Annotated in this window: 60 protein-coding genes, 1 rRNA gene and 1 pseudogene (1 of these 62 only partly in view); 26 read left to right on the top strand and 36 right to left on the bottom strand. The window is 68.0% G+C overall.

Annotation, left to right across the window (positions count from 1 at the left end):
• Positions 1-74, bottom strand: the 5' portion of a protein-coding gene (locus LDL21_RS07050) for a hypothetical protein (RefSeq protein WP_181698664.1). Its footprint begins 217 nt before the window's first position; the window shows 74 of its 291 coding nt (coding positions 1-74); it begins with the start codon at positions 72-74; the stop codon falls past the left edge of the window.
• A gap of 328 nt (positions 75-402) precedes the next feature.
• Here LDL21_RS07050 and LDL21_RS07045 point away from each other — a divergent pair, with 328 nt between their 5' ends.
• Complete coding sequence (locus LDL21_RS07045; protein WP_225279294.1) at positions 403-1,893, top strand: aminotransferase class V-fold PLP-dependent enzyme; 1,491 nt, start codon at positions 403-405, stop codon at positions 1,891-1,893.
• Positions 1,894-1,935: 42 nt separating this feature from the next.
• Here LDL21_RS07045 and LDL21_RS07040 read toward each other — a convergent pair whose 3' ends face one another.
• Positions 1,936-2,484 (bottom strand): hypothetical protein, encoded by a 549-nt coding sequence (locus tag LDL21_RS07040; RefSeq protein ID WP_225279293.1) that lies wholly within the window; start codon positions 2,482-2,484, stop codon positions 1,936-1,938.
• A gap of 164 nt (positions 2,485-2,648) precedes the next feature.
• Between LDL21_RS07040 and LDL21_RS07035 the strand changes: the two genes are divergently transcribed.
• On the top strand, positions 2,649-2,948 hold the full coding sequence (locus LDL21_RS07035) for a DUF1905 domain-containing protein (protein ID WP_225279292.1): 300 nt from the start codon (positions 2,649-2,651) through the stop codon (positions 2,946-2,948).
• 9 nt (positions 2,949-2,957) lie between these two features.
• Here the strand turns inward: LDL21_RS07035 and LDL21_RS07030 are convergent, their stop codons facing one another.
• Positions 2,958-3,527 carry a TetR/AcrR family transcriptional regulator gene (locus LDL21_RS07030; protein WP_225279291.1) on the bottom strand — a complete coding sequence of 190 codons (570 nt, stop codon included), beginning with the start codon at positions 3,525-3,527 and terminating at the stop codon, positions 2,958-2,960.
• Between the two features lie 94 nt (positions 3,528-3,621).
• Here LDL21_RS07030 and LDL21_RS07025 point away from each other — a divergent pair, with 94 nt between their 5' ends.
• Both LDL21_RS07025 and LDL21_RS07020 read left to right on the top strand, forming a co-directional pair.
• The gene (locus LDL21_RS07025) at positions 3,622-4,344 is read left to right on the top strand and encodes an alpha/beta fold hydrolase (RefSeq protein ID WP_225279290.1); all 723 of its coding nucleotides are present in this window, start codon (positions 3,622-3,624) and stop codon (positions 4,342-4,344) included.
• Between the two features lie 94 nt (positions 4,345-4,438).
• Positions 4,439-4,867, top strand: a complete 429-nt coding sequence (locus LDL21_RS07020; RefSeq protein WP_225279289.1) for a winged helix-turn-helix transcriptional regulator — start codon at positions 4,439-4,441, stop codon at positions 4,865-4,867.
• A gap of 39 nt (positions 4,868-4,906) precedes the next feature.
• Here LDL21_RS07020 and LDL21_RS07015 read toward each other — a convergent pair whose 3' ends face one another.
• From LDL21_RS07015 to LDL21_RS07005, 3 genes are all read right to left on the bottom strand, one after another.
• The gene (locus tag LDL21_RS07015) at positions 4,907-5,602 is read right to left on the bottom strand and encodes a type 1 glutamine amidotransferase domain-containing protein (RefSeq protein ID WP_225279288.1); all 696 of its coding nucleotides are present in this window, start codon (positions 5,600-5,602) and stop codon (positions 4,907-4,909) included.
• Between the two features lie 126 nt (positions 5,603-5,728).
• The gene (locus tag LDL21_RS07010) at positions 5,729-6,814 is read right to left on the bottom strand and encodes a PQQ-dependent sugar dehydrogenase (RefSeq protein WP_225279287.1); all 1,086 of its coding nucleotides are present in this window, start codon (positions 6,812-6,814) and stop codon (positions 5,729-5,731) included.
• 135 nt (positions 6,815-6,949) lie between these two features.
• The gene (locus tag LDL21_RS07005) at positions 6,950-8,011 is read right to left on the bottom strand and encodes a hypothetical protein (RefSeq protein WP_225279286.1); all 1,062 of its coding nucleotides are present in this window, start codon (positions 8,009-8,011) and stop codon (positions 6,950-6,952) included.
• Positions 8,012-8,140: 129 nt separating this feature from the next.
• Between LDL21_RS07005 and LDL21_RS07000 the strand changes: the two genes are divergently transcribed.
• Both LDL21_RS07000 and LDL21_RS06995 read left to right on the top strand, forming a co-directional pair.
• Complete coding sequence (locus LDL21_RS07000) at positions 8,141-9,427, top strand: ATP-grasp domain-containing protein (RefSeq protein ID WP_225279285.1); 1,287 nt, start codon at positions 8,141-8,143, stop codon at positions 9,425-9,427.
• The gene (locus LDL21_RS06995; protein WP_225279284.1) at positions 9,428-11,467 is read left to right on the top strand and encodes a CocE/NonD family hydrolase; all 2,040 of its coding nucleotides are present in this window, start codon (positions 9,428-9,430) and stop codon (positions 11,465-11,467) included.
• Between the two features lie 5 nt (positions 11,468-11,472).
• On the opposite strand, the gene LDL21_RS06990 is transcribed toward LDL21_RS06995, so the two are convergent.
• Together LDL21_RS06990 and LDL21_RS06985 are read right to left on the bottom strand one after the other, a co-directional pair.
• Positions 11,473-11,934 carry a VOC family protein gene (locus LDL21_RS06990; protein WP_225279283.1) on the bottom strand — a complete coding sequence of 154 codons (462 nt, stop codon included), beginning with the start codon at positions 11,932-11,934 and terminating at the stop codon, positions 11,473-11,475.
• Positions 11,931-13,040: a glutamate--cysteine ligase 2 gene (locus LDL21_RS06985; RefSeq protein WP_225279282.1), complete on the bottom strand. Its 1,110-nt coding sequence runs from the start codon at positions 13,038-13,040 to the stop codon at positions 11,931-11,933. Before LDL21_RS06985 ends, LDL21_RS06990 begins: the two co-directional genes overlap by 4 nt.
• A gap of 111 nt (positions 13,041-13,151) precedes the next feature.
• Between LDL21_RS06985 and LDL21_RS06980 the strand changes: the two genes are divergently transcribed.
• Entirely contained in the window at positions 13,152-13,613 is a 462-nt protein-coding gene (locus tag LDL21_RS06980; RefSeq protein ID WP_181698653.1) for a MarR family winged helix-turn-helix transcriptional regulator, read from the top strand.
• Positions 13,610-13,978: a DUF5313 family protein gene (locus tag LDL21_RS06975; protein ID WP_225279281.1), complete on the top strand. Its 369-nt coding sequence runs from the start codon at positions 13,610-13,612 to the stop codon at positions 13,976-13,978. Before LDL21_RS06980 ends, LDL21_RS06975 begins: the two co-directional genes overlap by 4 nt.
• A 35-nt stretch (positions 13,979-14,013) precedes the next feature.
• Here the strand turns inward: LDL21_RS06975 and LDL21_RS06970 are convergent, their stop codons facing one another.
• Positions 14,014-14,334 (bottom strand): hypothetical protein, encoded by a 321-nt coding sequence (locus tag LDL21_RS06970; protein WP_181698652.1) that lies wholly within the window; start codon positions 14,332-14,334, stop codon positions 14,014-14,016.
• 246 nt (positions 14,335-14,580) lie between these two features.
• Between LDL21_RS06970 and LDL21_RS06965 the strand changes: the two genes are divergently transcribed.
• The 6 genes from LDL21_RS06965 to LDL21_RS06940 all read left to right on the top strand — a co-directional run bounded on the left by LDL21_RS06965 (position 14,581) and on the right by LDL21_RS06940 (position 20,887).
• Positions 14,581-16,059, top strand: a complete 1,479-nt coding sequence (locus LDL21_RS06965; protein WP_181698651.1) for a sugar porter family MFS transporter — start codon at positions 14,581-14,583, stop codon at positions 16,057-16,059.
• Between the two features lie 33 nt (positions 16,060-16,092).
• Positions 16,093-18,420: a glycoside hydrolase family 65 protein gene (locus tag LDL21_RS06960; protein ID WP_225279280.1), complete on the top strand. Its 2,328-nt coding sequence runs from the start codon at positions 16,093-16,095 to the stop codon at positions 18,418-18,420.
• Positions 18,417-19,133 (top strand): HAD family hydrolase, encoded by a 717-nt coding sequence (locus LDL21_RS06955; RefSeq protein WP_225279279.1) that lies wholly within the window; start codon positions 18,417-18,419, stop codon positions 19,131-19,133. Before LDL21_RS06960 ends, LDL21_RS06955 begins: the two co-directional genes overlap by 4 nt.
• 99 nt (positions 19,134-19,232) lie before the next feature.
• Complete coding sequence (locus tag LDL21_RS06950) at positions 19,233-19,406, top strand: CsbD family protein (RefSeq protein ID WP_067494014.1); 174 nt, start codon at positions 19,233-19,235, stop codon at positions 19,404-19,406.
• Between the two features lie 99 nt (positions 19,407-19,505).
• A complete protein-coding gene (locus LDL21_RS06945) occupies positions 19,506-20,300 on the top strand; it encodes a metalloregulator ArsR/SmtB family transcription factor (RefSeq protein WP_225279278.1) in 795 nt (264 codons plus the stop codon).
• Positions 20,297-20,887, top strand: coding sequence for a dihydrofolate reductase family protein (locus tag LDL21_RS06940; protein WP_225279277.1), 591 nt, complete (start codon positions 20,297-20,299; stop codon positions 20,885-20,887). Before LDL21_RS06945 ends, LDL21_RS06940 begins: the two co-directional genes overlap by 4 nt.
• 13 nt (positions 20,888-20,900) lie before the next feature.
• Here the strand turns inward: LDL21_RS06940 and LDL21_RS06935 are convergent, their stop codons facing one another.
• Positions 20,901-21,872 (bottom strand): alpha/beta fold hydrolase, encoded by a 972-nt coding sequence (locus LDL21_RS06935; protein WP_225279276.1) that lies wholly within the window; start codon positions 21,870-21,872, stop codon positions 20,901-20,903.
• A gap of 55 nt (positions 21,873-21,927) precedes the next feature.
• Here LDL21_RS06935 and LDL21_RS06930 point away from each other — a divergent pair, with 55 nt between their 5' ends.
• On the top strand, positions 21,928-22,779 hold the full coding sequence (locus LDL21_RS06930; RefSeq protein WP_181698645.1) for an SDR family NAD(P)-dependent oxidoreductase: 852 nt from the start codon (positions 21,928-21,930) through the stop codon (positions 22,777-22,779).
• Here the strand turns inward: LDL21_RS06930 and sigJ are convergent.
• Positions 22,776-23,663, bottom strand: coding sequence for an RNA polymerase sigma factor SigJ (gene sigJ / locus LDL21_RS06925; RefSeq protein ID WP_181698644.1), 888 nt, complete (start codon positions 23,661-23,663; stop codon positions 22,776-22,778). The two genes, LDL21_RS06930 and sigJ, sit on opposite strands and share 4 nt — an antisense overlap.
• A 99-nt stretch (positions 23,664-23,762) precedes the next feature.
• Between sigJ and LDL21_RS06920 the strand changes: the two genes are divergently transcribed.
• A complete protein-coding gene (locus tag LDL21_RS06920; protein ID WP_225279275.1) occupies positions 23,763-24,746 on the top strand; it encodes an NAD(P)H-dependent oxidoreductase in 984 nt (327 codons plus the stop codon).
• A 3-nt stretch (positions 24,747-24,749) separates the two neighbouring features.
• Here the strand turns inward: LDL21_RS06920 and LDL21_RS06915 are convergent, their stop codons facing one another.
• Positions 24,750-25,217, bottom strand: a complete 468-nt coding sequence (locus LDL21_RS06915) for an SRPBCC family protein (protein ID WP_308017117.1) — start codon at positions 25,215-25,217, stop codon at positions 24,750-24,752.
• An 8-nt stretch (positions 25,218-25,225) separates the two neighbouring features.
• Positions 25,226-25,459: a metallothionein gene (locus LDL21_RS06910; protein WP_067493989.1), complete on the bottom strand. Its 234-nt coding sequence runs from the start codon at positions 25,457-25,459 to the stop codon at positions 25,226-25,228.
• Positions 25,460-25,602: 143 nt separating this feature from the next.
• Between LDL21_RS06910 and LDL21_RS06905 the strand changes: the two are divergent.
• A pseudogene (locus tag LDL21_RS06905) lies at positions 25,603-26,015 on the top strand (low affinity iron permease family protein).
• A gap of 1 nt (position 26,016) precedes the next feature.
• On the opposite strand, the gene LDL21_RS06900 reads toward LDL21_RS06905, so the two are convergent.
• On the bottom strand, positions 26,017-26,511 hold the full coding sequence (locus LDL21_RS06900; protein WP_181698642.1) for a DUF6328 family protein: 495 nt from the start codon (positions 26,509-26,511) through the stop codon (positions 26,017-26,019).
• Positions 26,512-26,691: 180 nt separating this feature from the next.
• On the opposite strand from LDL21_RS06900, the gene LDL21_RS06895 reads away from it, so the two are divergent.
• The 4 genes from LDL21_RS06895 to LDL21_RS06880 all read left to right on the top strand — a co-directional run bounded on the left by LDL21_RS06895 (position 26,692) and on the right by LDL21_RS06880 (position 28,681).
• Positions 26,692-26,892: a hypothetical protein gene (locus LDL21_RS06895; RefSeq protein WP_067988858.1), complete on the top strand. Its 201-nt coding sequence runs from the start codon at positions 26,692-26,694 to the stop codon at positions 26,890-26,892.
• A 71-nt stretch (positions 26,893-26,963) separates the two neighbouring features.
• Complete coding sequence (locus LDL21_RS06890) at positions 26,964-27,776, top strand: BON domain-containing protein (protein ID WP_225279274.1); 813 nt, start codon at positions 26,964-26,966, stop codon at positions 27,774-27,776.
• Positions 27,777-27,781: 5 nt separating this feature from the next.
• Positions 27,782-28,513, top strand: coding sequence for a metallophosphoesterase family protein (locus LDL21_RS06885; RefSeq protein ID WP_225279273.1), 732 nt, complete (start codon positions 27,782-27,784; stop codon positions 28,511-28,513).
• A 12-nt stretch (positions 28,514-28,525) separates the two neighbouring features.
• On the top strand, positions 28,526-28,681 hold the full coding sequence (locus LDL21_RS06880) for a hypothetical protein (protein ID WP_157104676.1): 156 nt from the start codon (positions 28,526-28,528) through the stop codon (positions 28,679-28,681).
• On the opposite strand, the gene LDL21_RS06875 is transcribed toward LDL21_RS06880, so the two are convergent.
• Complete coding sequence (locus LDL21_RS06875) at positions 28,657-28,950, bottom strand: hypothetical protein (RefSeq protein WP_181698639.1); 294 nt, start codon at positions 28,948-28,950, stop codon at positions 28,657-28,659. The genes LDL21_RS06880 and LDL21_RS06875 overlap by 25 nt on opposite strands.
• 565 nt (positions 28,951-29,515) lie before the next feature.
• Between LDL21_RS06875 and LDL21_RS06870 the strand changes: the two genes are divergently transcribed.
• Positions 29,516-30,235: a GNAT family N-acetyltransferase gene (locus tag LDL21_RS06870; RefSeq protein ID WP_181698638.1), complete on the top strand. Its 720-nt coding sequence runs from the start codon at positions 29,516-29,518 to the stop codon at positions 30,233-30,235.
• 6 nt (positions 30,236-30,241) lie between these two features.
• On the opposite strand, the gene LDL21_RS06865 is transcribed toward LDL21_RS06870, so the two are convergent.
• Positions 30,242-31,498, bottom strand: coding sequence for an aspartate kinase (locus LDL21_RS06865; RefSeq protein WP_181698637.1), 1,257 nt, complete (start codon positions 31,496-31,498; stop codon positions 30,242-30,244).
• 202 nt (positions 31,499-31,700) lie between these two features.
• On the opposite strand from LDL21_RS06865, the gene LDL21_RS06860 reads away from it, so the two are divergent.
• Complete coding sequence (locus LDL21_RS06860) at positions 31,701-32,822, top strand: ACT domain-containing protein (protein ID WP_225279272.1); 1,122 nt, start codon at positions 31,701-31,703, stop codon at positions 32,820-32,822.
• Here LDL21_RS06860 and LDL21_RS06855 read toward each other — a convergent pair.
• Positions 32,812-33,087 (bottom strand): YggT family protein, encoded by a 276-nt coding sequence (locus tag LDL21_RS06855; protein ID WP_181698635.1) that lies wholly within the window; start codon positions 33,085-33,087, stop codon positions 32,812-32,814. The two genes, LDL21_RS06860 and LDL21_RS06855, sit on opposite strands and share 11 nt — an antisense overlap.
• Positions 33,088-33,200: 113 nt before the next feature.
• On the bottom strand, positions 33,201-34,088 hold the full coding sequence (locus tag LDL21_RS06850) for an alpha/beta fold hydrolase (protein WP_225279271.1): 888 nt from the start codon (positions 34,086-34,088) through the stop codon (positions 33,201-33,203).
• A gap of 94 nt (positions 34,089-34,182) precedes the next feature.
• Between LDL21_RS06850 and LDL21_RS06845 the strand changes: the two genes are divergently transcribed.
• The gene (locus LDL21_RS06845; protein WP_225279270.1) at positions 34,183-34,779 is read left to right on the top strand and encodes a TetR/AcrR family transcriptional regulator; all 597 of its coding nucleotides are present in this window, start codon (positions 34,183-34,185) and stop codon (positions 34,777-34,779) included.
• Positions 34,780-34,825: 46 nt separating this feature from the next.
• Here LDL21_RS06845 and der read toward each other — a convergent pair whose 3' ends face one another.
• The 11 genes from der to steA form a co-directional block, all read right to left on the bottom strand.
• The gene (gene der / locus LDL21_RS06840) at positions 34,826-36,241 is read right to left on the bottom strand and encodes a ribosome biogenesis GTPase Der (RefSeq protein ID WP_181698632.1); all 1,416 of its coding nucleotides are present in this window, start codon (positions 36,239-36,241) and stop codon (positions 34,826-34,828) included.
• On the bottom strand, positions 36,238-36,912 hold the full coding sequence (gene cmk, locus LDL21_RS06835) for a (d)CMP kinase (RefSeq protein ID WP_225280301.1): 675 nt from the start codon (positions 36,910-36,912) through the stop codon (positions 36,238-36,240). The genes der and cmk overlap by 4 nt, the downstream gene beginning before the upstream one ends.
• A gap of 68 nt (positions 36,913-36,980) precedes the next feature.
• Complete coding sequence (locus tag LDL21_RS06830; protein WP_225279269.1) at positions 36,981-38,336, bottom strand: pseudouridine synthase; 1,356 nt, start codon at positions 38,334-38,336, stop codon at positions 36,981-36,983.
• Between the two features lie 8 nt (positions 38,337-38,344).
• Positions 38,345-39,001 (bottom strand): SMC-Scp complex subunit ScpB, encoded by a 657-nt coding sequence (gene scpB, locus LDL21_RS06825; protein WP_225279268.1) that lies wholly within the window; start codon positions 38,999-39,001, stop codon positions 38,345-38,347.
• A 52-nt stretch (positions 39,002-39,053) separates the two neighbouring features.
• Positions 39,054-39,935, bottom strand: a complete 882-nt coding sequence (locus LDL21_RS06820; RefSeq protein ID WP_370465808.1) for a segregation and condensation protein A — start codon at positions 39,933-39,935, stop codon at positions 39,054-39,056.
• Positions 39,932-40,825 (bottom strand): ParA family protein, encoded by an 894-nt coding sequence (locus LDL21_RS06815; protein WP_067494410.1) that lies wholly within the window; start codon positions 40,823-40,825, stop codon positions 39,932-39,934. Before LDL21_RS06815 ends, LDL21_RS06820 begins: the two co-directional genes overlap by 4 nt.
• A 191-nt stretch (positions 40,826-41,016) precedes the next feature.
• Positions 41,017-41,955: a site-specific tyrosine recombinase XerD gene (gene xerD / locus LDL21_RS06810; RefSeq protein WP_225279267.1), complete on the bottom strand. Its 939-nt coding sequence runs from the start codon at positions 41,953-41,955 to the stop codon at positions 41,017-41,019.
• Between the two features lie 62 nt (positions 41,956-42,017).
• The gene (locus LDL21_RS06805; RefSeq protein ID WP_181698627.1) at positions 42,018-42,671 is read right to left on the bottom strand and encodes an NUDIX domain-containing protein; all 654 of its coding nucleotides are present in this window, start codon (positions 42,669-42,671) and stop codon (positions 42,018-42,020) included.
• A gap of 18 nt (positions 42,672-42,689) precedes the next feature.
• The gene (pyrG, locus tag LDL21_RS06800; protein ID WP_067493949.1) at positions 42,690-44,411 is read right to left on the bottom strand and encodes a CTP synthase; all 1,722 of its coding nucleotides are present in this window, start codon (positions 44,409-44,411) and stop codon (positions 42,690-42,692) included.
• A gap of 193 nt (positions 44,412-44,604) precedes the next feature.
• Entirely contained in the window at positions 44,605-45,546 is a 942-nt protein-coding gene (locus LDL21_RS06795; protein WP_181698626.1) for a copper transporter, read from the bottom strand.
• Positions 45,543-46,742: a putative cytokinetic ring protein SteA gene (gene steA / locus LDL21_RS06790; RefSeq protein WP_225279266.1), complete on the bottom strand. Its 1,200-nt coding sequence runs from the start codon at positions 46,740-46,742 to the stop codon at positions 45,543-45,545. Before steA ends, LDL21_RS06795 begins: the two co-directional genes overlap by 4 nt.
• A 114-nt stretch (positions 46,743-46,856) precedes the next feature.
• Between steA and LDL21_RS06785 the strand changes: the two genes are divergently transcribed.
• Entirely contained in the window at positions 46,857-47,276 is a 420-nt protein-coding gene (locus LDL21_RS06785) for an SRPBCC family protein (protein WP_067493939.1), read from the top strand.
• Here the strand turns inward: LDL21_RS06785 and recN are convergent, their stop codons facing one another.
• The 6 genes from recN to LDL21_RS30145 form a co-directional block, all read right to left on the bottom strand.
• Positions 47,277-49,049, bottom strand: a complete 1,773-nt coding sequence (gene recN / locus LDL21_RS06780) for a DNA repair protein RecN (RefSeq protein WP_181698623.1) — start codon at positions 49,047-49,049, stop codon at positions 47,277-47,279.
• Positions 49,027-49,983: an NAD kinase gene (locus LDL21_RS06775; protein ID WP_181698622.1), complete on the bottom strand. Its 957-nt coding sequence runs from the start codon at positions 49,981-49,983 to the stop codon at positions 49,027-49,029. Before LDL21_RS06775 ends, recN begins: the two co-directional genes overlap by 23 nt.
• Complete coding sequence (locus tag LDL21_RS06770; RefSeq protein ID WP_225279265.1) at positions 49,980-50,801, bottom strand: TlyA family RNA methyltransferase; 822 nt, start codon at positions 50,799-50,801, stop codon at positions 49,980-49,982. The genes LDL21_RS06775 and LDL21_RS06770 overlap by 4 nt, the downstream gene beginning before the upstream one ends.
• Position 50,802: 1 nt before the next feature.
• Positions 50,803-51,087 (bottom strand): hypothetical protein, encoded by a 285-nt coding sequence (locus LDL21_RS06765; protein WP_181698620.1) that lies wholly within the window; start codon positions 51,085-51,087, stop codon positions 50,803-50,805.
• 13 nt (positions 51,088-51,100) lie between these two features.
• Entirely contained in the window at positions 51,101-51,994 is an 894-nt protein-coding gene (locus tag LDL21_RS06760; RefSeq protein WP_225279264.1) for an HAD-IIA family hydrolase, read from the bottom strand.
• 427 nt (positions 51,995-52,421) lie between these two features.
• Positions 52,422-53,579, bottom strand: coding sequence for a hypothetical protein (locus LDL21_RS30145; RefSeq protein WP_372462167.1), 1,158 nt, complete (start codon positions 53,577-53,579; stop codon positions 52,422-52,424).
• 57 nt (positions 53,580-53,636) lie between these two features.
• Between LDL21_RS30145 and LDL21_RS06750 the strand changes: the two genes are divergently transcribed.
• Positions 53,637-55,454, top strand: a complete 1,818-nt coding sequence (locus LDL21_RS06750; protein ID WP_225280354.1) for a hypothetical protein — start codon at positions 53,637-53,639, stop codon at positions 55,452-55,454.
• A 34-nt stretch (positions 55,455-55,488) separates the two neighbouring features.
• Here the strand turns inward: LDL21_RS06750 and rrf are convergent.
• A 5S ribosomal RNA gene (gene rrf / locus LDL21_RS06745) occupies positions 55,489-55,605 on the bottom strand.
• Positions 55,606-55,608 lie beyond the last annotated feature (3 nt).

Below are 55,608 nucleotides of genomic sequence, written 5' to 3'. Positions count from 1 at the left end.
ATGTCGACGGTGACCAAGTCCGCGGCCGCACTCGCCGGTGACGGGGTGGCGCCATTTTGCTCGTCAGTTGCCATGGTGTGCGCTTGCCCAGACGGCAACCACCGAAACACCGGCATTCCATCGACCTGCGCACAGGGCGGGAGCGATACGGAAGGGCCCTGACCGGGGAGCACAATCGGAGGTGGAGAGAGCGTCGAGGTCTGCGGTCCCCGCCGCTCGCTCCACCAGGCAGGAGTGTAGCAATCCTGTTGCCCGACAACCACTTTCGTGTCTCAACTCACCCGTTGAACGAGACCGGATCCCCGGGTTTCCGGACGAGAACCCGTTTCAGCGCCGCGTCACCTGCGCCGACACGCCTCGCCGCGCGGCGGATCGGCGCGGCGGGCCTCTACCCTCTGATCGGTGGCGACCACCCCGCGCGTTGCTCCAGCACACCAGCATGTCCTCGCACCCGTTCCCCCGCATATGACGGCTGCCCAATTCCGGGCCCACGGCCGGGCCGTGGTGGACTGGGTGGCCGATTACTGGGAGCGGGTGGAGTCGCTGCCGGTGCGGTCGAACGTCGTACCCGGTGAGGTCCGCGCGCAACTGCCTGCCGAGCCGCCCGAGATCGGCGAACCGTTCGAGGCGCTGCTCGCCGACATGGATCGGATCGTCGTGCCCGGCTCGACACAGTGGCAGCATCCCGGCTTCCTCGCCTACTACCCGAGCGGCGCGTCGGGCCCGTCGGCGCTGGCCGAGCTGCTGATCTCCGGTCTCGGTATGCAAGGCATGCTCTGGCAGACCGCACCGGCGTGCACCGAGCTGGAACAGCTCGTTCTCGACTGGCTGGCCGGCCTGATCGGGCTACCCGAGCGTTTCACCTTCGCGGGCGGCGGTGGCGGTGTGGTGCAGGACGGTGCGAGCACCGCGATGCTGATCGCCCTGCTGGCCGCCCTGCAGCGGGCGTCGCGCGGAGCGGTCGCCCACGCGGGTGTCGAGCGTGGCCGCTACGTCGTCTACACCTCGACCGAAGCGAACTGCGGTTTCGAAAAGGCCACGCGGATAACGGGTCTCGGCTCCAGCGCCATCCGCGTCGTCGACACCCGCGCGGACCTGTCGATGGACCCGGTGGCGCTGCGTACGGCGATGGCACACGACGCCGCGGCCGGCCGGATACCCGTCCTGGTGATGGCGACGGTCGGCACCACTTCCACGGGCGCCGTCGACCCGGTTCCCCGCATCGGCCCGGTCTGTCGCGAATTCGGCGCCTGGTTGCATGTGGACGCGGCGTACGCGGGCGTGGCCGCGATGTGCCCGGAGCTGCGCTGGATCAACGACGGCGTGGCGGACTTCGCCGATTCCTACGCGACCAATCCGCACAAATGGTTGCTCACCGCCTTGGAATTCGACGCCTGCTACCTCGCCGACCACTCGGCGCTGACGGACGTGCTGTCGGTACTGCCGGAGTACCTGCGCAACAGCGCGACCGAATCCGGCGCGGTGGTGGACTACCGGGATTGGCAACTGCCGGTGGGCCGCCGGTTCCGGGCACTGAAGTTGTGGGCGGTGATCCGCTGGTACGGCGCGTCCGGTTTGCGCGAGCACATTCGCTACAGCGTGTCCGCGGCGCAGCGGTTCGCGGCGTGGGTCGAGGCCGACGCCCGGTTCGACGTGCTCGCGCCGCATCCGCTGTCGCTGATCTGTTTCCGCCTGCGCGCCGCCGACGACGTCAACCGGGCCCTGCTGGACGCTGTCAACGCGACGGGCCAGGTCCTGTTGTCGCACACCATGGTTCGCGGGCAGTTCGCTCTCCGCGTGGCGATCGGGGGCTGCGCGACCCGCCTCGAACACGTGGCAACAGCATGGCACCTGGTGAGCGAGTGGGCCGACATCGTCGCCGGACCCCACTGACCGACGAGCGCCGCCGGAGGATTCCCGGCGACGCTCGCGGTCTCAGCTCACGGTGAACGTGCCGGTCAGCACCGCCTCGGTGACCCCAGGACAGGTTTGTTCGGTGGTCACCGTGTTGTCGTCGGTCGCGGAGTGCCCGGCGAGCGTGCCGGAGTCGATGGTGATCGGGAAGGTGGCCGGGCCACCGCCCTTGGACTTGGCCTGGTTGCCCGCGGCTTTGCTGCTGGTGGTGCTCGTGCTGCCGTCGGACCAGGTGATGGTGCCCGTGCCCTCGTGGACGGTCACCTTCCCCTCGCAGGAGGCCACCTCGGTGCCCTGCTCCTCCATGCTCACCGGGTACGGCCCACCCTCGTCGACGGCGGACCCGGCGCAGTCGGTGAACTCGGTGGTAGCCGACCATTCGACGCGGGTCGGCTTTTCCCCGAGCCCGTCGCCCGCCCAGGTGACGGTGCCGTTCTGGGTGCAGGTGATGATCGGCTCCGCCTGGTTCGCACCGGGTGGCGCGGCGATGGCCGGTGCGGCGAACGGGACGAGCCCGATCGACGCGGTGGCGAGAACAACGGCTCCGGTCAGACGATATCGGGTGAACATTCGTCTCCTCTGTCGTTCCTGCTGGGCTGATGAACGCCCGAGACAGTACTTCGCCGCCGCCCGGCTCCCATACCACGACCCTCCCCGGGGTCCACACCGAGTCGAACCCGCAACAACACCGTTGCCGACCGGAACCTGTCGGCGCCCGGCGCTATCCTGCGCGCATGCAGCCGTGGGAGTACGAATTCTCCGCCGAGGTCTGGCAGGCACCGGGCGCCACCTGGCATTTCGTCGCGCTCCCCGAGCCGGTCGCGGACGATATCGCCGATCGGCATCCCCGCACCGGACCCGGTTTCGGCGCCGTCCCGGTCACGGTGTCGGTCGGCGCGACCACCTGGTCGACATCGGTGTTCCCGGACAAGAAGCGCGGCACGTACATCCTGCCCATGAAGAAGCCGGTCCTGCGGGCCGAAGAGCTGGCCGAGGGCGATACAGCACACGTGCGGCTGCGCACCGGCCGGTAAGCAGGCGAATCACGCTGTACGCGAGCGTGTTCCGTGCATGATGACACCCACCACCGTGCGCACATACGACTCGCTGAAGCCTTCACCGCGCAGCACGAGATGCGTCCACAACGAACCCGCGAGCAGGTCGACGACGAGCGCCGGATCCAGTCCGGCCGGGATTTCACCCCGTGCGACGGCGCGGTCGAAGATCACCTGCTCGCGTTCGAGGCGATCACCGAAGAAGCGATGACCGACCGAGGCGAGCTCGGGACGTGAGGCCGATGCGGACAGGACCGCTGTGACGATGGGCGAGGTGTCCTCGGCGGTCAGCAGCCGGCCGATCTCGAGCCCGAGCGCGGTGAGGTCGCCCTCGAAGCTGCCGGTGTCGGGAATCGAAATGCGCAGGGGCGCGGCCACAGTCAGCGCCGCGGCGAGCAGCGCGTCCTTCGACGGCCACCAGCGGTAGAGCGTTGTCTTGTTGACGCCGGACTGCCGGGCGACCGCCTCCATCGTCAGGTCGTCATAGCCGTCTCGGGCCAGCAACTCCAGAGCACAGTGGTAGATGGTTTCTGCTTTTCGGGGGCCCGAGGTCGTCACCCGCCCAACAATACAACGCAACGTTGCGTTGCCCCTACAGTCGAGGTACGTTTGCAACGCAACGTTGCGTTGCAATATTGGAGGAGGGATAGCTATGCCGGATCGTCTACCGGTGGTTTTCGTCCATGGAATCCGGATGAGCGGGGCGGCCTGGACGTCGGTCGCCGACCGAGTCGGCCGGGTGCGACCTGTCACCACCGTCGACCTGCCCGGCCACGGGCACAGGCGCGGCGAACGGTTCACCGTCGCCGGATCTGCCGACACCGTCTGCGAGGCAATAGATTCCGTCGGCGGACGTGCCCTGGTTGTCGGACATTCGCTGGGTGGATACGTCGGCATCGCCACTGCGGAAATGGCTCCGGCGAAGGTGGCGGGGCTCGTGGTCGCGGGTTCGACGTGCGTGCCCACGCGAACTCTGATGACACCGTTCACCGTGATGCATCGAGTGCTTTCGCGGCAGCCCGACGGTGGCCACCGGGCGAGCTCACGCGTGTTCGACCGCGTCCTTCCACCGGCCGTCGCCCGCGCCGTCGAAGCCGCGGGTATAGCGACCGAGGCCATCCCCGATGTCGTCGACGAACTCAGCGACTTCGACGTGCTCGCCGCCCTCGGCTCCTATACGGGGCCGATATCGCTGGTCAACGGCCGCCACGATCACTTCCGCGTGCAGGAACGCCGATTCCTGCGGCAGTGCCGCGACGGCCGCCTGACAGTAGTCGCCGGTGCCGGACACTATCTGCCCCTGATCCATCCGGACCGGTTCACCGAACTCGTACTCGAGGCTGCGACAGCAGCCGAGACCACCTCCTATCGGTAAGCCCGGCTTACCGCTGCGGCGAGAAGATCGTCGTTGTTCCGGACTGTTCGCGGCGTCAAGCTGGTGCGATACAGCCCGAGGTTAGGAACATTGGATGCTTCGACACGACGATTTCGATCGGACCGGCGGGGGCACGATGCTGGTCGCCGACCGGTGTGCACCGGATCTGCGCCACGCGGCATGCGAGGTGCGCGACGTGCTGAACCGGATCGGCGACAAGTGGTCGGTACTGGTGATCACCGAGCTGATCGGCGGGGCACGGCGCTTTCTGCAACTGCACCGCAGCGTGCCCGGCATCTCCCAGCGCATGCTCACCGTGACCCTGCGCCGTCTCGAACGCGACGGCCTGGTGGCCCGCCGGATCTATCCGACGGTGCCGGTGCAGGTGGAGTACACCCTGACACCGGTCGGACGCAGCTTGCTCACGGTCCTCGATGTGGTCGCCGAATGGTCGGTGCGGCACCGCGCCGAGGTGATGTCGTCGCGAGCCCGCTGGGACGTCACCGTCGCCGCCGCGGACTGAAACGCGGCCGTGGACGAGTCGTCCACGGCCGCACCGGGTTCAGACGAGAGCTTTGAGGACCGCGGCGGCCAGCGGGGCCGAGGAGGCGGGGTTCTGACCGGTGAAGAGGTTGCGATCGGTGACGACGTGCGGCGCCCACGGTTCGCCCGAGGTGTAGTCGGCACCGAGCGCGACGAGGCGGTCCTCGAGCAACCATTTCGCCTTGTCGGCGAGGCCGGCCTGGGACTCCTCGGCATTGCTGAAGCCGGTGAGGCGGTACCCGGCGAACGGCGAGACGCCCGCGTCGCCGGTGGTGGCCAGCAGCGCGGCGGGTGCGTGGCAGACGACCGCCAGCGGCTTGCCCGAGGCAAGGGCGGCGTTGAGGAGTGCGCCCGAATCCTTGTTCACCGCAAGGTCTTCCATCGGCCCGTGGCCGCCCGGATAGTAGACGGCATCGAATTCGGCCAGGTCGACATCTTCCAGTCGCACCGGATCGCGCAGTTCCTTCGCGCCCTCGATCACCTCCCGGACGCGTTGCGCACCGGCGGCGCCGCCGTTGACCTCCGCTTCGAGGCTGCCCGTGTCGACGGGCGGCACGACACCACCCGGGGTGGCGACCACGATCTGGTGGCCGGCCTCCGTGAAGGCCTCGTAGGGCGCCACGAATTCCTCGGCCCAGTAGCCGGTGGGGTGCTCGGTGCCGTCGGCCAGGGTCCAGTGATCCGCGCCGGTCATCACGAACAGAAATTTAGCCATCGAAGCTCCTTCGGGCTGGGTGGGGAGACCGCCTGTCGAACGGTTCCGCCACCCGAAGGTAGGCCGGGCCGCATCCGTTGACCAATAGGCTTGCCGATATCGGACATCGAAATATCGATGGGTCGCTCAGCGGGCCGGGAAGCGCAGGATCCGATCGTCGCCGTCACGGAGGTCGCCGCGGCCGTCGGTGTTGGAGGTGGTGAGCCAAAGGGCGCCGTCGGGGGCGACAGCGACTGTGCGCAGGCGGCCGTAGGCGTCACGCAGGTAGTCCCGGGGTGCGGTCAGGGCCGCACCGGAAAGGGTTGCCGTCCAGAGCCTTTCGCCGCGCAGGGCGGCAACGTAGAGGGTGTCGCCCGCGATGGCGATGCCCGACGGTGAGGCCTCGTCGGTCGACCAGGTGAGCAGCGGATCGGTGAAGCCCCGGTCGGCGCCGCCTCCGCCTTCGACGTCTGGCCACCCGTAATTGCGGCCGGGCTCGATGCGGTTGATCTCGTCGAGGCGGTTCTGCCCGAACTCCGCCGCGTACAGCGTGCCGGTGCGGTCCCAGGCCAAACCCTGCACATTGCGGTGACCCATGCTCAGCACCGGTGAACCGGGCGTCGGGTTTCCCGGCGCGGGCGCACCCTCGGCTGTCAGCCGCAGAATCTTGCCGTTCGGACTGCCGGGATCCTGCGACAGCGACGACTGCCCGGCGTCTCCGGTGCCGACATACAGCATTCCGTCGGGCCCGAACGCGATGCGCCCGCCATTGTGGTTGCCCGCCTTGGCGATTCCGCGGAACACCACCTCCACCGGCCCACCCGGCCGGAATCGGACGATGCGATTGTCGTCGGCCGCGGTGAAGTAGGCGTACACGTAGTCGTCGCGCACAGCGAGACCGAGCAGGCCGCCTTCCCCGCGCGCCACCACCCCCGGCACCTCGGAGAACAGCTCAGGAGTGCGACCCGGTACCACCCGCAGAATCCGCCCGGAGTCCCGTTCGGCCACCAGCGCGGCCCCGTCGGAGAGGAAGGCCAGTCCCCACGGCACCTCGATCCCCTGCGCGACCACTTCGGGCACTCCGAGATCAGGCACGCCCTCGGACCGGCTCGGCGCGCTCGAGGAGGCGATCGGTGAAGTCGGCGCACTCGCCTGCTCGTTCGCACACGCCGCGACGACGACCACCGCCGCAACGGCAACGATCAGCCGTCGTGCCACTGCCCTGACGCCCATCGACCAGCGCTCCGTCCCGGTGGGCGCCCCTTCACCACCACCGGTATCGAGGATATCCGGTGCCCCCACCGATGAAGCCCGCTCAGCCGCCCAGGACGCCCCGTGATCCGAAACGGCCCCGATCATGCTGTGTCCCTATGGCTCCTGGGCTCGACGCTGGTCTTCGGCGACCCGGCGACGCTCTTGCTCGCGGTAGCCATAGGTGGCTTTGCGCACGGTCACATCGTCTTCGAGGCCGGAGCCGACCGCGCCTGCCACCGTGCCGAGCACCGTCGCCATCAGGGCGATCGTCAGGTAGTCGGAGGGGCCACACGGACGGCCGAGAGTGCTGGTCAGGTAGTCCGGCGGGATGACGACGGCCACCGCCACCAGGGTGATCGAGTACAGCGCGAGGAAGAACACGATCGTGCCGACGGCGACGGTGCTCACGGTTCCCGCGTTGCGCAACGCCAGATACCGATCGTCCCGGCCGTGCATCCGTCGCTCCCACAGCCCGTGCCCGGCAATGATCCACGCCGACAAGGCAACCAGCGCCGACACCGTAATTCCCGTCAAGCGCAGCGGCCCGATCGCCGTTGCCAGCAACCAGATCGAGGAGTACAGCACCCCGAACGCCGTTCCGGCCATCGCACCGGCCAGCGCCGAGGACAACCCGACGACCAGCTGCCACGGCCGGTTCGCGCGCACCATCCCCGCCAGCAGGAACAGCGAGCCGAACCGCACGGCCCGCACCAACCGCAATTCGCCGCCCCGCTCCACCACTCGCAGCCCACGCGCGTTCGGTCGGGTAAGCGCGCCTGAGCGTCGCGAGCGCAGAACTTCGACGATCCGCACCGCGAGCTCACGCAACCGCTGCCGCAGCCGCATCCCACCGAGTGCGGGCAGCGAGATGAGGGCGACCTGATGGGCCGGGTCGATATCGGCGACCACCACCGCCCGCCCGTCACGCAGCGGCAGGTCGGTAACACACAGGGCCAGGTCCCAGGTGGTTTCCCGGACGTATTCGCGGGCCTTGTCGATCAGGTGGACGCTGTCGGGATACATCGCCTCGAACGGATCGTCGTTGACGAGCACCCGCCACTCGACCTGTTCGCCGACGACCCGGGCGAGTTCCGCCGGGAGGTCGTCGCGCAGCGAGCGGGCGAGCCGTGTGGGCAGGTCGGGGTCGGCGAGTACACCGATCGTCACTTCCGTCATCCACCGACCACCTGTCCTCGCCGTGCACATCTCACTGCTCGCGCGTTCCCTGAACCGCCGCCGGGAAACGACCGGTGATCGCCGGGTCACACCCTGTTTCGGACCGCCCGTTCCGGTTAGACGCCACCAATGACGAAGAATGTTTTCGTACCTGGTCTGACCGAATTGCAGCGAGCCGACATCAGCACGGTCGAGATTCCCGGCGGTCTGCGACTGCACGGACTGCTCGACTACGACTCGCTGGTCAAGGCCGAGGAGTTCGATTTCGACGAGTTGCTCGACCGGGCCCGCACCGAACTGGATGCCTTCGACGGCTCGGTGGACGCCATCATCGCCCACTGGGATTTCCCCACGAGCGTGATCGTGCCCATCCTCGCCGCGGAACGTGGCCTGCCCGCGCCCAGCCTCGAGAGTGTGCTGCGCTCGGAGCACAAACTGTGGAGCCGGGTGTTGCAACGCGAGTCCGTGCCCGAATGCGTGCCGAATTTCTGCGCGTTCGACCCCTTCGACCCGAACGCCCTCGACAGCATCGATCTCGATTTCCCGTTCTGGGTCAAGCCCGTGAAGGCCCACTCCTCCCAACTGGGTTTCGAGGTGCACGACCCCGAGGAATTCGCGGCGGCGACCGAGACCATCCGCGCCGAGATCGGCCGCATCGCCGACCCGTTCGACCAGGCCCTCGCCCGGGTGACGGTGCCGGAGGACGTGCGCGTGGCCGGGGGCCGCACCTGCCTGGCCGAGCAGATCGTCACCGGCACCCAGGCAGCGCCCGAGGGGTCGATGGCAGGCGGTGAGTACCGGGTGCACGGCGTGTTCGACATGCGCAAGGACGCCACCGGGCACAGCTTCGCCCACCTGGACTACCCGGCACGAACAGTGCCGGAGTCGGTGCGCGACACCATGATCGAGGTCACCGAACGCTATCTGCGCCACGTCGGTTACAACAACGGCTGCTTCAACTCCGAGTTCATGTGGGACGCCGACACCGGGAAGTTGTGGTTGATCGAGGTCAACACCCGCATCTCGCAGTCGCACAGCGACCTGTTCGTCAAGGTCGACGGCACCTCCAACCACGCCGTCGCCATCGACGTCGCGCTCGGGCGCACCCCCGAAATGCCCCACCGCAAGGGGCGTTTCGCGGTCGCCGCACAGTGCATGGTGCCGCGCTACGAGGACGGTGTCGTCACCCGCGTGCCCGACGAATCACAGATCGAGGCCCTGCGCCGCAGGTTCCCCGACACGGTGGTGACCATCGACGTGGCTCCGGGCGAGCGGCTCTCGGAGCTGCCCAACCAGGACCCCTACCGCTACAAACTGGCCACCCTTTATCTCGGCGCCGCCGACCACGACGAGTTGGAGCAGCGCTACCAGGACTGTCTCGAGGCACTGCCGTTCGAATTCGAGGAGGTCGATTGAGTGCACACGGTCGAGTCGTTCCCGTACGAGGTACGGGTCACCGAGAACGTTTTCATCCCGATGCGCGACGGCGCCCGGCTGGCGGCGCGCATCTGGCGACCGGTCACCGAGGAACCGCTGCCCGCGGTGTTCGAGTACATCCCCTACCGCAAGCGGGACCTGACCCGCGGCCGTGACGCACTGAACCACCCCTACCTCGCCGGCCACGGGTATGTGTCGGTGCGGGTGGATCTGCGCGGCAGCGGCGACTCCGACGGTGTGCTCTACGACGAGTACCTGCCCGCCGAGCACGACGACGCCTGCGACGTCATCGCGTGGCTGGCCGAACAGCCCTGGTGTGACGGCAACGTCGGCATGATGGGCATCTCCTGGGGCGGTTTCAACAGCCTCCAGGTCGCCGCGCACCGGCCGCCCGCGCTCAAAGCCGTCGTCAGCGCGTCGGCGACAGAGGATCTCTACGTCGACAACATGCACTACATGGGCGGGTGCCTGCTGTCGGACAACCTGTCCGAGGCGACGGTGATGTTCGCTTTCAACAGCCTCCCGCCGGACCCGGCGATCGTCGGTGACCGGTGGCGCGAGATGTGGCACGAACGTCTCTCGGGCAGCGGGTTGTGGATCGAGCAGTGGCTGGAACACCAACGCCGCGACGACTATTGGAAGCGCGCCTCGGTGAACGAGGACTACAGCGCTGTGCAGTGCCCGGTGCTCGCCGTCGGCGGGTGGGCCGACGGGTACACCAATGCGATCTTCCGCCTGCTCGAGCACCTCGATGTACCGCGCCTGGGGTTGATCGGCCCGTGGGGGCACAAGTATCCGCATCTGGGCGTACCCGGTCCGGCCATCGGCTTCCTGCAGGAGATGGTGCGGTGGTGGGATCACTGGCTCAAGGGCCGCGACACCGCCATCATGGACGAACCGATGCTGCGAGTGTGGTTGCAGGACAGCGTGTCCCCGCACCCGTCTTATGCGGACCGCCCCGGCCGCTGGGTGGGCGAGCCGACCTGGCCCTCACCGAATATCGAACCGCGCCGGTTCGTTCTCGGCCGCTACGCCCTCGGCGAGGAGCCGGCACCCACGCGTCACCTGCGCCTGCAGTCGCCGCTGAGTGTCGGCATGTTCGCGGGCAAGTGGGCGTCCTACGCCGCGACTCCGGACCTGCCGTCGGACCAGCGCGACGAGGACGGCGGCTCCCTGGTATTCGAGACCGAAGCCCTCGACCAGCCGTGCGAGATCCTCGGTCTGCCGACCCTGGATCTCGAGGTCTCGGCGGACCGCCCGAACGCGATGCTGGCCGCCCGGCTTTCGGACGTGGCACCCAACGGCGAGGCGACCCGGGTGACCTACGGCCTGCTCAACCTCACCCACCGCGACGGCAGCGCCGAACCACGTCCGCTCGAACCGGGGCGCACCTATCGGGTTCACCTGCCGCTCAACGGGATCGCGCATTCCTTCCCGCCCGGGCACCGGATCCGGCTTTCGGTGTCGTCGTCGTACTGGCCGCTGGCCTGGCCGTCGCCGGAACCGGTGATGCTCACGATCAATACCGGAACGAGCACACTGACCCTGCCGCAACGCGCGCCGCGCGCCGAGGACGCGACCCTTCGCCCCTTCGAGGAACCGGAGGCCGCGCCGGCCGCGCCCGCGACGCATGTCGAACCGGGACAACACCATTGGAAGGTCGAGCGCGACCTGGCCAGTGGGGTGTCGACCCTGGAGATCGAGAACGACCAGGGCACGATCGTGCTCGACGACATCGGGACCTCGGTGCGCCGCGCGACCACGGAATGGTTCAGCTTCCAGGACAACGACGTCACCTCCGTGCGCGGACAGACCCGCACGGTGCGCCGCCTGGAACGCGACGAGTGGCGAACCGAGGTGGTCACCGACACCGTCTTGCGCTGCACCGCCGACGAATTCGTCATCGATGCCCAGCTCGACGCCTACGAACTGGAGGACTCCCCCGCCGATCCGCGCTCGCTGCGCAACCGGGTGTACTCACAGAACTGGCACCGCCGCATTCCCCGCGATCTGGTCTGAGCAGGTCAGTCCAGGCAGAACTCGTTGCCCTCGGGATCGGCCAGCACGATGAACCCGGCGCTCATGGGTGGTTCCGGCTCGAAACGCCGCAGGCGGGTGGCTCCGAGGGCGACGAGGCGCTCGCATTCGGCTTCCAGGGCGGTCATGCGCTGCTCGCCCTGGAGGCCGGGCGCGGCCCGCACGTCGAGGTGGACGCGGTTCTTGGCGACCTTGTCCTCGGGTACCCGCTGGAAGAACACGCGCGGGCCTGCCCCGTCGGGGTCCTCGATCGCCGAGCGCGAATTGTGTTCCTCGGCAGGCACTCCGATGCGGGTGAGGAACTCGTCCCACGCGGCGAGCGGGTCGGCGCCCGCCGGGAGCTCGACGCCGGGTGGGCCGGGGTGCACATACCCGAGCACTTCGCGCCAGAAGGTCGACAGCGCTCGTGGGTCGTGCGCGTCGAAGGTGATCTGCACGTGGCGGCTCATGGGCATCCTTCCAAAGTGGCTTTCGCCGATTCTGTGACCACATCGGCTATTTCGTGTCGCGAGCGTAGAGCACGCATCTGACGAAAAGCGCCGTTCCCGCGCTCGACCAGGGCCGCGACCGCTCCCGTGACGAAATCGAAGTCCCCCGCCTCGCGCAACGCGGGTCCGATGCGATCGATGAGTTCGGCGAGCAGTTCGCGATGCGGCAGCACCCGGCCCTCGATCGGGTCGAGCCCGTCACCGAAGAAGCCGGAGTGCGCGGCGTTCCAGTACGCGGCGCGCAGCACCTCGCTCGGCACGGCCGTGGCGGGATCGTCGCGCTCGATCGCATCGAGCCCGGTGCTGACGATCCCCCGGATCAACGCGGCGAGCAGCGCCGATTCCTCCGCGGTGGCGGGCACGTCACTCACCCGGACCTCCACGGTCGGAAAGGATTCCGAGGGGCGGATGTCCCAATACACCATCTTGTTGTCGAGGATGCTTCCGCTGGCGAGCATCATGGCCACGATCGCCTCGTACTCGTCCAGCGAGGAGAAATACGGTGGCGGGCCGGCGCTCGGCCAGCGCCGCCACAGAATGCTGCGCCAGCTCGCGTACCCGGTCTCGCGACCACGGTAGATCGCCGAATTCGCGGTGAGCGAGAGCAGCACCGGCAACCACGGACGCACATGGTTGCTCACCTGCACCGCCGTCGCCCGGTCGGGTACCCCGACGTGCACATGGCACCCGCACAGCCCCTGCTCCTGGGCGATCATGCCGAAGGTGCGGGCGATGCGCTGATAGCGCGGTGTATCGGTGACCGGGTACCCCTCGGGAACCGTCGGCGGCACGGCGACGGCGAGCAGGGAGGCGTCGTGCTGTGCGGCGCATTCGGCGACCCGCCGACGGGAGGTGCGCAGTTCGGTGAGCAGCTCACCGATGTCGGTGTGCACGCCGGTGCTGGTCTCCACCTGACAGCTGGTCAGCTCGAGCTGCAGATCGATGCCCGCCTTCTCGGCGGTGGCGGCGACCTCGGTGTTCTTCGGTGCGGGCGCACCGCTGACGGGGTCGGTGAGCAGGAACTCCTCTTCGACTCCGACGGTCGGTACCTGTGCGGGCCTACCCACGGCGATCCTCCTCCACCGGCGTGAACGAGCGTGCTGGGACGGTACCCGCAGGTGAGTGAGCCAAACAACAGACACTTTGTGCACTAACTGTTCATGGGCTAACCTGGCTGCGTGACCGAGATCGACGACCCGCTGCGGCTGGATCGGCAGGTGTGTTTCGCCCTCGCCGTGGCCAACCGCTCGGTCCTTGCCGTCTACCGACCGCTGCTCGAGCCGATGGGTCTGACCCATCCGCAGTACCTGGTGATGCTGGCACTGTGGGGCGAGACGCCGATGTCGGTCAAAGCCGTCGCCGATGCCGTCCAGCTCGATTCGGCCACGCTGTCACCGCTGCTCAAACGGCTCGAGTCCGCCGGGCTCATCACCCGACGCCGCGACCCGAACAACGAACGAACCCTCCTGATCGACCTCACCGCGGCCGGGCGCGCACTGCGCAGCGAGGCCGAACGCATCCCGCCCGCGGTGGTGGAACGACTCGGCGTGAGCCTGGCCGAACTGGAAGAACTGCGTGATGTGCTCGGCCGGGTGAACACGGCCGCACGCCGCGCCGAGGAATCGAGGCAGAACCGATGACCACCCCGAACCTCTGGCAGCGCCTGCGCTACATCGGCGGCGCCACCCTGCCGCCATCGATGTCGGACTGGGTGCTGGCCGACCTCACCGGCCCCGGCGCGACGCGGCGCTATCTGCTGCGCATCCTGGTTCCGGTGCTGCCGCTGCTGTGCCTGTTCCTGTTGACGCCGGGGCCGCTGTGGATCGGGTTGTCGATGATGGCGCTGCTGTATCTGCCGCTGATCTACTTCACCGTCGCGCTGGTGTACGTCTATCGCAGGCACCGGCTGGTCAGCCACGGGTTCGATCCCGAACTCGCCTTCGCCACGCAACGTCGTCGCGCCGATGCCGACCGGGCCGCCTACGAGCAGCGCCATCGTTCCTGAATCACACTGCGGCCCCGGCGTTGTGCCGCATCCGGCTACTTCGGGACCAGCGCACCCGTGAGATCGGCCTCCTTGATGGGCGTGTCCGGGTTGGCCTGGGCACTGCACATCAGGTCGATCGCGCCGATCGACAGGTCGATGGTGTTCTGATCGATCTGCGCGTCCTCGCCGCGTTCCTGCTCGAGGAACTTGGTGACGGTGGTGCGCTTCTTGTCCGTGTCCTGCGCGGTGAATTCACTGCACGGGGTGTCCCCACCCTTGTTGACCGCCTTCTCCGCCTCGGCACATCCTGCCGCGAGCGTGCCGAGCGCGGCCACGGCGAGCGCCGTGGCGCAGGCCTTCCTCCGTAGCGTCATCGTTCGCCTTTCCTTCGCAAGGGCCCGGCAATCCGGGCCTCGTTGCCCGCTTTACCCGAATTCGGCCGGTCGAATACGACGACGGCTCGCCCGGGCGCGGCGCGCGTGACGGCCGGTGCGCCTGCGGGAGTGCAACAATCGGCAGAGAGTTCCGCCTGTACACAGTTCCATTCGGATGGCCTGCCGTGACCTGCGTTCACGGTTGACCCGCGAGGCACACGTCTCGCCGCGGAGAGGATCGGACCGATGCATGAGGGTGGCGCGACAACCAACCGGCCGGACCTACCGGACGGCGACTCCGCCAGTAATGGGCAGGTCGTCCGCATCGCGTCGGTAGCGGCGCTCGGCGGTTTGCTGTTCGGCTACGACAGCGCCGTGATCAACGGCGCCGTCGCCGCGATTCAGGACGAATTCGATGTCGCCGACGCCGCGCTCGGCTTCGCCGTCGCCTCAGCCCTGCTCGGCGCCGCAGCCGGTGCCATGACAGCGGGGCGCATCGCCGACCGCATCGGCCGCATCAAGGTCATGAAGATCGCCGCCCTGCTGTTCCTGATCAGCGCGATCGGCACGGCCTTCGCCCCCGACCTGTGGGTGCTGGTGCTCGGCCGCGTCATCGGCGGGCTCGGTGTCGGCGTGGCCTCGGTGATCGCGCCCGCCTACATAGCCGAGACCTCCCCCGCCAACATCCGCGGCCGGCTCGGGTCGCTGCAACAGCTCGCCATCGTCCTCGGCATCTTCTTGTCGCTGCTGGTCGACTACGTCCTGGCCCATCTGGCCGGCGGCGCAGGCGAGCAGCTGTGGTTCGGGCTCGAAGCCTGGCGGTGGATGTTCCTGTCGATGGCGGTTCCGGCCGTGGTCTACGGCCTGCTCGCCTCGACGATCCCCGAATCCCCGCGCTTCCTCGTGGCGACCCATCGGATTCCCGAAGCACGCAGTGTGCTGTCGACGCTGTTCGGCCAGCGCAACCTCGAGGTCACCATCGGCCGCATCGAGCACAGCCTCGAGGGTGAAACCAAACCGTCGTGGCGCGATCTGAAGAATCCCGCGGGCAAGATCTACCCGATCGTCTGGATCGGCCTGATGCTCTCGGTGTTCCAGCAGGCGGTCGGCATCAACGTGATCTTCTACTACTCGAACGTGCTGTGGGAAGCAGTGGGTTTCGAGGAGTCCAGCTCGTTCCAGATCAGTGTGTTCACCTCGGTGGTCAATATCGCCACCACCATCGTGGCGATCATGCTGGTCGACAAGGTCGGGCGCCGACCGCTGCTGCTCACCGGTTCCATCGGCATGACCATCACCCTGGCCACCATGGCGGTGTGCTTCGGGACCGCGCCGCAGGTGCCCAATGCCGAGGGGGTGCTCGAACCGCACCTGACCGGTGTGCCCGGTGTCCTCGCGCTCGTCGCGGCCAATCTGTTCGTGGTGTTCTTCGGGATGAGCTGGGGGCCGGTGGTCTGGGTGCTGCTGGGTGAGATGTTCCCCAATCGCATTCGCGGGGCGGCGCTCTCGCTCGCCGCCGCCGGTCAGTGGGCGGCCAACTGGGCGATCACGGTGAGCTTCCCTAGCCTGAAGACGTTCTCGCTGGGTTTCGCTTACGGCATGTACGCGGTGTTCGCGCTGCTGTCGCTGCTGTTCGTCGCCAGGTTCGTGCCCGAGACCAAGGGCAAATCGCTCGAGGACATGGACGAGGCCACCGGCTACCAGCATCCGACCGCGACCGCCTGATCCGCACCTTCGATCACCTCCCGGAGGGCCGCCATGAACCCGTGGATCGTTGTCGAGAACGAATGGGACCCGCACCGCGCCAATTATTTCGAGACCATCTTCACCGTCGGGAACGGCCGCCTCGGTACCAGGGGCTCGCTCGAGGAGCGGCATACCGGCTCGCTGCCCGGCACCTTTCTGGCCGGGGTGTACGACGCCTTCGACGCGCCGGTCGTCGACCTGGTGAACGCGCCGGACTGGCTGGTCACCGAGGTGTTCGCCGACGGAACCCGGCTCGACACCGAATCGGCGGCGGTGCTCCGCCATCACCGCGAGCTCGACCTGCGCCGCGGGACCCTCACCCGCGAGACCGAATTCGCGCTGCCCGACGGTGCCCGATTCGTGCTGCGCACCGAACGTTTCGCGAGCATGGCCGATCGCGATCTGTGCTGCCTGCGGATTCGGGTGACCGCGCTGGATCGCGCGGCAACGGTGACGATCCGCACCGGCATCGACGGGCACCGGCGCAATCTCGAGCGGCTACCCACCTACCGTGAGGACACCGAGTTCGGGTACGACCGCAAGTGGGACAAGTGGGCTTTGTCCACCCATTTGCGTTCCACCGGAACCGGATTCACCGATGACGTGGGAATGCTCGAATGCCGCACGATCGACAGCGGTGTCGATCTGGCCTACGCCCTGCGCACCGACCTGCCGACGTCACCGCGACGCCGGGTCGAGGTGCGCAGTCACGAGTCGATCGCGGTCGAGGTGGACTTCGCCGTCGCGGCGGGCGAGACGGTCGGCGTCGACAAGTTCGTCGGCATCGCCACCAGCCGTGATCCCGAAGCCGCTGCGGCACCGGATGATCGGGCGCGAGCGACCGTCACAAGGGTCACCGATTTCGACCAGGCGAGCGCGGCGAACGCGGCTGCGTGGGACCGGTTGTGGGCCGAATCCGACTGCGAGGTGGTCGGCAACGACCGCGTCACCCAGGCATTGCGGTTCGCCGTCTATCACCTGCTCATCGCCGCCAACCCGGACGACCCGACGGTGAGTATCGGCGCCAAATCCCTGTCCGGCGAAGGGTATCGCGGCCACGTCTTCTGGGACACCGAGATCATGCTGCTGCCGTTCTACCTGTTCACCCAGCCGCGTGCGGCTCGCGCCCTGCTCGGTTACCGCCACCACACCCTGCCCGGTGCCCGCGAGGTCGCCGCCGACAACGGCGCCACCGGTGCCCGCTTTCCGTGGGAATCGGCGGACACGGGCCGCGAGGAATGCCCGCAGTACACCCACGACGGCTCGGGCCGCTTCTACACCAGGGAGGAGGAACTGCACGTCACCGCCGATGTCGCGTACGCCATCATGCGCTACACCGAGGTCACCGGCGACGAGACGTACCTGTTCACCGAGGGTGCGCCGATCCTGTTCGAGACCGCCCGCTACTGGGTACAGCGATGCGAACCCGAAGGCGATGCGCTGGTGCTGCGAACAGTGATGGGGCCGGACGAATTCCATTCCCACGTCGACAACAACGCCTTCACCAACCGGCTGGTGCGCTGGCACCTGGAACAGGCTTCGGCGGTCTATCGGCGGATGGCCGCCGAACAACCGGAACTGCTTGCCGCCCATGCCGAACCGTCGGCGCTGTCGGCGGCCGACGCCGAGCAATGGGTCGATGCGGCTCGGCGAATCCGCGTGCCGGTGGACCCCGACTGCGGGGTGATCGAGCAGTTCGACGGCTATTTCGAACGCACCGTCGTCCCCATCACCGAATGGGACGACAACGACATGCCGCGATACCCGGCGGGTTTCGACCACTTCAACTGTGAGGACACGTCGCTGCTCAAACAGCCCGACGTGGTGATGCTCATGCACCTGCTGCCCGAGGAGTACTCGCTCGAGACACGCAGGCAGAACTACTTGTTCTACGAGGCGCGAACACTGCACAAGTCGTCGCTGAGTCCCTCCATCCATGCCATCGTGGGCTTGCGGGTAGGCGAGGCGGGCACGGCCGAAAGGTACTTCGGCCGTGCGGCATTCGTCGATCTCGACGACAATCAGGGCAATACGGAAGAGGGCATGCACATCGCGTCGGCGGCGGGCACCTGGCAGGTCGCCACGCATGGGTTCGGCGGTTTCCAGGCCACCCGCGAGGGATTGCGGTTCGCCCCCGCGCTGCCGGCGTCGTGGCAGCGGTTGCGGTTCTCGGTGCACTGGCACGGGCGGGTGGTGCGCGCCGACCTCGGCCACCACGACGCCCGGTTCGAGTTGATCGGCGACGGCCCCGCCGAAACCATCAGCGTGTGGGGCGACCCCGTGCGGGTGTGGCCGGGCGAGGTCGTCGAGGTACGCGCGCCCGAAAGCGTCGCCTCGTGACCGAGCGGGTGGCCGTACAGCAGGCCGCCGCCGTGCTGTTCGACCTGGACGGGGTACTGACCGATACCGCTGCCGTGCACCGCCGCGCGTGGACCACGCTGTTCACCGAGTTCCTGCCACCACAGGTCGCACCGTTCACCGATGACGACTACTACGACCTCGTCGACGGCAAACCACGGATCGACGGTGTGCGAGCGGTGCTGTCCTCGCGCGGGCTGCGACTACCCGACGGCACCGTCGACGACGACCCTGAGGCAGCCACCGTGCACGGCCTCGGCAACCGGAAGAACGGGCGATTCACCGAGATCGTGCACCGCGACGGGGTCGACGTGTTCGACGGCTCGCTGCGTCTGGTCGATGCTCTTGCGGCGCTCCGGATTCCGATGGGAGTGGTATCCAGTTCGCGCAACGCGGTGCTGGTGCTCGAAACCGCCGGACTGCTCGGCAGGTTCGCGGTGATCGTCGACGGCGCCGTCGCCGAGCGTGACGGGCTTGCGGGCAAGCCCGATCCGGCGATGTTTCTCGCCGCCGCCCGAGCACTGGGTGTCGAACCCGCCGAGACGATCGTCATCGAGGACGCGGTATCGGGCGTCGAGGCAGGTCGTCGGGGTGGTTTCCGGGTGATCGGGGTCGATCGCGGCACGGGCCCGGCCGCCCTGCGCGCCGCGGGCGCCGATGTGGTGATCGGTGATCTGGCCGACCTTCTCACCTAGGCCCTGTTTGTGTTCGGTGGCCCCGGGTAGACGCCCCGTGGGTCCCAAGGATGGCCCATCGATCACCAGTGGTCGAGCGTTCTGTCCGGAAGGAATGCCATGAGCTTGGCAGACAAGGCGAAGAACAAGGCCGAAGAGCTGGCCGGCAAGGCCAAGGAAGCGACCGGCAAGGCCACCGACGACCGCGATCTGCAGAACGAGGGCCGCGGCGACCAGGCCAAGTCCAACCTGAAGGATGCCGGCGAGAAGGTCAAGGACGCCTTCCGCGACTGATCCGGCTCCTCTTTCGAATTGTGGCCCCCGGCTGACAAGGCCGGGGGCCACAGTTGTATTCCTTGACAGGAATATTCTTCATAGTGAATACTTCTGCTCATGGAAGAGATCGCAGCCGCACTCGGCGACAGCGCACGATGGCGCATCGTCGAACTCCTCGCGCAGCGGCCTCGGTCGGTCGGCGAACTCGCCACCCACACCGGGTTGCGTCAGCCGCAGACGACCAAGCACCTCCAAACCCTCGCCAAGGCGGGCCTCGTCTCGGTGTTCCCGCTCGGGCAACGCCGCGTCTACGCCGTGGAACCCGGACCGTTGCGGGAGCTCGACAAGCGGTTGCGCGCGATGCTCGCGACCATCGAGGAGCACGCCGACGAGCGAGATGTGGTGGAGCGCTATCTGGCCGCCATCGAAGCCGAAACCGCTGCCGCGCAGCATGATCGGTGGGCCGACGGGCGCAGCTTCGCTTTCGAGCGGACGTTCGGAGTCGCACCCGAGGCACTGTGGCGGCACTGGGTGGATCCGGATTTGCTCGCGGATTGGTGGGTGCCGCCGTCGATGACCATCACCGACTGCCGGATCGAGCCGTTTCCCGGCGGCCGGGTGGTGCTCGACTACCGCGACGACGACGGCGGGCGTTACCGGTCGACCGGACGGGTCATCGAGGCCGACGAACACCACCGCCTCGCCTTCGACCTGTCGGTACTCGATGCGGCAGGCGAGGTCTCCTTCACCGGCCACTACACCCTCACCTTCGAGCCCGACGGGCCCGGGACCCGATTCCGGCTCGACCTCGTCATCGCCGAAACCACGGTGGCGGCAGCCTCTTTCATCGCCGGTATCGAAACCGGCTGGTCCCAGGTCCTCGACAACCTCGACAGGAAAGCCCGATCATGAGCACTCGCCGCGTCACCACCAACATCAGCCTCACCCTCGACGGCCGCTACCACGGACCGGCCGGCCCGTCCGATCTCGGCGCCATCGTCACCTACGCGAGCACCGAAACCGCCCGCGACTACCTCAGCGGAATTCACGCCGACGCGACAACGGCGGTCCTCGGGCGCAGCAACGCTGAAGGGTTCCTCGGCTACTGGCCGACCGTCGCCGCCGACGAGAACGCCGATCCGCGCGACCGCGCCTACGCGAAGTGGCTCGTCGACGTGGACAAGGTGGTGCTGTCGAGCACGCTCACCGGATCACCCTGGGAGCGAACGCGCGTCGTGAACGCACCCGCCGCCGAGGTGATCACCGAATTGAAGAGCTCTGGTACCGGCGACATCCTGGTCAACACCAGCCCGACGATCGTGGCCGATCTGCTCGCCGCCGATTTGATCGACCGCCTGCATCTGATGATCGTTCCCGAGATCGCCGGGGGTGGCGCGCTGTTCTTCACCGACGGGCTGCCGGCTTCCCGGTGGACACTGACCAGCCACACCGCCGGTGCGTCCGGCGAGCTCGCCCTCGTCTACGACCGCGCACGCTGAACCGACCCGACCGCTACGGCCGTGGCGCCAGGTCAGCGAGCGCGTTGAGAACGAACTCGTTCACCGGGTCCGTGCGTTCCAGATGGACCAGATGCCCCGCACCCGGAACCTGCACTACCGCACGCAGATCCGTCACATTGGCGCGCAGTGTGGCCAGCGGGTCGCGGCCGCTGAACCCCTCCATGTCGGGGTCGTTCTCGCCGTAGAGGAAATAGGTCGGGACGGTCACGGGGCGATCGGCCAGCGACTCGGTGAGGTGCCAGTTGCGGTCGAGGTTGCGATACCAGTTGAGGCCGCCGGTGAACCCGGTGCGTTCGAATTCGGTGGCGAGGGTGTCGAATTCGGACTCACCGAGCCAGGACCACGGCAGATCGGGGGCTTTCGGCAGGACATCGAGATAGCCGAGCCCCGGCGGGTTCTTCCAGGTGTCGAGGTAGTGGTAGTCGCCGGAGAGCGAGTAGTAGACCCTGGCCAGGAATTCGCGGGGCCGCTCGGCGAGTTCGGCGTCGGCACGGCCGGGTTCCTGGAAATAGGACAGGTGCAGGAAGTGGCGCTGGGCGGCCTTGGTCCAGAAATCGGACGGCGGGCGGGGTGGGCGCGGTGCGAAGGGATTGTTCAGTACCACCGCGGCGGCCACTCGCTCGGGCGCACGCAACGACAGCTCCCACACCAGCTGGGCGCCGAAGTCGAGGCCGACGAAAACCGCCTGCCGCGCGCCGATGTCGTCGAGCAGGGCGAGCAGATCGCCGATCACGGCCGCATTCGTGTACGCCTCGACATCGGCGGGCGCCTGCGTGCGTCCGTAGCCGCGCAGATCGGGCGCGATCGCGTGGAAACCCGCCTCGGCGACGGCCGCGAGCTGGCGATGCCAGATGTAGCCGGTGTGGGGGAAGCCGTGGCAGAACACCACCGGATACCCCTGCCCCTGCTCGGTCACATGTAACCGGACGTCGCAGGCGTCCAGGAATCGATGCCGAAGTTCCACCAGCGCCTCCAAGAATCTAGAACGTGTTCCTATTTCAAGGTAGTGTCCCGAGGCCATGAGCGGAACACCCAAGATTCTCGGCGGACGGGTCGCGGTAGTGACCGGAGCCAGCCGCGGCATCGGCAAAGGCATTGCCCAGGAACTCGGCGCGGCGGGCGCGACGGTGTACGTCACCGGTCGCACGACCACCGCGGGCAGGCTCCCCGGCACCGTGCACGACACCGCCGCCGAGGTGACCGCCCTCGGCGGGCTCGGCGTGGCGGTGGTCTGCGATCATCGCGACGACGGGGCGGTCGAGGAACTGTTCACGCGGGTGCGCGCCGAACAGGGCCGCCTCGACGTGCTGGTGAACAATGTCTACAACTCCCCCGCCGCCGCCCGCTGGCTCGGCCGCAAATTCTGGGAGGTACCGCCTGCGGCCTGGGACGAGACGTTCGACATCGGCGTCCGATCGCATTACGCGGCAAGCGTTTTCGCCGCCCCGTTGCTGATCGAGTCGAAGGGTTTGATCGTCAATATCTCCTCCCCCGGTTCGCAGCGCTACCTGCACAACGCGGTGTACGGGGTCGCCAAGACAGCCCTGGACCGGCTCACCGCCGACCTCGCCCACGATCTCGACGGCACCGCGACCACCGCGGTATCCCTCTGGCCCGGCATCGTGAATACCGAACTGCTGCAGATGGTTCCCGCCGACGACCAGGGCCGTCGCCTGGTGACCTTGCCCGGTGAAGGAACCTTCGATCTGAACGCCGCCGAGACACCGAGGTTTCCCGGCCGGGCCGTTGTCGCCCTGGCCGCCGACCCCGACCGGCTCGCGCGCACCGGAAAGGCGTGGAAGGTCGCCGATCTGGCCGAGGATTACGGATTCACCGACGTGGACGGCCGCGTTCCCCGCAACGATCCCTAGCCTGTCCACGCACGCAGTTTCTCCGGATTCCGCATCACCCAGATCCGGCTGATCCGATCGTCGATGATGTCGAAGGAGTAGACCGAGATAACCTTCCCGTCGGCCTCGGCGACCAGACCGAGCTGCCCGTTCACCATGCGTTCCACCAGCACCACTGTCGACAACCGCGTGCCGATGTGGATCCACGCCGTCGCGATCTCACTGCTGCCGACCAGCGGCTCCCGGAAGGCGGGAACCAGCCCACCGCTGTCCGCCGTCGCGATCGCGGTCGGGTCGAGCAACCCGACGAGTCCCTCGATATCGCCCGCCTCCCAGGCCCGTTTGAAATTCCGCACCACCTCGGCGCGCGCGGTTTCGGGTGGGCGCGGTGAGGTATCGATGCGACGGCGGGCGCTCGAGGCGAGCTGACGGCACGCGGCCGGAGTGCGCCCCACCACCTCGGCTATTTCGGCGAAGGAGTAGCGGAACACGTCGTGCAACACGAAGGCCACCCGCTCGGCGGGGGTCATGGAGTCGAGCACGACGAGGAAGGCCATGCTGATCGACTCGTCGAGCGTCACTCGATCGGCGGGGTCGGGCGCTGCGGTACCGCCGAAAAAGTCGGAACGGCCGGGGACCGGTTCCGGAATCCATTCGCCCACATAGCGTTCCCGGCGGGCGCGGGCGGAGCCGAGCAGGTCGAGACAGATGCGCCCCGCCACCGTCGTCAGCCAGGCACCGGGCGTGGTCACCTCGGCGCGGCGCTGTTCGCTCATCGCGTACCAGCGCGCATAGGTCTCCTGCACCACGTCCTCGGCCTCGGCCAGCGATCCGAGCAGCCGGTAGGCGAGATTGAGCAACTGGCGGCGCTCACTCATCACCTCGGACAGGTGGGGGTCGGTCATGATCGGCTCCTCGCGGTCGGTTCCCTCACCATGACCGACGAAACAGCGCCCCGATCTGTGAGGGCCTGACATTTCCGGCGTCCGCGTCGTCGGAAGGTCATGATCAGAATCGGCATCATTCTCGGCAGCACCCGATCCAACCGTAACGGAGCCCAGGTCGCCCGATGGGTGCTGGATTCGGCGTCGCGACGCGGCGACGCCGAATTCGAGCTCGTCGACCTGCGCGACCACCCGCTCCCGCACTTCGACGAGACAACGCCGCCGATGTTCGGCCCGTCGGAGAATGAACACACCCGGTCCTGGGCCGCCCGGATCGCTCCGTTCGACGGGTTCGTGATCGTCACCCCCGAGTACAACGGCGGTGTTCCCGGCGTCCTGAAGAACGCCCTCGACCACGCGTTCGCGGAGTGGACCGACAAGACCGTCGCCTTCGTCGGGTACGGCGTCAACGGCGGCGCCCGCTCCGTGGTGCAATTGCGCACCGTGTGCGGGACGCTGGGGATGGCCGACATCGGCCATTCGGTATCGATCGGCGTGCTCACCGATTTCGAGAACGCCACCACCTTCGTCGCGCGCGAGCACCACGACCTCGCGTTGCGCAAGACGCTGGACCAGCTCGTCGCGTGGACCACAGCCCTGGCACCGCTGCGGCGGCCCGCCGACGAAACCGCCGAGATCCGCGCGCAGATCGACCGGCTGGTCGAGTGCCTGCGGAACAAGGACCTCGACGGCATCGGCGCCCTCTACACCGACGACGCCGTGTCGTTCGATATCGAGCCACCCCTGCAACACTGCGGGAGGGCGGCGAAGCTGGCGAACTGGGCACGGGTATTCCAGGTGTTCGACACCCTGACCTACGAGTTCCACGACCTGACCTTCACGACCGGCACCGACGTGGCATACGGGCACGGTTTCGGCAGGCTGCGCGGCACACTGCGCGACGGCGCTGTCACCGACGGCATGTGGGTGCGCGCGACGCTGTGCCTGCGCAAGGTCGGTGGCAGCTGGTTGATCGCCCACGACCAGGTCTCGGTGCCGCTCGATATCCCGAGCGGCAAGGCGCTCACCGACCTGGAGCCCTGACGGTCAGCCTCCGGCCGCGGCGCGGCTGCGGCCGACAGCCAGGTCCGACAGCCGGTCGAGGGTTTCGCGGTTGCGTGGGGTCAGCAACAACTCCTGCGCGGCGCGTGGGACGAGCTTGCCCGGCCCGCGCACGGCCAGTTCCCCCATCCGCACCTCGGTCGTGGCCGGGGCGACCTCGCGCAGCTCGAAGCGGATGACAGCCGCGCCCATCGGCCACAACCGCGCGTCGAGTTCCAGCGTGTGCGGTGCGTCCGATGCCCGCACCTCGGTGGTGTCCTCGATGACGAGGGGCCACGGCCCCACGCTGTGATGGATGCGGGTACCGACCGCGGGCCAGCCCTTGTCCACGCGGCGAATGTGCGAGGCGCCCACAACCCAGCCCGAATACGACCACCCGTCCGCGAGCACCGCGAAGACGTCGTCCACTCCGGCGGGCACGGTGAGTTGCACCCAGATCATGTCCTCGTGCACGGCTCCTCCTACACGCTGTCGACGAGGGCGTCGTGCCCGGCGCGGCGGGCACAGTTGGCGCAGCAGAAGACGGTCTGTCCGGCCTCGACCCCGTGGCCCAGAACCCGGCATCCGCAGTGCGCGCAGTCGGGTGCCAGCTTCGATGCGGCGCATTCGATGCTGTCGAATGTCCAGCTCTGCCCGTCGCGGCTCACGGTGAACGCGCGCGCGTAGTCGTTGCCACACGTCTCACAGACGGCCATGCTTCACCTCTTTCGGATCGGTGGACAGCGGGCGTTTACCCGGTGCGGCCGAACCGAACCGACCTTTTGGTTGAAATCCCGAGAAACGGATATTCGCCTGTCACAGAGTTCTTTGCCCGGCCCGGTGAAGGTGGGTGGTCGACATGTCCGGACACAAGTCGAACGATGCGACGATGCCGTCGGACATCTCGAATCACAAACCCTTTTTCGACCGTTTCGCCACGGGCGCAAGCAATTTCGCGTCCAAGGCATGGTTCTTCGCCGCCTGCCTCACCCTGGTCCTGATCTGGGCACCTTCGGTGTTCCTTTTCCCGAGCATCGACACCTGGCAACTGGTGATCAACACGGCGACCACGATCGTCACCTTCCTGCTCGTGGCGCTGTGCAGAACACCCAGGCCCGCAACGACGACGCCGCCCAGCACAAGCTCAACGCGCTCGCCGCCGGTCTCGCGGCGCTGATGGGCGAATTGAGCAACGAGTATCCGGCACTGGACAGGGAACGGCAGGAACTGTCCGACGCCGTTGGCCTGGAAGATCGCGAAAGCAGCGAATAGCTCAGTCCGTCTCCGGCCCCTTGCGGTAGACCAGCGGCTGGACCACCCACAGACCGAGGAACACGATCGAGGCGACGACTCCGGCGACGATGCCCGCCGTGGTCCCGGCCACCACATCGAAGATCAGCACGGCGATGCCGGTGAGCGCGACCCCGAGCAGGGCGATACCGGCCAGCGCGAGCCGGTGCGCGCCGGTGACCAGGGCATCGAGCCGGTGCCTGCGGAACAGCAGCCGATGCATTGCCACCGGGGCGACCAGCAGGGCGGTCGCGGCGATCGACGCGGTGACGACGACGAGGTATACCACCCGCAATTCCGTGCTGAGGGCGTCGAAATGGGACTGGAACGGCAAGGTCAGCAAGATACCGGTGAGTACTTGCACACCGGTCTGCAGCACCCGCAGTTCTTGCAGCAAGGAGGCCCAGTTGCGGTCGAGACGCTGGATGGTGTTCTCGCCACGCACCCGTCGATTCCAGTCGGCGTCATCGTCGTCCATCACCGCTCCTCGTCGCCCGGGGCCGATGCCCTCTTTGCGCGCATACCCGGCACACACCGCCCGAATCCCGCCACCGACCGGCGTACCCGTGATTGAGCGGCGCGCGGCCGGGTAGTGCGACGGTGTGGTCGAGAACAACGGCCACATGCCAGAAGACCAGACGACACGAGGAGGGCATTCATGCCTGATCCGAACAACCCTGGACAGTTCGGCAACCGAAACGACACCCAGGAGCAGGCGGCCCGTGGCGGCCAGGCCAGCAGCGGCAGCTTCGGCGATCGCAATTCCGCCGACCCGCGCGAGGCAGGCCGCAAGGGCGCCCAGGCGCAGCCCACCGAGGCCAAGCGCGAGGGCGGTCAGCACAGCCACGGCGGCCGCTGACTCCCTGCTACCGACCCCGGGCCTGGCACGATGCCGGGCCCGGGGTGTCCCCGGCGAAAGGTGGTGGCCTGATGACCGCCGAGATCTCGGACCTGCTGCAGACGCTGACCCGCGTGGTCAACACCCTGCACGACAACGGCATTCGCTTCGCGGTGGCCGGCGGCTGCGCGGTGTACGCGCACGGCGGTCCGGCCAGCGATCACGACGTGGACATCTTCCTCCGCGCCGAGGACGCCTATGCCGCGCGGGACGCGTTGGCGGCCAAGGGCTTACGGCCCGTCGATCCACCGGAGAACTGGCTGACCAAGGTCTATGACGGCGAGATCCTCGTCGACCTGATCTTCCGCACGAACCATCGCACCGTCGACGACGACCTGCTCGACCGTGCCGAGTCGATGCCGGTCGGCCCGGCGACCGCACCGGTGCTCCCCGCCACCGACGTGCTGGTCGACAAACTCATGGTGCTCGACGCGCACCGTCTCGATTTCACCCGCCTGCTCGAGGTCGCCCGCGCCCTGCGCGAGCAGATCGACTGGGCCCAGGTGCACCGCGACACGGCCGAATCGCCTTACGCGCGGGCATTTCTCGGGCTGCTCGACGACCTCGGCGTCCACCACGTACCACCCGCGCCCGCCGCCGAACCACCGCAGTACGTGGTCGCCAACCTGCGCCGCGCCTTCGCCGAGGATCCGCGGACCGCGACGATGAGTGTGCACGTGACGCTGCGCTCCGATGTCGTCGTACTCACCGGCGAGGTCGCCGACGAACAGAGCAGGCGGGCACTGGAGGCCGTGCTGCACGAGCGGATCGGTGACCTGCGGGTCCACAACGATGTGCGGGTACGCAGACCCGCCGAACCGGCCGAACCGGAAGTGCTGAGGTGAGTGGGATGCGCGTAGCGGCGGTAGGCGATGTGCACCTCGGCGCGGATTCGCGTGGTCGGTGCAGGCCGGTGTTCGAACGGCTGCCAGAGCACGCGGATGTGTTGCTGCTCGCCGGTGACCTCACCCGCCTGGGCACCCTCGAAGAGGCGGAGGTGGTGGCGAGCGAGTTCGGCGATCTCGACGTCCCGGTTGTGGCGGTGCTCGGCAATCACGACTATCACAGCGACCGCGAGCAGGAGATGAGCGCGCTGCTGTCCGCGCACGGCATCACCGTGCTCGAGGGCACCTCGACGGTGCTCACCATCGGTGAACGCACGCTCGGCATCGCGGGGACCAAGGGTTTCGGCGGCGGGTTCGCCGGCAAGTGCGCGAGCGCGTTCGGCGAACCGCAGATGCGCGAGTTCGCGACCCACACAGTCGAGCTCGCGCACCAGCTCCACACGGCGCTGAGCCGGCTCGACACCGACGTGACCATCGCACTCACCCACTACTCGCCCGTGTCGGACACCTTGCACGGCGAGCCGCCGGAGATCTACCCGTTTCTCGGCTCCTACCTGCTCGGGGAGGCGATCGATGCGTGCGGCGCCGACCTGGCGGTCCACGGTCACGCCCACGCGGGCACCGAACGCGGCACCACCCCGGGCGGAATCCGGGTGCGCAATGTCGCCCAGCCGGTGATCGGTACCGAATACGCCGTCTACGACCTGGCGCCCGCCACGTCGTCGGCATACATCTGAAGGAGGATTCTCATGGTTTCGCAGGACACCATCGCCCAGCTACGCCAGGACATCACCACGGCCGCCGACGCGGGCGACGAGGCAACGGCGCAGCGTCTGCGCCGGGAACTGTCGGAGGCACTCGCGGCGGCGGGCCGAGACGATCAGGACGACCCGGCCGGTCCGTGACCGCGCTGCGACCGGACGGTCGCCGCGCTCCAGACCACCAGCCAACCGGACGCCGCCATATAGAGGGCATAGGCGGAGATGACCAGTTCGGGCCCATAGTTGGCGAACCAGTCGCCGAGGCGCAGGAGCGCGATCAGGCCGAGGCCGACCAGGAACATGCCGAGCACCAGGCTCGGAATCGCCAGGGGGGCGATGGAGTCGTCGGTGACGTGGCGGTCACGCTTGGTAACTGACAGATTGCTGTTCGGTTCGAAGTAGATGCTGCTCATAGTCACGAGCTCCCTTCCGGACGGCCGTCCCGACACAGCCGGTAGGTCAAACCACGCAGGTGGCGCGCGCAGTGATCACAAACGGTTAACGTTCAGCAATATCGAGCGTGCCAGGTCTAACCGGAGGATAACAGACCATGTGATCTGGGTCACATCGAATAGGTGTTCGACACGAAGCGATAACGGTTGTTACATTTCCCAGGAATAGGCGTTCGAACTGGAATAGTCCGACAATTCTGGACAATTGCCCAGCAAGCCGACAATGCTGTGATTTATAGAACCGTTATAGCCTCTGAGGTGCGTAAACGGGCCTCGAGACAGACATCGGAGCGGTTTGTGACCGGACCGAGTCGGCGGCACCGGAATCGGCGCCCATTTCGTGTCGTGCACACGCGCGCGACATACGGGTGCGTTCGAGTGTTTGAACGGCGCACGTTCGGCTATCGTCCATCCAGTTCTTTTCGATGCTGCTGGATCGTTCGTGTCGCTTCGCCGAATCATGTGCCGCGTGAGGATCCACGCCTCGTGATTCGGTGACCCTCTCAAACGAAGGACGCCGGTCACCATGCCCGCACCCGTTATCCTCGACGGCCGCATCGTACGGCTGGAACCCCTTGCACCCCACCACGTTCCCGGTCTGGCAGCGGCCGCACAGGCGCTGCGCGGCCAACCGGGGTTCACCGTTGTCCCGCACGGCGAACAGGAAGCGCGCACGTATGTCTTCCAGGCCGAGGCCGCCCAACTGGCGGGTTCGGCGCTGGCCTTCGCCATCGTCATGATCGGTGACGAATGCGTGGTCGGCGCCACCCGCTTCACCCGCCTCGACTACTGGCAGGGTCCGCTCACCTGGCCGCTGTCGGCCGAACCGGTCACCGCCTCCCCCGGCGGCGCGATTCCCGACGCCGTGGAGATCGGCAACACCTGGCTCACCCCCGCCGTGCGCGGGGGCCAGGTGAATCTCGACTCCAAGCTGCTGTTGCTCACCCACGCCTTCGACACGTGGCGGGTGCGCCGGGTGACCCTGCGCGCCGACGCCCGCAACCTGCGCTCGCGGGCGGCCATCGAACGGCTCGGCGCGGTCAGCGACGGTGTACGCCGGGCGCATTCCCGTGGCCTCGACGGCGAGGTACGCGACACCGCGTTCTATTCGATCCTGCGCGATGAATGGCCGGGGGTGCGCGAGCGGATCATGGAACAACTGGCCGCCCGCGCCGCGCAACGACGGGCGCCGCTCATCCCGGCCACCGCCGAGGCGTTGCGCGCCCTCACCGCCTCGATCGGCTGAAGCAGGTCAGCGTCCCGTTCCGCCGTGCACCACGGCCACCTCGGCCCCGCCCAGGTCGAAGGCGCGGTGCAGGATGCGCACCGCCTCGTCGAGGTCGGTGTCGCGGACCAGCACGGAGATGCGGATCTCGGAGGTGGCGATGAGGTCGAGATTGATGCCCGCTGCCGCCAGTGCCTCACAGAAGGTCGCGGTGACGCCGGGATTGTTGCGCATGCCCGCACCGATGAGCGATACCTTGCCGACGCGGTCGTCGTAGCGCACATCGGCGAAGCCGATCTCGGCGCGACGCGAGCGCAACAGCGCGACCGCGCGGTCGCCGTCGGCGGCGGGCAGCGTGAAGGTGATGTCGGTGCGGCCGGTTCCGGTGTTCTGCACGACCATGTCGATGCCCACCTCGGCATCGGCCACGGCACGGAAAACCTGCGCGGCGTAACCGGGTTCGTCGGGCACGCCGACCACGGTCACCTTGGCCTCGTTGCGGTCGTGCGCGACTCCGGTGAGCACGGCCTGGTCGGCGGGGATGTCGGCCATCGAGCCGAACACGGTGGTGCCGACGGTGTCGGTGTAGGACGAGCGAACATGCACCGGGACCTGGTAGCGGCGGGCGTACTCGACGCAGCGCAGCATGAGCACCTTGGAACCGCACGCCGCCATCTCGAGCATCTCCTCGTAGGAGACCTGGTCGAGTTTCTGGGCATCGCCGACGATGCGCGGGTCGGCGGTGAACACGCCGTCGACATCGGTGTAGATCTCGCACACGTCGGCGTGTAGCGCGGCCGCCAAGGCGACGGCGGTGGTGTCGGAGCCGCCTCGACCGAGCGTGGTGACGTCACGGCTGTCCTGACTCACGCCCTGGAAGCCGGCGACCAGTACGATCTCGCCGTCGTCGAGGGCGCGCCGTACCCGGCCGGGGTCGACCTCGATGATCTTGGCGTTGCCGTGCGCGCCGGTGGTGATCACCCCGGCCTGTGAACCGGTGAGCGAACGCGCCTCCGCGCCGAGGGAATGAATGGCCATGGCCACCAACGCGTTCGAGATCCGCTCGCCCGAGGTGAGCAGCATGTCCATCTCCCTCGGCGGCGGTGCCGGCGCCACCTGACCCGCCAGATCCAGCAATTCGTCGGTGGTGTCGCCCATCGCCGAGCACACGACAACCACGTCGTTGCCCTGCTTCTTGGTCTCCACGATCCGCTCGGCGACCCGGCGGATGCGCTCCGCGGTCGCGACCGACGAGCCACCGAATTTCTGTACAACCAGGGCCATCCCGCTGTCCTCTCCCTGCTCGCCCGCGAGGTACTCGCGGGTAACTCCCGTCGAGTATCCCGGCAATCCGGGCGTGGCTGGGCGGTTTGTGACGCGAAAAGTGGTGCCGCCGTGCCGTTTCTGGCGGGATACTGGCCGCATGGGGGTGGCGCGCGTGCGCCGGCTCCGATGTTCGGCGGTTCTCGGCGTTAGGCGAATTCGTATGGCTACTCGGCACTTTCGTTCCCGTTCGTTGCGTGTCGCGGTGCTCGGCACCGGGGCGCAGGCCGGGGAGGTGGTGCGGATCATCGCCGAATCCACCGACGAACTGAGCGCACGAGCCGGGGCGCGATTGACCCTCGACACGGACGCGGCCGACCTCGTCGTCGACACCACCGCGACCTCCGAGAGCTTGGACGCCGTCCTCGACGCATTGCGGGCGGGGCGGTCGGTGGTGACCGCGAATACCGCGCTCATCGCCTCGCACGGTGCCGAATTGATGTCGGCTGCCGAGGAATTCGGGGCGGATCTGTGTTTCGAGGCCGCCGTTGCGGGCGGGGTGCCGGTGGTCCGGCCGCTCACGCAGTCGCTGTCGGGCGATCGCGTGCGCGAGGTGCTCGGCGTCTTCGCCGCGGCCGACGCGCACGCGGCGGCGATCCTCGCCACGTTGGCCTTTCATACCCGGGTGGAGGTCACCGATGTGCATTTCGAGGAGTTCGGGGTGGCGCCGGCACACGACCTGGCGGCTGCCGACGCGTTGTCGTTGCGGTTGCGTCAGCTGACCGTGTGCACCCGCATCAGTGAGCCCGAAGACGGTGGCAAGGAATGGATCTCGGTACGGGTGCATCCCGCACTGCTGCCTGCCGCGCACCCGCTGGCCCAGGTGGAGGCGCCGTTCAGCGCGGTGACGGTGGACGCCGAGGGCGCGGGGCGACTGATGTTCTCCGGTCGCGACGCGACGCGGGCCACCGCCTCGGCACTGCTCGGTGATCTGGTGAGCGCGGCGCGCAACCGCGTGAACGGTGGCCGGGCTCCCCGCGCCTCGTACTACGCCGAGCTACCGGTCGCGCCGTTCGGCGACATTCCCACCCGCTACTACCTGAACCTGCGGGTCACCGATCACGCGGGCGCGCTCGCGCAGGTGGCCTCGATCTTCGCCGACCACGGGGTGAGCATCGAACGTGTGCGTCAGGAACACCACGGCGACGACGCACATCTCATCGTCCTCACCCACCGCGCCCGCGAATCGGCGCTGGCCGACACTGTCGACGCCCTCACCGACGCCACCTGTGTGAGCGCGGTGCTCACCAGGTGGCGGGTGGAGGGTGCGCCGGTCACAGGCTGAACGCCACCGCCCGCAGGATCAGCACGGCGATGAACACGACCGTGAAGGCGAGGTCGATGGAGACCTCGCCCAGCCGGACCGGCTTGAGTACCTTGCGCACCGGCGCGATCACCGGTTCTGTCGCCGCATGGGTCACCGACCGGACCTTCCCCACCCACGGCGACCGATTGCCAAGCGTTTCGAGCCAGTCGACCACCATCCGCGCGATCAACAGCACCAAGAACACCGTCAGTACCCACCCGAGCAGGGTTCCGATGAGACTCATGACGCACTCCTTCCGGAGGCCACCGTCGACCTCTTACCGAAACAACGCCTCAGCCGCCCCCAAGGTGTCCACTATGCACCGTTCTCAGCGGATTATCAGTCCGGATAGGTCAGCTATTCGGCGTGGCGCGCGTCGATGTGTTCGTAGCGGCGGGCGAAGTCCAGGATGCGCGCGGTCACCTGCCGGGAAATCTGATAGAAGAGACCGTGCCCCACACCGGGGAAGATCTCGACCTCGCAGGTGGGCAGGTTGTCGCGCACGCGTTGTTCGGCCAGTTGCGGATCGACCACCAACGACTCCGACCCGAGCAGCAGCAGGGTCGGTGTCGTGATCGTCGCGAGTCGCTCGTCGGTGAACATCTTCGGATAGCCGATCGTCGGGGCATACCCGAGAGCCGCCTTCACACCGGCGAATTCGGCGTCGGTCAGGGTGACGCCCGGATTGAGCCGTGCGTTCATCGCGCGCAGGTTCTTGTCCGTCGGCCGGGCACCGACGCGAAGCATCGTCCACAACAGGCTCCATTTGATCTTGGTCAAGGTGCCGCTCGGCTCCACGACGCTCAGGCTCGCAAGCCGTGCCTGCTGAGTGGTCGCGACAGCCATCGCCTGCCACGCACCCTGTGAATACCCGACCAGATGAACCCGCTCGACGCCGAGCCCGTCGAGGACCTCCCCCAACCAGGCGCCGAACTTCGTCTCGTCGATCGGTGCGGTCTGCACACTGAGACCAGGCGCGCCGATCATCTCCGGCGCGTACACCACGTGATCGCGGGCGAAGTCCTCGATCACGTGACGCCACATCAGGCTGTTACCGCCGAGAGAGTGCATCAGCACGAACGGAATGCCTTGTCCCGCACCGGATTTACGGACCTTCGTCATGCCGAAGGAAGTAGGGATATCGAGCATCTCCGACGGAACGGGCCACTGCTTCTCCAGCTCCCGATAGGTCCGCAGGTACTCCTCGCGCGCGGCGTCGTTCTTGAATCGCCCGATCTTGGCCATAACCACCCCTGTTCCTCGTTGATGATATGACCGTACCACATAGATGATATGGGCGTACCATAAAGATTTCGCCGACAGCGACGAAGGAGGCAGGGTGCCGCGTTTGGCCGACCATGACGAGCGCCGCGGGGTCATCACCGATGCCGCGCGGCGAGTGATCGCGCGGGGCGGGCTCGACGCGGCCACGTTCCAGTCAGTCGCCGCCGAAGCCGGGGTATCGGTGCGGTCGGTGCAGTACTACTTCGGGACAAAACGGGAGTTCCTGGTCGCCACGCATCAGGCGGTGGTGATCGATTCCGGGGAGCGGTTCGGGCGGGAACTCGCGGCGTTGGGGCCGGGGTCCGGGCCACGCGACGTGGTGCGCGCGATGCTGCTCGCGCTACTCCCCCTCGACGAAGCCAGTAGGCAGAACGCGGTAATTCTCGGGATCTTCCACGCGGCCGCCCTCACCGGTTCCGACGTCGCGGCCGCCGATATGACCGGGGCACCGAAATACATCGTGAACGCAGTGGCAGACCAGCTCCGGCGTGCGCGCGGCGACGAGGCCGACGACGCGACGATCGTCGCGGACGCCGAGCTGATCCTGCTCACGCTCGGCGGACTCGCCCAGGGCATGCTCACCGACAACGATTACGCCGCGCGCTCACCACAATTGGTGGAGCACCTGCTCGATCGCGTCTTCGACGCATAACGAAACGAGGCCCCGGCGGTGTGCGCCGGGGCCTCGTCGGGTCGAACTACTTTCTGCGTTCCTTCTTCTCGCGCACGCGCACCGAGATGCGCACGGGCGAGCCGTCGAAACCGAACTCCTCGCGCAGGCGCCGTTCCAGGAAGCGGCGGTAACCCGCCTCGAGGAAACCGGTGGTGAACAGCACGAACGTCGGCGGACGAGTGCTGGCCTGGGTGGCGAACATGACGCGGGGCTGTCGGCCGCCGCGCATCGGCGGCGGGGTGGCCGCGATGACTTCCTTGAGCCAGGTGTTCAACCGGCCGGTGGAGATGCGCTTGTCCCAGGACTCGAGCGCGGTCTCCATCTGCGGCACCAGCTTCGCCACGGCGCGACCGGTGTGCGCGGAGATGTTCACCCGCTGCGCCCACGGCACCCGCACGAGGTCGCGATCGATCTCGCGCTCGAGCATGTAGCGGCGGTCCTCGTCGACCAGGTCCCACTTGTTGAACGCCAGCACCAGCGCGCGACCGGAGTCGGCGACCAGGCTGATCACCCGCAGGTCCTGTTCGGTGATCGGCACCGAGGCGTCGATCAGCATGATCGCCACCTCCGACGCCTCGAGCGCCGACTTGGTCCGCAGCGAGGCGTAGAACTCGGTGCCGGTGGCATTGGAGACCTTGCGGCGCAGACCGGCGGTGTCGACGAACTTCCACACCTTGCCGCCGAGCTCCACCAGGGAGTCGACCGGGTCGACGGTGGTGCCCGCGACATCGTGGACCACCGAACGTTCGTCGCCGGCCAGCTTGTTCAGCAGGCTCGACTTGCCGACATTGGGCTTGCCGACCAGCGCCACCCGACGCGGCCCGGCCACACCCGTGCCTTCGCGCGGGGTCTCGGGCAGTGCGGCGAGCACATCGTCGAGCAGGTCACCGGTACCGCGACCGTGCGCGGCCGAGACCATGCGCGGCTCGCCGAGGCCGAGCGACCACAGCGTCGCGGCCTCGATCTCGACCTTCTGATCGTCGACCTTGTTGGCGACCAGGATCACCGGGATCTTGGAGCGGCGCAGCTTGCGCACCGCAGCCTCGTCGGTCGCGGTCGCGCCGACGGTGGCGTCGACGACGAGCAGGATCGCGTCGGCGGTCTCCATCGCGACCTCGGCCTGACGGGCCACATGCTGCTGCAGGCCCTTGGCGTCGGGCTCCCAGCCGCCGGTGTCCTGCACGAGGAAGCGGCGTCCGGCCCAGCTGGCCTCGTACGAGATCCGGTCACGGGTAACACCGGGAACGTCCTCGACAACGGCTTCGCGCCTGCCGAGGATGCGGTTCACCAGGGTCGACTTGCCGACATTCGGACGGCCGACCACCGCGACCGTCGGCATGGCGAGGTGTTCCTCACCCTCGCCCTCACCTTCGAGATCGGTGATCTCCCAGTCGGTTTCATCGGTCCAGATACCGTCGCCCTCGAGTACGTCCTCGATCATCGCGACCCTCCTGTCGTGGCCGAAAGCTGCTGGGCCACCACGCGATACAGCTCGTCGATGGTCTGTTCCATCGTGAGATCGCTGGTATCGACGAGCACCGCGTCGGCGGCGGGGCGCAACGGCGAGACCTTGCGGGTGGAATCGAGGGTGTCGCGGCGCTGTACGTCGGCCAGCACGGCCGGGTAGTCGTCGCCGCGTCCCTCGCGGATGTTCTGGGCATTACGCCGCTGGGCGCGCGCCTCCGCGGAGGCGGTGAGGTAGATCTTGGCGTCGGCGTCGGTGAGCACGACGGTGCCGATATCGCGGCCCTCGACCACGATCCGGCCGGCCACGGCGGCAATCTCACGCTGCAGGGCGACGAGCTGGTCGCGCACCTGCGCCACCGCCGACACCGCCGAAACGGCCTTGGTCACCGCGTCACCGCGGATCTCGGCCGACACGTCGTCACCGTCGAGTTCGACGACCTCGTGACTCGGGTCCGTGCCGATCGAAAGAGGCAGCGCCGCAACGGCTTCGGCGATCGCCTCGGCATCGGTGAGATCCACGCCCGCACGCAGCACCCGCAGCGTCGCCACCCGGTACATGGCACCGGTGTCGAGGTAGCGGGCGTTCAGGCGGGTGGCCAACTTGCGCGACACACTGGACTTGCCGGTGCCGGACGGGCCGTCCATGGCGACGACGAGCGTGCCGTCGCCGGCCAGCCTGCCCTGGGCAGGTTCCACCGAGAAATCCACTCCGTTCACAGCTGCACCGCCTCGTAGAGTTTGCCGATTTCGTCGCGGCCTAGCACCCGAAGGGTGCCGGGACGCTGATCACCGAGGGCCACCGGACCGAGGTGCGTGCGGACCAGGCGGATCACCGGGTGACCCACCTCGTCGAGCAGGCGGCGCACGATGTGCTTGCGGCCTTCGTGCAGCACCAGCTTCACCAGCGACCGGCCCTCGTAGGACTCGAGCACCATGAACTTGTCGACCTTGGCCGGCCCGTCCTCGAGCTCGACGCCTTCGCGCAGCCGCTTGCCGACGAGCCGGTAGTTGACCTCGCCGTACACGGTGGCCAGGTAGGTCTTGGGCACCTCGAACGACGGGTGCATCAGGCGGTGCGCCATTTCACCGTCGTTGGTGAGCAGCAGCAGGCCCTCGGTGTCGGCGTCGAGCCGACCCACGTGGAACAGGCGCTGACCAGCGGCGATGCGTTCGGCGACGATGTCACCGACACAGGGGCGGCCCAGGTCGTCGGACATGGTGGACTGCCAGCCCTTGGGCTTGTTCAGCACCAGGTGCACGAGTTCGTCCCGCACGACCACGCGGGTGCCGTCCACGCGCACGACGGCGTTCTCGGCGTCGATGCGCAGACCCTGCTCGCGCACGATCTTGCCGTCGACCTCGACGCGGCCCTGGGCGATCATCTCCTCGGCGGCGCGGCGCGAGGCCACACCGGCCTTGGCCAGCACCTTCTGCAGACGTTCGCCTTCACCCCACGGGAGCTTCTTGGGGCCCTCGGCGGTGTCGGCGTGCTGATGACGGGCAGGCTTGGCGTTGTTCAGGATCGTCGGGGCGACGACCTTGCGCTGCGGTTTCGCGGACTTCTTGTTGCGCGCCGCGAAGGCCTGCGTGCCGGCCGAAGTGCCGCTGCGCTGTGCGGCTGTGTCGCCACGCTGTCCGCGGTCGGCGTCACCACGCGGGTAACCGCCACCGTTGGCAGCGCCTGCGCCGCGACGGTCGTCACGCTGGTAACCACCGGCGGACGGACCACGACGGTCGCCACCGGCCGGGGCGCTGCGTCGATCGTCACGCTGGTAACCACCGGGGGCGCTGCGACGGTCGTCGCGCTGGTAGCCGCCGGTCGCGCCGCGGCGACCACCGGACTCGGCGTCACGCTGGAAGGAGCCGGCCGATCGGGCCGCTGTCTGATTGCCGCGCTGGAAGCCACCCGCGCTGGTGCCGCGGCGGCCGGGGGCCTCGCCACGGGTACCGGCCTGACCGGTGCGCGCACTGCCGCCGCGGGGAGCCGCGGTTCGGTTCGCGCCACTTCGGGGCTGGTCGCTACGTTTTCTTCGATCCGGTGTGCCATCTCGGCGAGCGGAATTATTCATCTGTCCTGTCAATCGTCGGTGCCGAGATCCATGTCGGACTCGGCGGGTTTTTGCAGCCTGGTGTACCGGGGATCGGTGTCCAGGCTCTCGCTGATCTCGTCGATCAGATCGACGCCGGGAAGCAGCGGCGCCAGCGGTGGCAGGTCGCCCAGTGAGGCGAGCCCGATCCGTTCGAGGAACAACTCGGTGGTGCGGTAGAGCGTGCCGTTGGTTTCCGGGTCCTGACCCGCTTCCGCGATCAAGCCCCGCGCCAGCAGCGTGCGCATCACTCCGTCGACGTTCACCCCGCGAACCGCGCTGACCCGGGTGCGGGTCACCGGCTGGCGATAGGCGACCACCGCCAAGGTTTCCAAGGCGGCCCGGGTGAGCTTCGTCCGGGCCCCGTCGAGCAGTACCCGCTCGACATAGGGCGCGTACTCCTGTCGAGTATAGAAGCGCCAACCGTCACCGACGAAACGCAGGTCGATGCCGCTGCCGCGCGCGGTCAGTTCCGCCGACATCGCGCGCAGGGTTTCCTCGACCCGTTCGCTGGTGTCGTCCAGGGCCGCGGCCAGCTGTTCTACCGGCGCGGGAGCGTCCACGACGAGCAGCATGGCCTCGAGCGCGGACCGCAGTTCCGCGTCGTCGAGCCGCTCGGACGTGAATTCAGCCACTGTCTCGCTCATGCCGCCTCCTGCTGGCTGTTCGGGAGCCCTCGGGTCTGTTTCGGTGCGCCGATCACCCGTAATCCTCCTCGAAGGTCAGTGCCGCCGCCTCGGCGTCGGGGTCGAGTTCGCCGAGCCAGCTCACAGCCAGTGGGCCGAGGGGGTCGGGCTGGTCGAAGGCGATCGTCTTGCCGCGATACAACTCGAGCAACGCCAGGAACCGGGCCACGATTTCCACCGGAACCGTGCAATCGGACACCAGCTCGGCGAAGGTCGTCCACCCGCCGGGCCCGCGTTCCTTGAGCCGGGCCAGCACCAGCTCGGCCTGTTCGGCCACCGAGATGGTGTGCATGTGCAGATGTCCGAGCCCTACCTCGGCGATCGGACGCGGCCGAAACGCGGCGGCCGCGATCTCGGCGAACGCGGCGACATCCACCCCGAGGGTCACTTCGGGGAGCAGCCCGGCGAACTGATCTTCCAGCGCCACCGACCTCGGATACCGGCGCAGCGCGGCGGCTTCCAGCTCGGCGAGCAACTCGGCCACCTGTTTGAACGCGCGGTACTGCAGCAGCCGGGCGAACAGCAGGTCGCGTGCCTCGAGCAGTTCGAGGTCATCGGCGTCGGTCATCTCCCCCGACGGCAACAACCGGGCGGCTTTCAGGTCGAGCAGAGTCGCGGCGACGACGAGGAATTCGGTGGTCTGATCGAGGATCTTGTCCGCGCGCAGCTTGGTGTTCTCGGCCAGCTCGGCCGTCAATGCCTTGGTGTAGGCGATGAATTCGTCGGTGACCTTGTGCAGCGCCACCTCGGTGACATCGAGTTTGCGTGAACTGATCAGCGTCAGCAGCAGATCGAACGGCCCCTCGAAGTTGGTGAGCCGCAGATGGAATCCGCTGGTTTCCGCCGGTACTGCCTCTTCGGGTACTGCTTGCACCGCAGGTTGTGCCTCGATCACCGGCCCGACCGGTGGATGACCTCGCGTGCCATGGCGCGATACGCTTCCGCGCCCGCCGATTTCGGCGCCCACGTGGTGATCGGCTCACCGGCGACGCTGGCGTCCGGGAACCGCACGGTGCGCGAAATGGCGGTGTCGTAGACGAGGTCGCCGAACACCTCGACCACGCGCGACATCACCTGACGCGAATGCAGCAACCGGGCATCGAACATGGTGACCACGATCCCGTACAGGCTCAGCCGCGGATTGAGGCGGTCGCGCACCTTCTCCACGGTGTCATTGAGCAGGGCCAGCCCGCGCAGCGAGAAGTACTCGCATTCCATCGGGATGATGACCCCGTCGGAGCAGGCGAGCGCGTTGACGGTGAGCAGCCCGAGCGAGGGCTGACAGTCGATGAGGATGTAGTCGTAGCGATCACGCACTCCGGCCAGCGCGCGGCCGAGGGACTGTTCGCGACCCACCTCGTTCACCAGCTGGATCTCGGCGGCCGAGAGGTCGATGTTGCTGGGTAGGAGGTCCATGCCGTCGACCTTGGTGGTCTGCAGCACGTCGTCGACCGAGGCTTTGCCGCCGATCAGCAGGTTGTGCACGGTCAGGTCGAGATCGTGATGGGCGACGCCGAGACCGGCCGACAGCGCGCCCTGCGGGTCGAGGTCGACCAGCAGTACGCGGCGCCCGTATTCGGCCAGTGCCGCACCGAGATTGATGGTCGAGGTGGTCTTGCCGACCCCGCCCTTCTGATTGCACATGGCCACGACGAGCGCGTCGCCGTGCTGCTTGACCTGCGGTGGTTCGGGTACCAGGCGCAGCGGGCGGCCCGTCGGGCCGATCTCGACGGCCTCGGTGACCTGTTCCGGCCCACCGTCCCACGGTGTTTCCGCTGTCGTCACGATCCGCTGCTCCTTATACGTTTCCTTGCCGGTAACCCCTGTCGAGGGTAGCGAGGCCGGTTCGCCACCCGCCTCACTTTCGTACGGTCCAGCTCCGGGTAGACGCTACCGCTCGCACCGCTCGGGTACGGCATGGCAACGCCGGGCGTGTTCGCACGATACCCGCTTCACCCGAAGTGGGGAGGTCACCCTCAGCGGGCACGCGGGTGGGCCGTCGCCCACACTTCACGCAGGGTGCTCACCGTGACGAGGGTGTAGATCTGGGTGGTCGTCACCGAGGCGTGCCCGAGCAGCTCCTGTACCACGCGCACGTCGGCGCCACCGTCGAGCAGGTGGGTGGCGAAGGAGTGGCGCAGCGTGTGCGGCGACACCGTCGCACCGATGCCCGCACGTTCGGCCGCGGTCTGCAACACCTGCCAGGCGCTCTGCCGTGACAGCCTGCCGCCCCGGTTGTTGAGGAAAAGGGCGCCGCCGCTTCCCTTTCCGTTCGCGGCGAGTGCGGGTCTGCCGCGCACGAGGTAGGCGTCGACGGCGGCGAGCGCGGGCCTGCCGATGGGGACGAGGCGTTGTTTGCCACCTTTGCCGCGCAGCACGACGCACCGCTGTTCGGTGTCGATGTCGTCGACGTCGAGGCCGACCATCTCCGAGATGCGGGCGCCCGTGGAGTACAGCAATTCCAGCAGCGCCCGGTCCCGCAGACCGCGCGGTCCGCCGTCGTCCGCGCCGCCTTCACCGCCCGCAGCTTCCAGCACGCGCAGAACCTGGTCGTACGGCAAGGCTTTCGGCAACCGCCGACCCGGCGCGGGTGGTTTCACCGCGTGCGCCACATCGGTGTCGGTGATGCCCTCGGCGGCCGCGAACCGGTGCAACCCGCGCACCGCGATCAATGCCCTGGCGACAGACCCCGCGGCCAACGGCGGATGATCCTCGCCGCCCGCACGCAGGGCCATCGTGAATTCGGCGACGTCCCCTTGGGATACGTCGCGCAACGACCCGACACCGCGAGCGGTGAGAAAAGCCTGGTAGCGGGCCAGGTCACGCCGATAGGCGCCCAGCGTGTTGCGCGCGGCGCCGCGCTCGACCGCCAGATGGTCGAGGTAGGCGTCGATCTCCCGCGCCAGCACGCTCATCCGCGCCTACCCGCCGCCGCCGTACCGGAACGCGGCTGCCTGTACGTGCTCCGGAAGCCGCGTCACGACCGGGCGTCGGTTCGCGCCTCGGCTGCTTTGCGTCGCAGGAACGCCGTCGGCTGACCGGGCCACGGTGCGTCGGCCGGACGCAGGGTCAACCCGTTCGCCTGAGCCGAGGCGTACGCGAGCACGCCCGCCACGGCAGTGGCGTTCACGATCTCGCCCGCCAACGCCGCACGCACTGCCTCGTCGAGCGGCATCCGCACCAATTCCAGGTCGGCTTCCTCGTGCTCTGGGTCCGGGCGATGAGTCTCGGTGAGCCCGGTCGCGAAGAACACCCGCAGCGCCTCGTCGGTGAAACCCGGCGACAACGCCACGTCCACCAGCACCGACCATTCGGCGGCGGCCAGGCCCGTCTCCTCGGCTAGCTCGCGCTTGGCCGCGGTGAGCGGGTCCTCGCCGTCGATATCGAGCAGCCCGGCGGGCAGTTCGAGCAGCCGGGTGCGGATGGGATGGCGGTACTGACGGATCAGCACCACCCGTCCCTCATCGTCGAGCGCGAGGACCGCCACCGCACCGTGATGCTCGATGACCTCACGCTCGGCGACCCGCCCGTCGGGCATCGCGACCTGGTCTTGGCGCAATGCCACGATCGCGCCGCTGTAGAGCACCCGGCTCGATACCGTCTCGAAGTCGTGCTTACCGGGTTCGCTCATCGCCGCCTTGCCACCGATTCAGAGTTCCGCGGCCTGCTCCGCGAGCTCTTCCTCCGGGAAGTCTACGGGAAGGCGTTCGGCCAGTTTGTATTTCAATGCGGCGTGGATCAGCGCGGCGAACAGCGGATGCGGCCGGGTCGGACGGCTCTTGAGCTCCGGGTGCGCCTGGGTGGCGACGAAGAACGGATGCACCGATGCCGGGTACTCCACGAACTCCACCAGGTGCCCGTCTGGTGAGGTGCCCGAGAACACCAGACCACTCTTGGCGATCGCGTCGCGGTAGGCGTTGTTCACCTCGAAGCGATGGCGGTGCCGCTCGGACACGTGCTCGCTGCCGTAGGCCTGCGCCACGACCGAACCCTTCTGCAGGGTGGCCGGGTACGCGCCCAGACGCATGGTGCCGCCCAGATCGGCCTCACCGGCGACCACGTCTTCCTGGTCGGCCATGGTCGAGATGACCGGGTTCTTGGTATCCGGCTCGAACTCGGCGGAATTCGCGTCCGCGATGCCGACCGAACGGGCCGCCTCGATCACCACACACTGCAGGCCGAGACACAGGCCGAGCAGCGGGATACCGCGCCTGCGCGCGTAACTGATGGCGCCGAGCTTGCCCTCGATGCCACGGATACCGAAACCGCCGGGGATCAGCACCGCGTCCACATCACGCAACGCGGCCTGCGCGCCCGCCTCGGTCTCGCACTCGTCGGAGGGCACCCAGCGGATCTGCACCTTCGATCGATGCGCGAAGCCACCCGCACGCAGCGCCTCGGTCACCGACAGGTAGGCATCGGGCAGATCGACGTACTTGCCGACCAGCGCCACCTCCACGGTCTCGCGCGGCGAGTGCACCCGCTCGAGCAGGTCGCCCCACACCGTCCAGTCGACATCGCGGAACGGCAGCCCCAGCTTGCGCACGACGTAGGCGTCCAGGCCCTCGCTGTGCAGCACCTTCGGGATGTCGTAGATCGAGGGCGCATCCGGCGTGGAGATGCACGCCTCGACGTCCACGTCGCACATCAGCGCGATCTTGTTCTTCAGGCCCTGCGGCACCTCACGGTCACAGCGCAGGATCAGCGCGTCGGGCTGGATACCGATATTGCGCAGCGCCGCCACCGAATGCTGCGTCGGCTTGGTCTTGAGCTCACCCGAGGGCGCCAGGTACGGCACCAGCGACACATGCAGGAAGAACACATTGTCGCGACCCACATCGTGGCGGATCTGGCGCGCCGCCTCGAGGAACGGCTGCGACTCGATGTCCCCGACGGTGCCGCCGATCTCGGTGATCACCACATCCGGCACATGACCCTGCAGATCCGGACCGGTCATCGCCATGATGCGGTTCTTGATCTCGTCGGTGATGTGCGGGATCACCTGCACGGTGTCACCCAGATACTCGCCCCGCCGCTCCTTGGCGATCACGGTCGAATAGATCTGACCGGTCGTCACATTCGCCGCACCGGACAGATCGCGATCGAGGAAACGCTCGTAATGACCGACATCCAGATCGGTCTCGGCGCCGTCCTCGGTGACGAACACCTCACCGTGCTGGAACGGGTTCATGGTGCCCGGATCGACGTTCAGATACGGGTCGAGCTTCTGCATCGTCACCCGCATACCGCGCGCGGTCAGCAACTGACCGAGGCTGGAAGCGGTGAGACCCTTACCCAAAGAGGAGGCGACGCCACCGCTCACGAAGATGTGCTTGGTGGCATTTCGAGCCTGATTCCGTTGATGACCCACGGACCACCACAGTACCGCCTCCCCGGAACTTCAAGCGCAACCGAGGTGGGTTAACTGTCGCGTCGGCCGCTTACGGTTGGGTGGGGAGGACTTGGCCCGTACCCGGGGAGTTACCCATGTGCTTGCCAGATCAGGGGTTTTGTTGGGATCGCCGGCGCGGAAAGTCACCTCTTTGTGGTGGTGAGGTTCTCAATCAGCGGGGCATTGCTACCAGTGTCAGGGAGGTTGCTGACGGGCCTGTTCCGTAACGTCCGGCTACGCCGTTGAGTTGTTCGGGGAGGGCGAGGGCTGTTGTTACGCGGCCTGTTTCGCGGTCGATGTTGTCGACGGTGGTGACGGTTGTGGCGAGGGGGGCCTGGGCGCGGACGTGGGCGATGGGGGCGTTGCCTTCGGCGGCGCCGGGGCGGCCCGCCAGGACCGTGGCGGCGGTGCGGGCGCGGACGGCGCCGGTGAAGCGGGCGATGGTCGCGCCCTGGCCGGCGTCGTCGGCGATGCCGTCGCCGGTGACGACGACGGCCATCTGGGCGGGGTCGGTCGGCGTGTCGCCGTAGGCGAGGAAGCCGCCGCCGCGCAGGGTTTCCAGGAGCAGGGCCTGTTCCTGGGCGGTGGCGCGTGGACTGTTCGTCGCGGGGTCGGTGAACAGCGTCAGGCCGAGCAGGTCGCCCGCCATGCTGCCCTGGTCGACGGCACCGGTGCGCAGCTGCGCCCCCGCGGGGACGACATTGGTCAGCGCCGATCGCATGCGATCACCCTCACCGCTGTCGACGAAAGCATCGGTGAGCGCGATCCGGCCGGTCACCGAGGCGCCCGCCGTTTCGAGCGCCTTGCGCACACCGTCGACATCGGCGGGATCCGCATCGGGGGTGGTGAACACGAGCACGCGACGGTCGGCCAAAGTGCCTGCCAGAATGCGGCCCGACGCACCGGCGATGAAGCCGTCCGTCGCATCCAGACGGCTGGTGAGCTGGTCGTTCTCCGCGCTCAACGCCTCGACCTGACCGCTGAGATCATCCTTGTCCGAACGCAGACCCGACAGCAGATCGGCGGCCACCGTCTGGGAACCGAGAACCACCCCGATCGCGAGAGCCAGGAAGATCGCCGCGATCGAAATGGCGTGCTGCCGCAGTGAGATCACAGCTGGACCCGCACCCACTCGACGAGCCGGTCCCAATACCCGGCGGCCACATCGAACACCTCGGACCCGCTCTGCGAGGCCAGAATCACCACGACCACCGCCACCAGCGCCGCCAGCACCACGAACGCCAGCGCCGCACCGGTCGACCGATGCCGGTACAGCGTCGACACGGCATTCGCATCCACCAGTTTCGCGCCGACCTTCAGCCGGGTCAGGAACGTCGCCGGATTGCTGTCACGGCGGCCACGGTCGAAGAAGTCCTCCAGCGACGCGTGCGCACCGGCCAGCACGATCAGCGACGCACCGTGGTGATCGGCGAGCATCAACGCCAGATCGGTCGGCGACCCCGACGACGGGAACGTCGTCGCGCCGATACCGAGGTCCTGGATGCGTTCCAGCCCACGTGCGTGGCCGTCGGTGTCGGCGGGCAGGATCATCTCCGCACCGGAACGCAGGGTGGCCGTGCTGATCTCGTCCGGATCACCGACGATCAGATCCGGCTTGTACTTGAGCTTGCGCAACGTATCCGCACCGCGGCCCACCCCGATCAGGATCGGCGCGTACTCCTTGATGAACGGCTTGAGCCGCTGCAACTCCTCGAGATGCCCCGGCCCGTCGGCGATCACGACCACGTGCCGGTTGCGCAGATCCAGCTCGATATCGGGCACACCGATACCGTCGATCAACAGCGCGCTCTCGGTGCGCACGAACTCGGTGGTGTTGCCCGCGAAGGCGTCGAGGTGATCGGCCAGCCCGTTGCGGGCCTCGATCATCCGGTCCGCGATCGTCGACTCGTCGAACTCGATGCCCTCGACCAGGACCTCGGGTTCCTTCTTGGTCAGCTTGTCGGCATAGGCGACACCGGCGTCGATGCGGATCTTCGCGCCGTCCTTGATCTTGCCGAACGCGTCCGAGGAAACCGCGTCCATGAGCACGATCCCGTTGGCGACCAGCACCTCCGGACCGAGATTGGGATAGCGACCCGAAATCGACGGCGACGTGTTGATCACCGCCACGACGCCCGCCTCGACGAGCCGGTCGGCGGTATGGCGATCCAGATCGGTCTCGTCCAGGACCACGACATCGCCCGCGCCGACCCGACCGAGCAATCGCCGGGTATTGCGATCCACCCGCGCGATCCCGGCGACACCGGGCAGCGTTTCGGTGTTCCGTGACAACAACGCCGGCATCTTCATGAGCCCGATGATGAAGCCAAACCCTCAACCTTTGGTGGAGGCGCGCCGAGTCACCGCCCGCCCCGATACCCGTATGCTCCCTGTCACAGATACTTCGATCAGGAGCAGAAAACAATGCCGAGCAGCACTGTCGAGACGGTTCTCGACGCCCCACGCGACATCGTCTACCGCCTTTTCAGTGAGCGGGAGAGCGTGAGCCCCCACCTGCCCATCCAGGTCAAGCTCGTGAAGCAGGGCGACGCCGTCACCGGTGTCGGCGCCCAGCACCTGCTCGGCTTCGGCAAGCTCGGCGTCACCGAGGAGATCACCGCGCTGGTCCCCGGCGAGCGCATGGAGTACAAGATCGTCAAGGGCGCGCCGGTCAAGCGCCACGTCGGCATCATCACCTTCGCCGACACCGCCGAGGGCGGCACCCGCGTGGTCTACACCATGGAATCCGAGCCGTCGCTGCCCGTTCCGGCCAAGGCCATGGAGTTCGGCCTGCGCCAGCTGACCAACCAGCTCATCGGCGGCATCCGCAAGGCGCTGCGCTGATCAGAGCGAGACGCTTCGCTCTGATCGAGCGGTCTCCAGCAGTTCTTCCGCGTGTGCCCGGCCGGTCTCGGTGTCGTCGAGGCCGGCCAGCATGCGGGCCAGTTCCACCACGCGTTCCTCGTCGGTGAGGGTGCGAACTCCGCTGTCCACCTTGCCTTTTCCGTCGTCGGACTTGTTCACCACCAGGTGGGTGTCGGCGAAGGCCGCCACCTGCGGTAGGTGGGTCACGACGATCACCTGATGGGTGCGGGCCAGGCGGGCGAGGCGTTTGCCGATCTCCACCGCGGCCCGACCGCCGACGCCCGCGTCGACCTCGTCGAACACCATGGTCGCGCCGTGATCCGAGCCGGCGAGCACTACTTCCAGCGCGAGCATCACGCGCGAGAGCTCACCACCGGAGGCGCTCTTGCTCAGCGGTAGCGATTGCGCGCCCGAGTGCGCCGACAGCCGGAATTCCACCTCGTCGACGCCGTTGGAGCCCGCGTGCAGGGTGGTCCCGTCGACATCGAGCGGCGCGGAGTCCTGGGCACTCGCCCGCAACGGCCGCACCTGAACTTCCAAGCGCGCCTTGCCCATTGCCAGCCCGCCGAGTTCGGTGCTCACGGCGGCGGCCAGTTTGGTCGCGGCCTTGGTGCGGGCGGCGCTGAGTTTGCGGGCGGCCTCGCGCACTTTGCCCGCGGCGATCTCGACCTCGGCGGCCAGTTTGGCCAGTGCGTCCTCGGACACGTCGAGGGAGTCGAGGCGGGCGCGGGATTCGTCGGCCCAGGCGATCACACCGTCGATGTCGGGTGCGTATTTGCGGGTGAGTGATTTCAGTTCGGCCTGGCGGTTGAGCATCGTGTCCAGGGCGCTGGGGTCCGAGGGCAGTTCCGACAGGTAGCCGCTGAGTTCGGTCGTCACATCGACGACCACCGCGATCGCCTCACCGAGGCGCGGGGCGAGTGCGGTCAGGGCGGGGTCGTCGGCCGAGTCGAGGCGGGCACGCGCCCCACCGAGCAGGTCGAGCACCCCGCCGCCGTCGGCGCTGGAGTCGGCGGGCCCGGACAGCGCCTCGTGGGCTGCGGCAGCGGCCTCACGCAGCGAGTCGAGGTCGCTGAGCCTGCGGATCTCGGCGACCAGCCGGGTGTCCTCACCGGGTTCGGGTGCGATGCCGTCGATTTCGGCGAGCGAATGCTTGAGCCGGTCGGCTTCCAGAGCGAGTTCACGACTGCGGGCGGTGCGTTCGAGGAGTTCGGTGCGCGCGTCGAGCCAGGTGCGGCGGTGCACCTGGTACTTGCGCAGCAACGACGCCACACCGTCGCCCGCGAACTGGTCGAGTGCGGCGAGTTGCTGTTCGGGCCGCTGCAGGCGCAGCTGATCGTTCTGTCCGTGCACGGTCAGCAGGCGGGAGGTGAACTCGCCGAGCACCGCCGCGGGCACGCCGCGACCACCCAGGTGGGCTCGCGAACGCCCGTCGCTGTTGACGGTGCGCACGGCGATCACGCTGCCGTCCTCGTCGGCCTCGGCACCGGCCGATTCCAGTACCTCGCCGATCGCGGCGCGGGCGGCGTCGTTCACGTCGTCGACGACGAAACGGCCTTCGACCACGGCTTTCGACGCACCGACCCGTACCCGGCCCGCGTCCGCGCGGGCGCCGCTGAGCAGGTGCAGGCTGGTGACGACCATCGTCTTACCCGCACCCGTCTCGCCGGTGAGCACGGTCAGTCCCTCGTGGAATTGCGCGGTGGCCGTCGAGATGACGCCGAGTCCGTCAATCCTGATCTCGGTCAGCATCGGTGTCCTTCCCCGTTCGCTGTCTACCCCGCCAGCCCGTGACCGGCAGCTGGAACTTGCGCACCATCCGGTCGGCGAAGGGCGCGGAGTCCAGCCGCACCCACCGCACCGGTCGTTCGCCGCGCACCACCTCGGCACGGCCGCCGCGCGGCAAGGCGAGCGTGCGCCGCCCGTCGAGAAAGACGATCGCGTCGTGCCCGGTGGCCACCGCTTCCACGGCGATCAACGATTCCGGGCTCGTCACCAGCGGCCGGGCGAACAGCGCGTGCGCGTTGCTGGGAATCACCAGCATGGCCTCGAGCTCCGGCCACACCACCGGACCACCCGCCGAGAAGGCGTACGCGGTCGAACCGGTTGGCGTGGCGATGAGAATTCCGTCGCAGCCGAAGGCCGATACCGGGCGCCCATCCACCTCGAGCACCACTTCGAGCACACCCATGCGCTGCGCGTTCTCGATGCTGGCCTCGTTCAGGGCCCAGCCGCGTTCGGTGACGACATCGTCCACCCGGACGCTGACGTCGATGGTCAGCCGGTCCTCGACCCGGTAGTCGCGGTCGACCACCTGGGCGAGTGCTTCGTCGAGGTGTTCGGCCTCGGCCTCGGTGAGGAAACCGATGCGGCCGAGGTTGATTCCCAGCACCGGAGCACCGCTCGGCCTGCCGAGTTCGGCGGCGCGCAAGAACGTTCCGTCGCCGCCGAGCGCGAGCACCATCTCGCACCCTTTGGCCGCCGACGGGCTGTGCGGGACGACGCGGACCGGGTATCCGCCCGGCTCGTCCTCGAATCGGGTGCTGTCGGCCTCGTCGGCCAGCACGCGCAGGCAGATGCCCGCCGCGGCGAAGATCTTCGCCACCCGGTGCGCCGTTTCGATGATCTCCGCACGTCCCGGATGGGCGACGAGCAGAATTTCGCGGCCGCTCTCACGCGAACTCACTGCGGCCCCTCCTCCACAGCCTGGGCGACGAGCGCCGCCACCTGTTCCGCGTCGTAGTCGAACGGTCCGACCTTGCGCAACCACAGGAAATATTCGACATTGCCGGACGGTCCCGGCAGTGGGCTGGCGACGACACCGAGGGTGCGCAGACCGAGCGCGCCGGCAGCGGCCGCGACCTCGCAGACCACCTCGGTCCGCAGCGCCGGGTCACGCACCACACCACCGGAACCGACCCGTTCCTTACCGACCTCGAATTGCGGCTTCACCATCGGCAGCAGATCGGCGCCGTCGCTCACGCAGGCCGCCAACGCGGGCAGTACCAGCCCCAGCGAGATGAACGACAGATCTCCGACAACCAATTCGACTGTGCCGCCGATAGTTTCGGCGGTGATGCCGCGCACGTTGGTGCGGTCGAGCACGCGCACGCGTTCGTCGTTCTGCAGACGCCAGATCAGCTGTCCGTAGCCGACGTCGACCGCGACGACCTCCCGCGCACCCTTGCTCAGCAGCACGTCGGTGAACCCGCCCGTCGAGGCGCCCGCGTCCAGGCACCGCTTACCGGCGACCTCGAGTCCCTGCGGCTCGAACGCCTCGAGGGCACCCAGCAGCTTGTGGGCGCCACGCGACGCCCACGACACCTCGTCGGGTTCCTCACGCACGATCAGCGGCGTGCCCGCCTCCACGGCGGTAGCCGGCTTCACCGCGACAGTCCCGGCGATCAAGACCCGGCCCGCGCCGATCAGCTCGACCGCGTGTTCCCGCGATCGGGCCAATCCGCGGCGAACCAGTTCGGCATCCACCCGCGCTCGTCTGGCCACCTCAGATCTTGTCCACGGTCGCCAGGGCGTCCACCAGCACCTCGTGCGCCTGCTCGAGGATGCGCGCACGGCGGGTGATGTCGGCCCCGGTCTCGGTGTTCTCCGCAGGTCCCGCTGCGGGTCGCTCGCCGAGTTCGGCGAGCAACTCGTCGACCTGGGATCTGATCCGGTTCGGGTCGGCCGGTACGTGATGCGCCTGAGCGCCCGGCAGGTGACTGCCGGGCATCGGGATCCCTGGTCGGGGTTGCGGTGACGCGCCGGGCGGCGGCGAACTCGGAGTACTCATCGTGACGTCAACGCTATCGGATTTCCGAATCGGCCGCGCGCACCCGTACCGCCCTGCCCGGGTGCTGCCGCAACAGATCCGCGACATCGGCGGGTGCGACCACTCCCGGCACGATCTCGGCATTGAGGGCGTCGAGGGACTGCGCGATGTAGGTAGGCACCTGCTCGGGAGACGCGGCGGCCACCTCGTCCAGGGTGCTCACCCCGGTCAGCACGAGCAGCGAATCGAGGCCGAGACCGTTCGCACCCTCGATATCGGTGTCGAGCCGGTCTCCGACGACCAGCGCGTTTCGCGTCCCCGCCCGCTCGACGGCGTCTTCCATCAGCGGCGCATAGGGCTTGCCGGCCACCAGCGGTTCGCGATCGGACGCGGTGCGCAGCGCGGCGACCATCGACCCGTTGCCGGGCGCGAGCCCCCGTTCGTTCGGCAAGGTCCGGTCGGTATTGGCGGCCACCCACAGCACCCCCGCGCGCAGGGCGTAGGCAGCCTCGGCAAGGTCGGGCCAGGCGGTAGTCGGCGAATGCCCCTGCACCACAGCTGCCGGCGGCACGTCCGCGAACCGGCGAACCGGCTTCAGACCGACCGCCTCGACTTCGGCCGCGAGGTCATCGGTGCCGACAACCAGCACCTCCTCCCCCGCCGACAGCCGCTGACCGAGCATGCGCGCAGCCGCCTGTGCACTGGTCACCACGTCCTCGGCAGCCGCCGGATACCCCAATTCGGCCAGATGCCCCGCCACCTTCGCGGGCCCACGCGCCGCATTATTGGTCACATAAACCAACCGCTGCGCTGAATCACCCTGCGGCACAAGCGCTTCGGGTGCGCCATCGATCACCTCGGGCCCGCGGTACAGCGTCCCGTCCAGATCGAGCAGCAAGGCCTCATATTGATCCCGTAGCCGATTCACACACCCTCACTCCGTCGTCGTGCCGGGCCGAGTACATCTGCGACCCTAAGCGAGACCACCGACAAATTCGGCTCACCCCGAATCGCCCTCGCCACCTTCATGATCGAGCATCCCCACCACCCCCGACCCCCCAGAGTGCCCATGTTCACCCCGTCCCCCGGCGCGTCGCCCCACCACTGCCGTCGAACAAGCCCCTCCGGCATCACCCCTCCAACACTCGAACGCAGCCGGAAGACCGACCACCGCAGCCTGAAATAGCGCCGAGAGTTGTCGGAACTAGTGAGCAGGCACTCGCGATATCGACGCCACGCACCGAACATGGACCGAACCTGCGGTCCTGACTCGCATCTTCCGCAGCCCACACACAGCAACAGCCGCCGGCCGGAAGCCCTTACGGACCCCAGCCGACGGCTGCGCATTCAACGAACTACTGAGCGTCCCCACCGGTCAATTCGGTAGCGCGCTCTTCCGCATCAGTCTCACCATCTTCATCGGCAGCCGCAGCATTGAGGAACCACTGCAAACCCTCATCAGTACGCCCAGCAGCCACGAGAGCATCCGCATACGCATAGAACAGCCGCGCAGCAGCCGACCCCGTACGCGCCGGGTCCAGATCCGAGGACTGCAACGTCACCACAGCCTGATCGAACTGCCCCAGGTCCATCCGGGCGCCAGCGACAACGATCCGCAACTCGGTCGCCTCGTCACCGGTGAGCGCCTGAGCTTCCTCACTACGCCCCAACTCGATGGCCCGTTCCGGCCGCCCGAGTCCACGCTCACAGTCGGCCATCACAGCGAGCAGCCCGGACCCACCCGACATGCGCCGAGCGGTCCGCAGCTCCGACAGCGCCTCGGCCCATTCCTCGGCGTGGTAGGCCACCACACCGGCCGTCTCACGCACCACAGCGATCCGCCCCGCCCGCTGCCTGGCGGCCCTGGCATGGGCCAGCGCCAGCCGAGGATCGTCTTCGAGCAGCTCGACGGCCATGACCATGTGCCGAGCGACGGTCTCGGCATTGCTCTTGTCCAGGCTCAGCAGATCGCGGCGCACAGCCGGATCGAGATCGGAGGCCTGCACGTCCTCGGGGATATCGGGCTCTTCCGGACGGGCCGCCCGACGATCGGTCGGCCTACCGCCCGCGGCACGAGCACCCTCGCCGCCACGACGGCGATCATCGTTGTCGAACCGGCTGGCGCCCGAGTCACGGTAACCGCTTCCGCCGCGGTCGTCGCGGCGGTCCGAACGATCGTCGCCACGCGGTGCGCGGTCGCTTCCACGATCCGAGCGGAAGCCCCCACGACTGGAGCGATCATCGTCGCGTGCCCGGTCATCCGCACGGTTCGAGTCGTCTTCACCGCGGTCCGAGCCGACGTCTTCGCGGCTCGAACGATCGTCGGAACGGGCCGAATCCTCGCTCTCACGCGATGCGCGAGCGGAGTCACGAGCCGAATCGTCGTTGCCGCGGTCAGATCCGGAGCTCGCGCGATCCGACTCGTTCTCGCCGGCGTTCGAGCTGTCGACATCGGCGACGCCCGCTGATTCCGCAGCGTTGTCCGAGCCGCGCGACTTCGTGTTGCCATCGATGTCGTCGATCGGGCTGTTGCTCGCCGAGCGGCGATCATCGACGCCCGAGCCAGCTGCATGGTCATCGCGGTCCGAGAGCTCGGAGCGAGTGGCACCGGAGTCACCAGGCTGGTCGTCGCGGTCCGAGCTCTTCCGGTGCTCGGACTCGCTCGGGCCGCCTGCCTCTTCACGCCCGGAACCGGAATCCACGTGTTCGGTCGACGACTTACCCTGCTCAGTGGACGCGTCCTCGGCAACGCGGTCTGCCGGAACACCCTCGACGTCGCCCGCCGAGATCACACCGAGCACATCGCCTTCGCGTTCCTTCCGCTTTTCACGGTAGGTCCCGTCCAGGGGTGCGCCGTCCTCGCCGACGAACTTGCCGCGACCGCCGGTCCCGGCATTGCGCTTGAACCCGCCGCGTCCACGGTCGTCGTCGCGACGGGCACCGCGATCGTCATCGCGTCGCTGGTACCTACCCCGATCGGAGCTGCCACCCCGCGAACGGTCATCGCTCTCACCACGTCGGAACCCACCCTGGTCCGCACCGCGATCGACTCCACCGCGCGAACGGTCGCCGCCCTCGCTGCGACGGAAACCACCGCGATCGCCACCACGATCCGAGGAACCACGCGAACGGTCATCACCTTCATTACGGCGGAAGCCGCCGCGATCCCCACCGCGATCCGAACTACCGCGCGACCGATCATCGCCCTCGTTACGGCGGAAGCCGCCGCGATCGCCGCCACGATCCGACGAGCCACGCGAACGATCGTCGCCTTCGTTGCGTCGGAAGCCACCGCGATCCCCACCGCGATCCGAGCTGCCGCGCGAACGGTCGTCACCTTCATTACGTCGGAAGCCACCCCGGTCCGAACTACCGCTTCGGCGGTCGTCGCTGCCACGGAAACCACCACGGTCTCCGCCGCGATCGAATCCACCACGCGAACGATCGTCACCTTCGTTCCGGCGGAAGCCGCCGCGATCCCCACCGCGATCCGAACTACCGCGCGACCGATCATCACCTTCATTGCGCCGGAAACCGCCACGATCGCCACCGCGATCCGAGCTGCCGCGCGAACGGTCATCGCCCTCGCTGCGCCGGAAACCGCCACGATCGGAACCACCACGACGGTCGTCATTGCCGCGGAAACCACCGCGGTCAGAACTACCGCTTCGGCGGTCGTCGCTGCCACGGAAACCACCACGGTCTCCGCCGCGATCGAATCCACCGCGCGAACGGTCATCGCCTTCGTTCCGGCGGAAGCCGCCGCGATCGCCGCCGCGATCCGAACTACCGCGCGAACGGTCATCGCCCTCGTTGCGACGGAATCCACCACCGCCACGGGGGCGGTCGTCATCGTTGCGACGGGAGCCGCCGCGGTCACCACCGCGGTCGAAACCGCCTGCGGGACGGTCGGATTCGTCGCGACGGCGGAAGCCACCACGATCACCGGAACCACCGCGTGCGGCGTCGTCGCGCCGGGGGTACCCGCCCTTACCGCTGTCGTCGCGGCGCTGGTAGCCACCGCGGTCCGAACCCCCACGATCGCCGCTGTCGTCGCGGCGGAAACCGCCTCGGTCGCCGGAACCGCCGCGATCGTCACGGTTGTAGCCGCCGCGGCCGGAGCCGCCTGCCGAGCTACGATTGTCGCCCTGACCGCCACGGGGGCGGTCGGTCGGTTCGCCGCGCCGGCCGAAACCGCGGGCGTCTCCGTCCCGGCGGAAAGACTTCCGTCCGTCGTTGTGTTCCGACACGGCGATCCCTTTCTAGGTTCCCCGGCCTCCGGGGAGTGTTGTCATGGCCCCGCCTGCAAAGAATTCAACCACGGACGGACAACGGGGCATCGTCCGCCTGGCGTGCCGGGGACATTTCTGCCCCACAAACGCCGATAGGGGACCCAAATAAGGGTCCCCTATCGCAATGATTGTCCGGCGGTGTCCTACTCTCCCACACCCTGTCGAGTGCAGTACCATCGGCGCAGGTGGCCTTAGCTTCCGGGTTCGGAATGGGACCGGGCGTTTCCCCACCGCTATAACCGCCGTAACA

The organism is Nocardia rosealba, from assembly GCF_020216065.1.
Lineage (GTDB): Bacteria > Actinomycetota > Actinomycetes > Mycobacteriales > Mycobacteriaceae > Nocardia > Nocardia rosealba.
The sequence above is the reverse complement of the archived record's forward strand: the minus strand, read 5'-3'. Positions and strand labels throughout refer to the sequence as shown.

Coding starts and splice junctions, on each gene's coding strand:
- LDL21_RS06890 (WP_225279274.1), top strand. CDS start 26,964: ATGACCGCCGAGATCTCGGACCTGCTGCAGACGCTGACCCGCGTGGTC.
- LDL21_RS06785 (WP_067493939.1), top strand. CDS start 46,857: ATGCCGAGCAGCACTGTCGAGACGGTTCTCGACGCCCCACGCGACATC.
- scpB (WP_225279268.1), bottom strand. CDS start 39,001: ATGAGCGAGACAGTGGCTGAATTCACGTCCGAGCGGCTCGACGACGCG.
- LDL21_RS07020 (WP_225279289.1), top strand. CDS start 4,439: ATGCTTCGACACGACGATTTCGATCGGACCGGCGGGGGCACGATGCTG.
- LDL21_RS06750 (WP_225280354.1), top strand. CDS start 53,637: ATGGTCATCGCGGTCCGAGAGCTCGGAGCGAGTGGCACCGGAGTCACC.
- LDL21_RS07015 (WP_225279288.1), bottom strand. CDS start 5,602: ATGGCTAAATTTCTGTTCGTGATGACCGGCGCGGATCACTGGACCCTG.
- LDL21_RS07025 (WP_225279290.1), top strand. CDS start 3,622: ATGCCGGATCGTCTACCGGTGGTTTTCGTCCATGGAATCCGGATGAGC.
- LDL21_RS06850 (WP_225279271.1), bottom strand. CDS start 34,088: ATGGCCAAGATCGGGCGATTCAAGAACGACGCCGCGCGCGAGGAGTAC.
- cmk (WP_225280301.1), bottom strand. CDS start 36,912: ATGGACGGCCCGTCCGGCACCGGCAAGTCCAGTGTGTCGCGCAAGTTG.
- LDL21_RS07000 (WP_225279285.1), top strand. CDS start 8,141: ATGACGAAGAATGTTTTCGTACCTGGTCTGACCGAATTGCAGCGAGCC.
- der (WP_181698632.1), bottom strand. CDS start 36,241: ATGATCGAGGACGTACTCGAGGGCGACGGTATCTGGACCGATGAAACC.
- LDL21_RS07005 (WP_225279286.1), bottom strand. CDS start 8,011: ATGACGGAAGTGACGATCGGTGTACTCGCCGACCCCGACCTGCCCACA.
- recN (WP_181698623.1), bottom strand. CDS start 49,049: ATGCTGACCGAGATCAGGATTGACGGACTCGGCGTCATCTCGACGGCC.
- LDL21_RS06765 (WP_181698620.1), bottom strand. CDS start 51,087: ATGAGTACTCCGAGTTCGCCGCCGCCCGGCGCGTCACCGCAACCCCGA.
- xerD (WP_225279267.1), bottom strand. CDS start 41,955: ATGAGCGTGCTGGCGCGGGAGATCGACGCCTACCTCGACCATCTGGCG.
- LDL21_RS06895 (WP_067988858.1), top strand. CDS start 26,692: ATGCCTGATCCGAACAACCCTGGACAGTTCGGCAACCGAAACGACACC.
- steA (WP_225279266.1), bottom strand. CDS start 46,742: ATGAAGATGCCGGCGTTGTTGTCACGGAACACCGAAACGCTGCCCGGT.
- LDL21_RS06950 (WP_067494014.1), top strand. CDS start 19,233: ATGAGCTTGGCAGACAAGGCGAAGAACAAGGCCGAAGAGCTGGCCGGC.
- LDL21_RS06990 (WP_225279283.1), bottom strand. CDS start 11,934: ATGAGCCGCCACGTGCAGATCACCTTCGACGCGCACGACCCACGAGCG.
- LDL21_RS06855 (WP_181698635.1), bottom strand. CDS start 33,087: ATGAGTCTCATCGGAACCCTGCTCGGGTGGGTACTGACGGTGTTCTTG.
- LDL21_RS06875 (WP_181698639.1), bottom strand. CDS start 28,950: ATGAGCAGCATCTACTTCGAACCGAACAGCAATCTGTCAGTTACCAAG.
- LDL21_RS07035 (WP_225279292.1), top strand. CDS start 2,649: ATGCAGCCGTGGGAGTACGAATTCTCCGCCGAGGTCTGGCAGGCACCG.
- LDL21_RS06885 (WP_225279273.1), top strand. CDS start 27,782: ATGCGCGTAGCGGCGGTAGGCGATGTGCACCTCGGCGCGGATTCGCGT.
- LDL21_RS06880 (WP_157104676.1), top strand. CDS start 28,526: ATGGTTTCGCAGGACACCATCGCCCAGCTACGCCAGGACATCACCACG.
- LDL21_RS06870 (WP_181698638.1), top strand. CDS start 29,516: ATGCCCGCACCCGTTATCCTCGACGGCCGCATCGTACGGCTGGAACCC.
- LDL21_RS06930 (WP_181698645.1), top strand. CDS start 21,928: ATGAGCGGAACACCCAAGATTCTCGGCGGACGGGTCGCGGTAGTGACC.
- LDL21_RS06940 (WP_225279277.1), top strand. CDS start 20,297: ATGAGCACTCGCCGCGTCACCACCAACATCAGCCTCACCCTCGACGGC.
- LDL21_RS06900 (WP_181698642.1), bottom strand. CDS start 26,511: ATGGACGACGATGACGCCGACTGGAATCGACGGGTGCGTGGCGAGAAC.
- sigJ (WP_181698644.1), bottom strand. CDS start 23,663: ATGACCGACCCCCACCTGTCCGAGGTGATGAGTGAGCGCCGCCAGTTG.
- LDL21_RS06865 (WP_181698637.1), bottom strand. CDS start 31,498: ATGGCCCTGGTTGTACAGAAATTCGGTGGCTCGTCGGTCGCGACCGCG.
- LDL21_RS06965 (WP_181698651.1), top strand. CDS start 14,581: ATGCATGAGGGTGGCGCGACAACCAACCGGCCGGACCTACCGGACGGC.
- LDL21_RS06830 (WP_225279269.1), bottom strand. CDS start 38,336: ATGAATAATTCCGCTCGCCGAGATGGCACACCGGATCGAAGAAAACGT.
- LDL21_RS07010 (WP_225279287.1), bottom strand. CDS start 6,814: ATGGGCGTCAGGGCAGTGGCACGACGGCTGATCGTTGCCGTTGCGGCG.
- LDL21_RS06970 (WP_181698652.1), bottom strand. CDS start 14,334: ATGACGCTACGGAGGAAGGCCTGCGCCACGGCGCTCGCCGTGGCCGCG.
- LDL21_RS06960 (WP_225279280.1), top strand. CDS start 16,093: ATGAACCCGTGGATCGTTGTCGAGAACGAATGGGACCCGCACCGCGCC.
- LDL21_RS06860 (WP_225279272.1), top strand. CDS start 31,701: ATGGCTACTCGGCACTTTCGTTCCCGTTCGTTGCGTGTCGCGGTGCTC.
- LDL21_RS06910 (WP_067493989.1), bottom strand. CDS start 25,459: ATGGCCGTCTGTGAGACGTGTGGCAACGACTACGCGCGCGCGTTCACC.
- LDL21_RS06945 (WP_225279278.1), top strand. CDS start 19,506: ATGGAAGAGATCGCAGCCGCACTCGGCGACAGCGCACGATGGCGCATC.
- LDL21_RS06805 (WP_181698627.1), bottom strand. CDS start 42,671: ATGAGCGAACCCGGTAAGCACGACTTCGAGACGGTATCGAGCCGGGTG.
- LDL21_RS06920 (WP_225279275.1), top strand. CDS start 23,763: ATGATCAGAATCGGCATCATTCTCGGCAGCACCCGATCCAACCGTAAC.
- LDL21_RS07040 (WP_225279293.1), bottom strand. CDS start 2,484: ATGTTCACCCGATATCGTCTGACCGGAGCCGTTGTTCTCGCCACCGCG.
- LDL21_RS06975 (WP_225279281.1), top strand. CDS start 13,610: ATGACCACCCCGAACCTCTGGCAGCGCCTGCGCTACATCGGCGGCGCC.